At 68.6% G+C, this 57,671-nt stretch carries 46 protein-coding genes (1 of these 46 only partly in view); 24 read left to right on the top strand and 22 right to left on the bottom strand.

Annotation, left to right across the window (positions count from 1 at the left end; all coding sequences use genetic code 11):
• Together DMC64_RS26485 and DMC64_RS26480 are read right to left on the bottom strand one after the other, a co-directional pair.
• Positions 1-1,486, bottom strand: the 5' portion of a protein-coding gene (locus DMC64_RS26485) for a hypothetical protein (protein WP_125735713.1). The gene continues 563 nt to the left of window position 1, outside the view; only the first 1,486 of its 2,049 coding nucleotides appear in the window; its start codon is at positions 1,484-1,486; its stop codon lies off the left edge, out of view.
• A 78-nt stretch (positions 1,487-1,564) separates the two neighbouring features.
• Positions 1,565-2,362 (bottom strand): thioesterase family protein, encoded by a 798-nt coding sequence (locus tag DMC64_RS26480; RefSeq protein WP_125735712.1) that lies wholly within the window; start codon positions 2,360-2,362, stop codon positions 1,565-1,567.
• Positions 2,363-2,420: 58 nt separating this feature from the next.
• Here DMC64_RS26480 and DMC64_RS26475 point away from each other — a divergent pair, with 58 nt between their 5' ends.
• The gene (locus tag DMC64_RS26475) at positions 2,421-3,116 is read left to right on the top strand and encodes a TetR/AcrR family transcriptional regulator (RefSeq protein WP_125735711.1); all 696 of its coding nucleotides are present in this window, start codon (positions 2,421-2,423) and stop codon (positions 3,114-3,116) included.
• Positions 3,117-3,125: 9 nt separating this feature from the next.
• Positions 3,126-4,331 (top strand): PP2C family protein-serine/threonine phosphatase, encoded by a 1,206-nt coding sequence (locus tag DMC64_RS26470; protein WP_125735710.1) that lies wholly within the window; start codon positions 3,126-3,128, stop codon positions 4,329-4,331.
• A gap of 1 nt (position 4,332) precedes the next feature.
• On the opposite strand, the gene DMC64_RS26465 is transcribed toward DMC64_RS26470, so the two are convergent.
• On the bottom strand, positions 4,333-4,902 hold the full coding sequence (locus DMC64_RS26465) for a YdeI family protein (protein WP_125735709.1): 570 nt from the start codon (positions 4,900-4,902) through the stop codon (positions 4,333-4,335).
• A gap of 90 nt (positions 4,903-4,992) precedes the next feature.
• Between DMC64_RS26465 and DMC64_RS26460 the strand changes: the two genes are divergently transcribed.
• Positions 4,993-5,352 carry an arsenate reductase family protein gene (locus tag DMC64_RS26460; RefSeq protein WP_125735708.1) on the top strand — a complete coding sequence of 120 codons (360 nt, stop codon included), beginning with the start codon at positions 4,993-4,995 and terminating at the stop codon, positions 5,350-5,352.
• A gap of 377 nt (positions 5,353-5,729) precedes the next feature.
• Here DMC64_RS26460 and DMC64_RS26455 read toward each other — a convergent pair whose 3' ends face one another.
• Positions 5,730-7,079, bottom strand: a complete 1,350-nt coding sequence (locus DMC64_RS26455) for a PLP-dependent aminotransferase family protein (protein ID WP_125735707.1) — start codon at positions 7,077-7,079, stop codon at positions 5,730-5,732.
• A gap of 46 nt (positions 7,080-7,125) precedes the next feature.
• Here DMC64_RS26455 and DMC64_RS26450 point away from each other — a divergent pair, with 46 nt between their 5' ends.
• Positions 7,126-8,130, top strand: coding sequence for an aldo/keto reductase (locus DMC64_RS26450; RefSeq protein WP_125735706.1), 1,005 nt, complete (start codon positions 7,126-7,128; stop codon positions 8,128-8,130).
• Between the two features lie 71 nt (positions 8,131-8,201).
• On the opposite strand, the gene DMC64_RS26445 is transcribed toward DMC64_RS26450, so the two are convergent.
• Positions 8,202-9,359: an epoxide hydrolase family protein gene (locus DMC64_RS26445; protein ID WP_125735705.1), complete on the bottom strand. Its 1,158-nt coding sequence runs from the start codon at positions 9,357-9,359 to the stop codon at positions 8,202-8,204.
• 61 nt (positions 9,360-9,420) lie between these two features.
• Here DMC64_RS26445 and DMC64_RS26440 point away from each other — a divergent pair, with 61 nt between their 5' ends.
• Complete coding sequence (locus DMC64_RS26440) at positions 9,421-10,380, top strand: YafY family protein (protein WP_125735704.1); 960 nt, start codon at positions 9,421-9,423, stop codon at positions 10,378-10,380.
• An 18-nt stretch (positions 10,381-10,398) separates the two neighbouring features.
• Here DMC64_RS26440 and DMC64_RS26435 read toward each other — a convergent pair whose 3' ends face one another.
• Both DMC64_RS26435 and DMC64_RS26430 read right to left on the bottom strand, forming a co-directional pair.
• Positions 10,399-12,060 carry a sulfatase-like hydrolase/transferase gene (locus tag DMC64_RS26435; protein ID WP_125735703.1) on the bottom strand — a complete coding sequence of 554 codons (1,662 nt, stop codon included), beginning with the start codon at positions 12,058-12,060 and terminating at the stop codon, positions 10,399-10,401.
• 62 nt (positions 12,061-12,122) lie between these two features.
• Complete coding sequence (locus tag DMC64_RS26430) at positions 12,123-13,262, bottom strand: CdaR family transcriptional regulator (RefSeq protein WP_125735702.1); 1,140 nt, start codon at positions 13,260-13,262, stop codon at positions 12,123-12,125.
• Between the two features lie 144 nt (positions 13,263-13,406).
• On the opposite strand from DMC64_RS26430, the gene DMC64_RS26425 reads away from it, so the two are divergent.
• From DMC64_RS26425 to htpG, 3 genes are read left to right on the top strand one after another with little or no spacing between them, the layout of a single operon-like run.
• Positions 13,407-14,642, top strand: a complete 1,236-nt coding sequence (locus tag DMC64_RS26425) for a YncE family protein (protein ID WP_125735701.1) — start codon at positions 13,407-13,409, stop codon at positions 14,640-14,642.
• 51 nt (positions 14,643-14,693) lie between these two features.
• A complete protein-coding gene (locus tag DMC64_RS26420; protein WP_125735700.1) occupies positions 14,694-16,289 on the top strand; it encodes an alkaline phosphatase D family protein in 1,596 nt (531 codons plus the stop codon).
• 20 nt (positions 16,290-16,309) lie between these two features.
• Positions 16,310-18,175 carry a molecular chaperone HtpG gene (htpG, locus tag DMC64_RS26415; RefSeq protein WP_037346144.1) on the top strand — a complete coding sequence of 622 codons (1,866 nt, stop codon included), beginning with the start codon at positions 16,310-16,312 and terminating at the stop codon, positions 18,173-18,175.
• A gap of 92 nt (positions 18,176-18,267) precedes the next feature.
• Here htpG and DMC64_RS26410 read toward each other — a convergent pair whose 3' ends face one another.
• The 8 genes from DMC64_RS26410 to DMC64_RS26375 all read right to left on the bottom strand — a co-directional run bounded on the left by DMC64_RS26410 (position 18,268) and on the right by DMC64_RS26375 (position 27,295).
• Entirely contained in the window at positions 18,268-20,283 is a 2,016-nt protein-coding gene (locus DMC64_RS26410; RefSeq protein WP_125735699.1) for an iron ABC transporter permease, read from the bottom strand.
• Positions 20,283-21,260 carry an iron-siderophore ABC transporter substrate-binding protein gene (locus DMC64_RS26405; protein WP_125735698.1) on the bottom strand — a complete coding sequence of 326 codons (978 nt, stop codon included), beginning with the start codon at positions 21,258-21,260 and terminating at the stop codon, positions 20,283-20,285. The genes DMC64_RS26410 and DMC64_RS26405 overlap by 1 nt, the downstream gene beginning before the upstream one ends.
• Positions 21,261-21,277: 17 nt before the next feature.
• On the bottom strand, positions 21,278-22,093 hold the full coding sequence (locus DMC64_RS26400) for an ABC transporter ATP-binding protein (protein WP_125735697.1): 816 nt from the start codon (positions 22,091-22,093) through the stop codon (positions 21,278-21,280).
• Between the two features lie 72 nt (positions 22,094-22,165).
• Positions 22,166-23,035 carry a metal ABC transporter permease gene (locus DMC64_RS26395; RefSeq protein ID WP_199755093.1) on the bottom strand — a complete coding sequence of 290 codons (870 nt, stop codon included), beginning with the start codon at positions 23,033-23,035 and terminating at the stop codon, positions 22,166-22,168.
• Positions 23,032-23,775 (bottom strand): metal ABC transporter ATP-binding protein, encoded by a 744-nt coding sequence (locus tag DMC64_RS26390; RefSeq protein ID WP_125735696.1) that lies wholly within the window; start codon positions 23,773-23,775, stop codon positions 23,032-23,034. Before DMC64_RS26390 ends, DMC64_RS26395 begins: the two co-directional genes overlap by 4 nt.
• Positions 23,772-24,686 carry a metal ABC transporter substrate-binding protein gene (locus tag DMC64_RS26385; RefSeq protein ID WP_125735695.1) on the bottom strand — a complete coding sequence of 305 codons (915 nt, stop codon included), beginning with the start codon at positions 24,684-24,686 and terminating at the stop codon, positions 23,772-23,774. Before DMC64_RS26385 ends, DMC64_RS26390 begins: the two co-directional genes overlap by 4 nt.
• 48 nt (positions 24,687-24,734) lie before the next feature.
• Entirely contained in the window at positions 24,735-26,834 is a 2,100-nt protein-coding gene (locus tag DMC64_RS26380; RefSeq protein WP_125735694.1) for a (Fe-S)-binding protein, read from the bottom strand.
• Between the two features lie 23 nt (positions 26,835-26,857).
• The gene (locus tag DMC64_RS26375) at positions 26,858-27,295 is read right to left on the bottom strand and encodes a hypothetical protein (RefSeq protein ID WP_125735693.1); all 438 of its coding nucleotides are present in this window, start codon (positions 27,293-27,295) and stop codon (positions 26,858-26,860) included.
• 334 nt (positions 27,296-27,629) lie between these two features.
• Here DMC64_RS26375 and DMC64_RS26370 point away from each other — a divergent pair, with 334 nt between their 5' ends.
• From DMC64_RS26370 to DMC64_RS26355, 4 genes are all read left to right on the top strand, one after another.
• A complete protein-coding gene (locus DMC64_RS26370; protein ID WP_037346159.1) occupies positions 27,630-28,214 on the top strand; it encodes a hypothetical protein in 585 nt (194 codons plus the stop codon).
• Positions 28,215-28,294: 80 nt separating this feature from the next.
• Positions 28,295-30,241, top strand: a complete 1,947-nt coding sequence (locus DMC64_RS26365) for a flotillin family protein (RefSeq protein ID WP_233629818.1) — start codon at positions 28,295-28,297, stop codon at positions 30,239-30,241.
• Positions 30,238-35,121, top strand: a complete 4,884-nt coding sequence (locus tag DMC64_RS26360) for a DNA repair ATPase (RefSeq protein ID WP_125735691.1) — start codon at positions 30,238-30,240, stop codon at positions 35,119-35,121. The genes DMC64_RS26365 and DMC64_RS26360 overlap by 4 nt, the downstream gene beginning before the upstream one ends.
• A gap of 201 nt (positions 35,122-35,322) precedes the next feature.
• Positions 35,323-36,546 carry an HNH endonuclease signature motif containing protein gene (locus DMC64_RS26355; RefSeq protein WP_125735813.1) on the top strand — a complete coding sequence of 408 codons (1,224 nt, stop codon included), beginning with the start codon at positions 35,323-35,325 and terminating at the stop codon, positions 36,544-36,546.
• Positions 36,547-36,789: 243 nt separating this feature from the next.
• On the opposite strand, the gene DMC64_RS26350 is transcribed toward DMC64_RS26355, so the two are convergent.
• Positions 36,790-37,710, bottom strand: a complete 921-nt coding sequence (locus DMC64_RS26350; RefSeq protein ID WP_125735812.1) for a helix-turn-helix domain-containing protein — start codon at positions 37,708-37,710, stop codon at positions 36,790-36,792.
• 183 nt (positions 37,711-37,893) lie between these two features.
• On the opposite strand from DMC64_RS26350, the gene DMC64_RS26345 reads away from it, so the two are divergent.
• Positions 37,894-39,096 carry a cytochrome P450 gene (locus DMC64_RS26345; RefSeq protein WP_125735690.1) on the top strand — a complete coding sequence of 401 codons (1,203 nt, stop codon included), beginning with the start codon at positions 37,894-37,896 and terminating at the stop codon, positions 39,094-39,096.
• 5 nt (positions 39,097-39,101) lie between these two features.
• Complete coding sequence (locus DMC64_RS26340) at positions 39,102-39,281, top strand: ferredoxin (RefSeq protein ID WP_037346172.1); 180 nt, start codon at positions 39,102-39,104, stop codon at positions 39,279-39,281.
• A 49-nt stretch (positions 39,282-39,330) separates the two neighbouring features.
• On the opposite strand, the gene DMC64_RS26335 is transcribed toward DMC64_RS26340, so the two are convergent.
• A complete protein-coding gene (locus DMC64_RS26335; RefSeq protein ID WP_037346175.1) occupies positions 39,331-39,882 on the bottom strand; it encodes a snapalysin family zinc-dependent metalloprotease in 552 nt (183 codons plus the stop codon).
• A 138-nt stretch (positions 39,883-40,020) separates the two neighbouring features.
• On the opposite strand from DMC64_RS26335, the gene DMC64_RS26330 reads away from it, so the two are divergent.
• The 6 genes from DMC64_RS26330 (at position 40,021) to DMC64_RS26305 (ending at position 46,905) form a co-directional block, all read left to right on the top strand.
• Positions 40,021-42,642 carry a P-loop NTPase fold protein gene (locus DMC64_RS26330; RefSeq protein ID WP_125735689.1) on the top strand — a complete coding sequence of 874 codons (2,622 nt, stop codon included), beginning with the start codon at positions 40,021-40,023 and terminating at the stop codon, positions 42,640-42,642.
• A 36-nt stretch (positions 42,643-42,678) separates the two neighbouring features.
• A complete protein-coding gene (locus tag DMC64_RS26325) occupies positions 42,679-44,433 on the top strand; it encodes a substrate-binding and VWA domain-containing protein (RefSeq protein ID WP_125735688.1) in 1,755 nt (584 codons plus the stop codon).
• Position 44,434: 1 nt separating this feature from the next.
• Positions 44,435-44,947, top strand: coding sequence for a hypothetical protein (locus DMC64_RS26320; protein WP_125735687.1), 513 nt, complete (start codon positions 44,435-44,437; stop codon positions 44,945-44,947).
• 50 nt (positions 44,948-44,997) lie between these two features.
• Positions 44,998-45,363, top strand: coding sequence for a hypothetical protein (locus tag DMC64_RS26315; protein ID WP_016331763.1), 366 nt, complete (start codon positions 44,998-45,000; stop codon positions 45,361-45,363).
• A gap of 29 nt (positions 45,364-45,392) precedes the next feature.
• Positions 45,393-46,094, top strand: a complete 702-nt coding sequence (locus DMC64_RS26310) for a Crp/Fnr family transcriptional regulator (RefSeq protein ID WP_037346186.1) — start codon at positions 45,393-45,395, stop codon at positions 46,092-46,094.
• Positions 46,095-46,215: 121 nt separating this feature from the next.
• Positions 46,216-46,905, top strand: coding sequence for a hypothetical protein (locus DMC64_RS26305; protein ID WP_037346187.1), 690 nt, complete (start codon positions 46,216-46,218; stop codon positions 46,903-46,905).
• Positions 46,906-47,053: 148 nt separating this feature from the next.
• Here the strand turns inward: DMC64_RS26305 and DMC64_RS26300 are convergent, their stop codons facing one another.
• From DMC64_RS26300 to DMC64_RS26285, 4 genes are all read right to left on the bottom strand, one after another.
• A complete protein-coding gene (locus DMC64_RS26300) occupies positions 47,054-48,490 on the bottom strand; it encodes a DUF1996 domain-containing protein (protein WP_125735686.1) in 1,437 nt (478 codons plus the stop codon).
• A gap of 243 nt (positions 48,491-48,733) precedes the next feature.
• Complete coding sequence (locus DMC64_RS26295; RefSeq protein WP_037346190.1) at positions 48,734-50,251, bottom strand: tripartite tricarboxylate transporter permease; 1,518 nt, start codon at positions 50,249-50,251, stop codon at positions 48,734-48,736.
• The gene (locus DMC64_RS26290; protein ID WP_037346191.1) at positions 50,251-50,745 is read right to left on the bottom strand and encodes a tripartite tricarboxylate transporter TctB family protein; all 495 of its coding nucleotides are present in this window, start codon (positions 50,743-50,745) and stop codon (positions 50,251-50,253) included. Before DMC64_RS26290 ends, DMC64_RS26295 begins: the two co-directional genes overlap by 1 nt.
• Entirely contained in the window at positions 50,742-51,710 is a 969-nt protein-coding gene (locus DMC64_RS26285) for a tripartite tricarboxylate transporter substrate binding protein (protein WP_016331771.1), read from the bottom strand. Before DMC64_RS26285 ends, DMC64_RS26290 begins: the two co-directional genes overlap by 4 nt.
• A gap of 132 nt (positions 51,711-51,842) precedes the next feature.
• On the opposite strand from DMC64_RS26285, the gene DMC64_RS26280 reads away from it, so the two are divergent.
• Positions 51,843-53,375, top strand: coding sequence for a sensor histidine kinase (locus DMC64_RS26280; protein ID WP_125735685.1), 1,533 nt, complete (start codon positions 51,843-51,845; stop codon positions 53,373-53,375).
• Positions 53,372-54,034, top strand: coding sequence for a response regulator (locus DMC64_RS26275; protein ID WP_125735684.1), 663 nt, complete (start codon positions 53,372-53,374; stop codon positions 54,032-54,034). Before DMC64_RS26280 ends, DMC64_RS26275 begins: the two co-directional genes overlap by 4 nt.
• Here DMC64_RS26275 and DMC64_RS26270 read toward each other — a convergent pair.
• Positions 53,985-54,596: a TetR/AcrR family transcriptional regulator C-terminal domain-containing protein gene (locus DMC64_RS26270; RefSeq protein WP_233629816.1), complete on the bottom strand. Its 612-nt coding sequence runs from the start codon at positions 54,594-54,596 to the stop codon at positions 53,985-53,987. The two genes, DMC64_RS26275 and DMC64_RS26270, sit on opposite strands and share 50 nt — an antisense overlap.
• Positions 54,597-54,688: 92 nt before the next feature.
• Between DMC64_RS26270 and DMC64_RS26265 the strand changes: the two genes are divergently transcribed.
• Both DMC64_RS26265 and DMC64_RS26260 read left to right on the top strand, forming a co-directional pair.
• A complete protein-coding gene (locus tag DMC64_RS26265) occupies positions 54,689-56,056 on the top strand; it encodes a DHA2 family efflux MFS transporter permease subunit (protein ID WP_125735683.1) in 1,368 nt (455 codons plus the stop codon).
• A 92-nt stretch (positions 56,057-56,148) separates the two neighbouring features.
• Positions 56,149-57,351: an ROK family transcriptional regulator gene (locus tag DMC64_RS26260; RefSeq protein WP_016331776.1), complete on the top strand. Its 1,203-nt coding sequence runs from the start codon at positions 56,149-56,151 to the stop codon at positions 57,349-57,351.
• Positions 57,352-57,671: the final 320 nt, after the last annotated feature.

The following is a 57,671-nucleotide window of genomic DNA, read 5'->3' as shown; positions in this document are numbered from 1 at the left end:
GTGACGTGGCGAGCAGGGCGATGGTGCGGGGCGCGACGTCGAGCACCTCGTCGTAGCGGCCGGCGCCGTGCAACGCGGTGACGAGGACGTACCAATGTTCCGCGGTGTCCTTGCCTTTCGACGCGGAGACGCCGAGGGACGCGTAGGCGTCGTCGACGGCTTCGGCGAACCTGCCGGTGCCGATCAGCGACAGCGCCCGAAGGTGGCGGAGATGCCCGCGCAACCGTTCCGGACCGCCTACGGGCAGCGTCGCCAGCAGATGCTCCACGAAGACGTCCAATTCGTCGAGCGATCCCGTGCGCTCGTAAGCGATCCGGACCTGTTCGACCGCTTCGACCGCCTTCTCGCCGACGTTCCCGACGATGAAGGCGTCCGTCGCCGACCGCGCGAGTTCCAGTGTGGTCACCGGATCCTCGCCGTCGCCGTTCCGCAACGACGCTTCGAGACACAGAAGTGTCCCGAGGAGCAAGGGATCGCCCGCCTCACCGGCTCGCTCGGCACCCCGTCGCAAGGCCTCGTACGCCTCGGCAGTACGGCCCTGCCCGGAAAGCACGTGCGCCAGCCAGTATTCGCCCCAGCAGGCGGCGCGTTCGTCCGTCCCGGCGCGCAAGCGGGCCGCGGCCACCGTCGTCAGCGCGACCCCGGTTTCGACCTGATCGTCGAAGACGAGCCACAGGCCGAGCCAGCATTGGTTGAGCAGGAAACGGATTTCGTCGCCCTGGCCCCGGAATCCGGCGGCCGCGTGACGCAGCCGTTCCTCGGTGTCCTCGCCCTGGAAGAAGATCGCGCGCAGCTCGCTCAGCCGTGGCGCGAGGTCGTCTGGGATATCGTCGATCGCTTCGAGGCAGGCTCGCGCTTCCTCCGGTTCGCACCGGTGATTGTGGATCTCGGCCCGGATGACGAGCTCTTCGGCGGACAGTCCCGGCGGCGGCAGGATCGGGACGCGGGGGAGCGCCGACGGAAGGAGCGGGACGAAGTCCGCGACCGGTTGCGCGGCCATCTTCCGTTCGGCGTAGACGGTGAAGTACCCGGAGTGCTCGCGTCCGTCGAGTTCCTCGGCTTCGACGAGGGCCGCCGCCCGCATCCGCTCGTGCAGCCTGCTCAGGGAGACGCCGTCGTACGGACCGTTGAGAACGAACGGGATCCCGCCGTATCCGGTTTCCGTCAACCGGCGGGTGAGCAGCGCCGCCGAGGCGAAGAACTCGAGCCTGCCGACGGCGTCCGAATGGTCGCCGACACCGTCCAAAAGCGACAGAAGATCGAGACCGGTGTGCTCGTTGCCGGTGAGGGCGCAGAATTCCAGCCGCGACGCGTGATCGCCGTACCGGATCGGATCGCCGGACGAAGCCCGGCTCACCCAGCGATAGGTCGACGCGGCCTCGGCGTATTTGCCGGCGGCGGCCAGTGGCACCAGGGTCCGGCAGAGCCGGGTGATCTCGGCGCCGGCGGAATCGTTCTCGCCCGCGCGGAGTGGTTCCGCTTCCATGGTCCTGCCCCCAGAACAATGACGTCGACGCCGGATCTTAACTCCCGGCGCCGCGTCATGAACCCGCTTTCGGGTGGTTCAGGGGAGACGTACGGCGGCGATCTGGGTCGCTTGTCCGATCAGCCGGTTCTTCTCGTCCCAAAGCTCCGCGACCTCGTCCATCCGGTCGCCGCCGAGTTCGCCCGCGCGCATCCGCACCCGCACCGGACCCGGCGCCGGGAGCCCGCGCAGGTACGCGGTGAACTGGACGGTCGGCGCCCAGCCCGCGATGCCCAGGTCGTAGGAGATCGGCGGCACCGGATCGAGCGCGACGAGCAGGCTCACCGGATCCCAGTCGCTGCCGTCGGCGAGCCGCAGCCAGGACGCGATGACGCCTTTCCGGGACGGCTGTCCCATCGCGAAACCGGCCGCCGCCGGGTCGAGACGCTGCTCGACGACGTCCATCAGGCCGATGCGGAATCCGCCACCGCCGTCGGCGGGCACGGGCAGGCAGTCCTGCTCCGGCGGGAGCTCGACCGGGTCCACTCCGGACCACCACGCGTCGCCGTCGGTCAGGACGCCTTGGGTGATCAGCGCCTCCGTGCAGGGCGCGCCGCCCTGGCTCAGCCGCGCGCGCAGCTGGGTGAGGCCGCGGCCCTCGCGCAGCACTTCGACCTCGACGACCGCGGGGCCGGGCTCGGGCGCCACCGAGAACGAGCCGCTGATCGCGGTCAGATGCGGATGCGAGGAGACCTCGGCGGCCGCCCTGGCGAGTACGGCGAGGAGATAGCCGCCGTGCAGCTTCGTCCCGATCGTCCACTGTGGATCGAGCTCGGTGTCGAAGACCGGGTCGTCGCCTCGGCGACGAAGGGCGGTCGCGGTCCGGAAATGCGCCATACCTCAAGCTGACACCGTCAAGTTGACGGTGTCAAGTCAATGCTGGCAGCATCACGGCATGGGCGCGAAGCGGACGAAGGCGCGGCCGGGTGAAGGGGACAAGCTGCGCGGTGAGATCTTGTCGGCCGCCGACGCCCTGCTCGGCGAGGCGGGTACCGACGAGGCGCTGACGCTGCGAGCCGTCGCGCGCCGCACCGGCGTCTCCACGCCGTCGGTCTACGCGCACTTCCCCAGCCGGGACGCGTTGCTGGAGGCGGTCTGCCTTCGGGTGTGGGACGAGCTCGCGCGCCGTATGCACGAGCACGCCGTCGAGGTCGCCGATCCGATGCGCGCCCTCAGCCGTCGCGCACGGGTGTACGCCCGGTTCGCCCTCGACCATCCGGTGCAGTACCGCGTGCTCCTGATGCGTCCCTCCGGCGGCTCGTCGCCCGGCGCGGTCGCCTGTTTCCGGTACCTCGCCGACGCGACCGCCGCCTGCGTACGGGCCGGGATCCTGCGCGGCGAACCGGAGGTCCTCGCGATGGGGCTCTGGTCGGCGATGCACGGCTGCGTGAGCCTGCTGATCGCCCAACCGGGGTTCGACTGGCCGGAAGAGCCGGAGGTGCTGATCGACACCGTCATCCGGATGGCCGGGCTCGGCACGGCGCTCGCCTGTCGTGTGCCGCGAGACGCCATTCCGCCGAGTGTCGTACTGGCGGGTGACCTCGACGGACTGGCGGCGGGCTGGGCGGTGGCCGCCGACCGGACTGGTTAGGCTCTGCGCATGCCCGAGACCCCGACAGCCGACGATCGGCTCCAGGTGCTCGAAGCCATCACCGACACGGAGCTGGGGCACCTCGGCCAGGACAAGGTGATGGCGACGATCCTGGCCCGTGTCCGTGAGCTACTCGGCGTCGACACCGCCACGGTGCTGCGGCACGACCCCTCGGCCCAGCAACTGCTGGCGATCGCCGCTTCCGGGATCGAGGAAGAGGTCTACCAGGACGTCCGGGTGCCCGTCGGCGCCGGCTTCGCGGGCAAGGTCGCCGCGCAACGCCGTCCGGTGGTCATCGACCACGTCGACGAGACCACGGTGGTGAACTCGCTCCTGTGGGAACGAGGACTGAGCACGCTGCTCGGCGTGCCGATGATCGCGGGCGACGAACTGATCGGGGTCCTGCACGTCGGGTCGCTGACGCCGAGGGAGTTCTCCGGGACCGACATCGACCTGCTGCAGCTGGTGGCCGCGCGGCTCGCGCTGGCGGCGCAGATCGAACTGTCGTCGACCGATCGCGCGGCCGCCGCCGCGCTGCAACGGAGCCTGGTGCCCGCGCGGCTGCCCGCCGTGCCGGGCATCCAGTTCTCCGCGCGGTACGTCCCGGGTACCGAACCCGGGGTCGGCGGCGACTGGTACGACCTGTTCTCACTACCGGGTGACCGGCTCGGCATCGTGATGGGCGACGTCGCCGGGCACGGCCTCAACGCCGCCGTGATCATGGGGCGGCTGCGCAGCGCGCTGCGCGCCTACGCGCTCGAATCGGACGACCCGGCGGAAGTACTGTCCAAACTGGACCGGAAGGTGCAGCATTTCGAGCCGGGTTCGCTGGCCACCGTCGTGTACGGACTGCTGACGGCTTCGCGTGACAGCATGGCGATCTCGCTGGCCGGGCATCTGCCGCCGGTGCTCGCGACGCCCGGCGGTCCGTCGGTGTTCGTCGACGCGCCGGTCGATCCGCCCATCGGGGTGACCGGGCCGCGGCGCCGGAGAACCGTCGTCGAACTGCCGCCCGGCGCGGTGCTCGCCTTCTACACCGACGGTCTCGTCGAACGCCGGGACCAGCTGATCGACGTCGGCCTGCAGCGGCTCGCGGACGTGGTCTCCGCGGAGCAGCCCGGTGTGGTCTGCGCGCGCGTGATGGCCGCGCTCGTCGGCAACATCCCGGCACAGGACGACATCGCCCTCCTCGTCGCCCGGTGCGAACCGAACTGAGTCACCGGACCGGGTGATTCGCGCGGACGCCCACGGCCGCGAGTTCGACGGTCCTGGTGATCCGCCGTTCCCGGGTCTCCGGCTTCTTCGCCGTCAGGATCCATTCCAGGATCAGCCGCTTCGACGACGGCGGGAACTTCTCGAAGTGGGTGCGGGCGGCCTCGTCGGCGTCGAGCCGGGCGCGCAGGTCCTCCGGGACACCGTCGCCGTCCGGCACGACCTGCCAGCGGCCCTTCGCTTTGGCGAGGTCGATCATCGCCTGGCCGCGTTCGGTCATCTGTCCTTCGGCGATCAGGCGGGCGGCCCGCTCGCGGTTGACCCGGCTCCACGTGCTCCGGGGATTGCGCGGGGTGAACCGCAGCCGCGAGCTGGTGGCGTCGTTCTTGCGGTGCAGCCCGTCGATCCAGCCGAAGCACAGGGCCTGCTCCATCGCCTCTTCGATCCGGACGCCGGCGACGCCACTGTCCTTGTGCCGGATGACCAGCCAGACCTCCTTTTCGGTCCTGGCGTTCTCGGCCAGCCAGGCACGCCACTCGGCGGGGGAGGCGGCGCTGAAGGTGGTCTCGTCCATGGCTGGATTCCTTTCGTCGTAACGTCTATGACCATCATCGGAAGCAAAGTGCTCATCGAGTGAGCACTTTTCGAAGGGAGGTGGCCCCGGATGGAGATCTGGGTGAACCCGGCGTGTTCCAAATGCCGGACCGCGGTGTCGATGCTGGACGAGGCGGGGGCCGAGTACACCGTGCGGAAGTACCTCGAGGAGCCGCCGACGGCGAAGGAACTGAAGGCCGTCCTCAAGCGGCTCGGGCTCGAGCCGTGGGACATCACCCGCACCGCCGAGCCGATCGCGAAGGAACTCGAACTCAAGACCTGGGGACGCACCCCCGCCGACCGCGACCGCTGGATCGAGGCGCTGGCCACGCATCCGAAGCTGATCCAGCGGCCGATCATCACCGCCGACGACGGCACGACCGTGGTCGGGCGGACCCCGGAGGCCGTTCAGTCGGTACTTCCGGACTGACCGCCTCGCCCCTTGGATTGTCCAAAAGGGACACTGCTGGGGATCAAGGGCCCGATTTGGGGTCTTTGTGCAGTATTGGCCGGGGGTCGTGAGTGGTAATGGTCGTTCTAACCCTCTTTGTCACTCACGACTTCCCGCTGCCGGGAAAGTGACCACTGTGGACACTGAAGGTCAAAGGCGGCACAGCGGGCCACCTTTGACTTGCTCCTCGCTGGAACAGTCCTCGTCGCCGAGGACTGAACCCCCTCGGACTGTCTAAAAAGGACACTTTTTGTGGTCAAGAGGTGCGATTTGGGGTTTTTGTGCAGTATCGGCCGGGGGTCGTGAGTGGTAATGGTCGTTCTAACCCTCTTTGCCACTCACGACCACTGGAACCGTCATCGCGCGATGGCTTCCCGCAACAGGCGGGCGGCGGTGCCCACGGAGCCGTCCGCGAGGTTGCCATAACCGAGGACCAGCCCGGGTTCGCCGGGCGCCACGCGGTAGTCGTCGAGATCGGCCACGCGCAGGCCTTCGGCCGCCGCCCGTTCCACCACCGCGGCGGCGGATCCGCCGGGCAGTTCCAGCACGAGGTGCAGGCCGGCGGCGACGCCGGACAGACGTGCCGGGCCGAGCGCGTCGACCAGGGCGTCGCGCCGGGCGCGGTAGCGGCGCCGGGCCGCGCGCAGATGCCGGTCGTACGAGCCGCGTTCGAGGAAGGCCGCGAACGCCAGCTGGTCCAGTGCCGGCGGAGTGGGCGAGGGCTCGACCCGATCCGTCCACTGTGGAGGGACGGCGTACCAGCCGAGGCCGAGCGCGGGACTGAGGGTCTTGCTGACCGACCCGAGCAGCGCGACCCTCGCCGGATCCATCCCCTGCACCGTCCCGACCGGACGCCGGTCGTAGCGGAACTCGGCGTCGTAGTCGTCTTCGATGATCAGGCCGTCGGCTTCGCGCGCCCACGCCAGCAGTCCGGCGCGGCGGGCGGGTGACAAGACGGTGCCGGTGGGGAATTGGTGCGCCGGGGTCACGAGAACGGCCCGGACGCCGGGAGGGATGTCCTCGACGCGGAGTCCGTCTTCGTCGACCGGGACGCCGACGACGTCGAGCCCGGCGCGTGTCGCGACGCGGCGCAGGGTGTGCCAGCCGGGGTCTTCGGCCGCGACGCGGGTGATCCCGGCCGCGAGCAACGCCCGGCACAGGCGGCCGAACGCGTCGGTGACGCCGGACGCGATCCGCACGTCGTCGACGACCGCACCCCGGCAGCGGCGGAGGTGGTCGGCGAGCACGGCGCGGAGCCGCGGATGCCCGCCGGGGACGGGGTAGCCGAACTCGCCGTGGGGTGCGTTCACGAGTACTTCGCGGACCGCCTCCGCCCAGCGCGTCCGAGGGAAGTGCCGTAGATCGGGCAGTCCGGGCGCGAGGTCGATCTCGGGCGGCGACACCTTGCGTACGGCGGGTTTCGCGGGCTCGGCGCCCGACGCGGACCAGCGCACGACGGTGCCCGATCCGGTGCGCGCGGCGAGGTAGCCCTCCGCGATCAGTTGCTCGTACGCCTGCGTGATCACCCAGCGGGAGCAACCCAGATCCGCGGCGAGGGTGCGGCTGGGCGGCAGCGCGGCGCCGGAGCCGAGCGTGCCGTCGCGGATCACGGTGCGCAGGGCCCTGGTGAGCCGCTCGTGCCTGGGGCCCGGCCCGGAGAGGTCGAGAAGCACGTCCCAAGCCAGATTGGTCCGGGATCCGGTCATGTGAACGGACTGTAGTACCGGACCGATCGCGCATAAGGTCCAGACCATGGAAAAGGTGGAACTCGGCCGGACCGGCCGGAAGGTCAGTCAGGTCTCGCTCGGGTGCATGACGATGGGCACCGTCGCCGACGAGCGGACCTCGGCGCGGATCCTGGACGCGTACCTCGACGACGGCGGCGACTTCCTCGACACCGCGAACTGCTACTCGTGGTGGGTGCCCGGCGCGACGGGCGGGGAGAGCGAGGAACTGCTCGGGAAACTGCTGAAAGGCAGGCGGGACAAGGTCTTCCTCGCGACGAAGGTGTCGGCCGCGGTCGCCGACGCCGACAGCGCGCGCAAGGGGTACCACGACGACGGCACCGCGGACTGGGACTACATCGGACGGCATTTCGAGGGCGCGGGCGGTGACGTGATCCGGCGCGGCGTCGACGAAAGCCTGCGGCGGCTCGGCACCGACCACATCGACCTGTACTACGTCCACGTCGACGACCGGGCGACGCCACTGGAGGAGACGCTCGCCGCGCTCGACGAGATCGTCCGGGCGGGGAAGGTGCGGCAGATCGGCTGGAGCAACGTCCGCACCTGGCGGCTGGAACGGATCCGCGCGCTCGCGGAGCGGCACGGCTGGGCCTCGCCGGTGGCCGTCCAGTTGCAGCATTCGTACCTGCGGCCGGTGGTCGATTCGGCGTCGCTGGCCACCGGCGACATGCTCGACTTCCTGCGGGACAACGAAGACATCGCCCTCGCCGCGTACTCGTCGATCCTGCGCGGGATCTACGACGACTCCGCGCGGCGGCTGGCGCATCCCGTTTGGCAGACCTACGCCGGCGCGGACGGCGAGGCGCGGATGGCCGCCGTCGAGACCGTGGCGCGGGAGGTGGGGGCGACCGGGAACCAGGTCGCGCTGGCGTGGCTGCTGCGCCAGACGTCGCCGCGGGTGCTGCCGCTGATCGGGCCGCGGACCTGGGAACACTACGAGGCGATCCGGCCGGCCTTCACGCTGGAGCTGAGCGCGGAGGCCATGGCGGTACTGGACGGCGCCGGCGCCTGATGCCCGGTCCGTGAAGGCCTCCTTCCCTACTTTCAGGGTAGGGAAGGAGGCCTTCACGGACTTTCGGAAGCTCAGGAAAGCTTGCGGAAGAACGCCCGGATGTCCCCCACCAAAAGGTCCGGCGCGTCCTGCGTCGCCCAGTGGCTGCCGCGGTCGAATTCCTGCCACGAAACGATGTTCGCGTGGTCCCGCTCGGCGAAGCGCCGCAGCGGCCGGAAGTCGTAGGCGAAGCTGGCCAGCCCGGTCGGCGCGGTCGTCGGCTCGGCCGGGTGCTCGCTGTGCTTGTCCTCGTAATAGAACCGCGCCGCCGACGCCGCGGTGTTGGTGAGCCAGTACAGCGTGGCGTTGGTGAGCACGTGGTCGTCGCTCGTGGCCGACAGCAGTTGCGCGCTCCAGGCCAGCTGCCCGGTCGGCGAGTCGGCCAGCGCGTGCGCGAGGTTCTGCGGCGCGCTCTCCTGGAGTTTCGCGTAGCCGGACATGTCGTCGTTGAAGGACTGGAGGAACTGCAGGTACTCCAGTTCCTTTTCCGTCATGCCCTCGAACTCCGCCGGATCGCCGCTGGGGAACGAGAAAAGCTGCGTCACGTGCACACCGAGCACGTGTTCGGCGTCGATCCGGCCGACCTCGGGGGCGACGAACGAACCGGCGTCGTTCCCGTGCGTGCCGTAGCGGTCGTAGCCGAGGCGGCGCATCAGCTCGGCCCACGCCTGAGCCGTGCGGTACCGGTTCCAGCCCTTCTCGCGCGTCGGACCCGAGAAGCCGAACCCGGGTAGCGAGGGGATGACCACGTGGAACGCGTCCGCCGCGTCGCCCCCGTGAGAACGCGGGTCCGTCAGCTGGTCGATCAGGTCGAGGTACTCGAAGACCGAGTTCGGCCAGCCGTGCGTGAGGATCAGCGGCGTCGCGTCCGGCTCCGGCGAGCGGACGTGCAGGAAATGGATGTTCTGCCCGTCGATCTCCGTGGTGAACTGCGGGTACTCGTTGAGCTTCGCCTCCCACTTCCGCCAGTCGTAGCCCTCGCGCCAGTACGAGACCAGCCGTCGCACGTACTCCAGCGGCACGCCGTACTCCCAGCCCGGCGTGACCGGTCCGCGCTGCACGCCGTCGGTCACCTGGTCGGCGGGCAGTTCGTTCGCCCAGCGGACGCGGGCCAAGCGGTCGGCGAGGTCGTCCAGTTCGGCCTGCGGGACCTCGACGCGGAAGGGCTTGATCTCGGTGTTTTCGCTCATGAGACCAAGGTAGAGTGCCATTAGGAACATCCCGTTCCTAATGGAGGAGCAGCCTGAAGAAATGTTGGAAACCTCGGCAAGATTGCTCCGTTTGCTCTCCCTTCTGCAGACTCCCCGTGACTGGACCGGCACCGAACTGGCGGAACGCCTGGAGGTCAGCGCCCGCACGATCCGCAACGACGTCGAGCGTCTCCGCGCGCTCGGATACCCGGTCAACGCGACCCGCGGTTCCGTCGGCGGTTACCGGCTCGGCGCGGGCGCCGATCTGCCGCCGTTGCTCCTGGACGACGAGGAGGCCGTCGCGGTCGCCATCGGCCTGCGCACCGCGGCAGGCGGCACCATCGCGGGTGTGGAGGAGACGTCGTTGCGCGCGCTCGCCAAACTGGAGCAGGTGCTGCCGTCCCGGTTACGCCGCCGCGTGAACGCCTTGCAGGCGTACACGGTCCCGGTGCCGAGGGACGAGCCCGGCCCGCGCGTCACCGCCGAGACGCTCACCGTGTTGACGGCGTGCTGCCGGGACCGCGAGGTGCTGCGGTTCGGCTACCGGACGCACGACGGTTCGGAAACCGTCCGCAAGGTCGAGCCGTATCGCCTGGTGAACTGGGGACGCCGCTGGTACCTCGTCGCCTGGGACCTCGACCGCGGCGACTGGCGTACCTTCCGCGTCGACAGGCTGACCCCGCGCGTCCCCACCGGCCCGCGGTTCACCGCGCGCGAGCTGCCCGAGGACGTCACCGATCGCGTGCGGCGCGGGGTCTCGTCCGCCGCTTGGCGCTACCGGGCCGACGTCACCGTGCACGCGTCCGCCGAAGAGGTGACCGCGCGGATCAACCCGGCCGTCGGGACAGTGGAGGCCGTCGACGCGAACACCTGCGTCCTGCACACCGGCGCGGACAGCATCGAGACGATGGCCGTCCACTTAGGACTCCTCAACGTCCCCTTCCGCGTCACCGAACCCCCGCAATTAGTCGACTACTTGCGCGAGCTCGCCGACCGGTATCGCGACGCCACCCGCATTTAGTCCTCTGAATGCGGGGTTTCAGCGGGCGAAAGTGGTCAGGAACCGGTCCCGGAACGTGTCCATCCGCCACACCGGCGCGTTCCGGTCCGGGTGCAGGCCGTCCTGCCAGTGCCACGCCGCGACCTTGTCGAGTACCGCCTTGTCCCGCGTGACCACGGTGATCGGGACGTCGTGATCCGCGCCGGCGCCGGCGACGATCGGGTTCGGCTGGTGGTCGCCGAGGAAGACGAGCACGAGGTCGTCGTCGCCGTACGTCTCCACGTACGAGATGAGCGAGTTCAGCGAATAGGCGATCGAGTCACCGTACGCGCCGCGCACCTTGGCGGGATCGGTGAAGACCTCTTCGGGCGTTTTTCCTTGTGAGGGCATGGGATCGTAGATCGATCCGTCGCCGACGGCGGCCCAGTCGACCATGCGGGGCAGCGGTGTCCACGGCCAGTGACTGGTGACGAGGTCGATCTCCGCCATCATCGGCGGGCGGTCCGGCTTCCCGCGTTCGGCCCGCTGGAACGCCGAAAGCGTGAACTGGTCCGGCATCGTGGCGTAGGAGAACTGCGGGCCGTGATACCCGATGCTTCGCGAGTCGTAGTAACGGTCGTAGCCGTAGACCTTGCCTTCCGGCCAGTCCTCGGTATGCGCCGGGACGACGCCGACGGTCTCCCAGCCCGCGCGTTTGAACGCACCGCCGAGGGTGAACCGGTCGGTCTTCACGAAGTCGTCGTAGCGGTGCTGGCTGTCGACCCACACCCCGGATTGGAACGTCGAGTGCGCGAGCCAGCTGCCCGCGCTCGTCGTCGGCGACGTCAGGAACGCGCTGCGCGAGCCGTAGCCGGCGCTCTTCAGCCGCGCGGTCCCGGCGTCGAGGACCGCGTCGACCTTGGGGGCGATGTCCGAGTCCTGGACGGCCACCCGGCCATAGCTCTCGATGAAGGTGAACAGGACGTCCTTGCCGCGCAACGCGTTCAGCAGCCCGGAAGACGGCGTGTCACGGAAGGCGTCGACGGCGACTTCCCCGGCGAAGGCCTGCCTGTCCCGGATCCCGGCCCGGACCTGGCGGAGGTCGTCGTAGGCGAAGGCGACCGCGCTGCGCGAAGCGAGGGGCTGTCCCGGAGCGAGCTGAGCGCCGGAGACCGCGCACACCATCCAGACCACGCTGAGCACGGCCGTCACCCTGGTCGACGCCGTGCGCCGTCCGGCGACCACCCGGCTCAACCGCAGCACGGCCAGCGCCATCAGCACGATCACCACCACCGCGAGCAGCGTCAGCCCTATGAACGACGCGATCGCGCCCGTCCGGCCGATCGATGTGCCGAGCAGGTCGACGCCGTTGCCGAGCACACCCCAGTCGAAAACCGGGTTGAACCGCCGGTTCAGCGCGAGCCCGAACCCGATGTCGATGGCCTTGAACACGGTCAGCAGCCCGAGGATCGCGCCGGCGGACACCGCGACGATCCGCCGGGCGCCGTCGCGCAGCATGAGCACCACCGCCACCCCGAGCAGCGCTTCCACCGGCAACCGCACGAACGCCTGGGGTGTCAGTGCGTCGAGGTCGGCCGGCGCGAGCAACGCGAACAGCACGAGAACGGCGGACAGGGTGGTCACCGCGCTGGACGCGATCTCACGGGCGGCCGTCCGGTCGCCGGGCAGGCCCACGAGGGCGGGGCGCGTGAAAACCGACAAGGCGGGTTCCTTCCGGGTGGAGAAGCCTTCACCGGGTTACACGGACGGCGGGCCCCGGCGGTTCAGCCCGATCGCCAGGTGCGCAGCGCCCACCACCAGCCGACGGTGTGCCGCACATGGGTACCGCCGTCGTCGTCCGGCGGATCGAGCGACGCCCCGGTGATCTCGCCGAGCCGGGCGAGCCGGTACCGCACGGTGTTCGCGTGGACGTGCAACGCCGCGGCGGTCTGGTCGAGCCGCCGCCCGTGGTCGAGGTAGGCCAGCGCGGTCGAGACGAGTTGCTCGTGGAAGTCATCGCCCGGCGTCAGCGCGCTCAGCAGGGTGTCGGAGAGCAGCGCGGCGAGCCCCGGCTGGGCGGCGAGCGCGGTCTCGACGGCCAGATCGGCCACCGCGTGCAGACCGCGGGACCGCGCGGCCGTCGGCAAGGCCATCACGCACAGCGCGTGCATCCCGCGGACCTCCGCGAGCGGGACGGCGGGGGAGACCACCATCAGGACGTCGTCCCCGAGCGCCGACGGGGTGGGAAGCCGCGGTGTCAGCCCGGTCAGCCGCCCGTCGACCAGGCCGAAGACGCCACCCGTCGCGCCGAGCCGCCGCTCGACGACCCGCGCCTGATACGGATCGCCGACGTCGGAGAGCAGGCAGTGATAGCGCCCGCCCGGATTCAGCCCGACGTTCGCGACCTCCTCGGCCGAGGGCGCCGCCGTGTCACCGCCCAGCAACCGCCGCAGCACCCGGGCCCGGCTGTCGTGCACCGTGCGGGAGAGTTCGAGTTCGGCCTCGTGATATCCGGCGATGACCTGCCGTTCGAGCGCACGCGTGTTCCGGTCGAAGTCGACCAGCGCCGCCAGCATGACGTCGTCCGGCACCCCGGCCGCCTTGCCGCGTTCGACGGCGATCTCGACCGCGCGGCTGCGGCCGGCCTGCACCCCGCGCAGCAGCGCGGCGAGCGGGACCCCCTGCGCGGCCCGGTCCGCGCCGAGGACGGCGGCCGCGGCGTAGTCCTGCTCCCCGGTCCCGCCCGGCCGGTCGAACGAGGCGAGCCCGGCGGCGAGCACGATCGCGACATGCCGCCGGTTCTCGCCCACCGGCAGGCTCGCGACTTCCGGCGACTCCGTGCGGGCGGCCCGGACCACTTCGTCGACGACATCGGCGTCGGCGGCCATCGCGGCCAGCACCTCGTGGAGCGACCGGTGCGCCATCGCCACCGCCTTCCCGCGCGGATTGTGCCCGGTGCACAACGAAACCGGCGGTCCTTGGCGACCGTCCCCTACCGAGGGTGTCCGGCCGGTTGGTTTCCTGTGAGCTACCGAAAGGTAACAGGCCCTCGCCGAAAGGTGCGCGTGATGCGGAAACGCCGGCTGCTGACCACCGTCCTCGTGACCTGCCTCGCCGCGGCACTGGGCTCGGCGCCCGCCGCCGCGGCGGAAGACGGGCTGCGGCAGGTGCTGTTCGTGGGCAACAACTGGGAGGGGACCGCGGACGTCATCGCGCCCTCCGGCGACTACGCGAAGATCGCGCGCGTCGACATGGTGCCGGACAAGGCCGAGCGGCTCACCGAGATCTATCTGAACCCGATCAAACTCGCGTTCTTCCTCGGTATCCGCAACGGTGTCGGCGAGGGACACGACCAGCTCGTCGACGACCTCTACACCACGCCGGACGGCCGCGCGGTGGTCGCGTCCCGCCCGAGTTTCGCCGACGTCGTGTCGATCGATCTCGCCACCGGCCGCGTCAACTGGCGGTTCCCGGTGTCGGGTTTCCGCTCCGACCACATGGCCGTGTCGCCGGACGGCCGCAGCATCGCGGTGTCGGCCTCGACGTCGAACACCGTCCACGTGCTCGACATCGAGACCGGACGGCAGCTCGGCTCGTTCAAGACCGGCGACAAACCGCACGAGAACACCTACACCGACGGCGGCCGCTACCTCTGGAACAGCTCGATCGGCGAGGTCAACACCGCGCTCGACGCGCCGTGGCAGGACTTCACCAAGGGCGACCGGCGGCTCACCGTCGTCGACGCGACCACCTTCAAGCAGGTGAAGGTGATCGACATGCGCGAGCGCTTGGACGCCTTCGGGCGTGGCGATCTCTCCGACGCCGTCCGGCCGGTGGCCTTCACCCCCGACGAGTCGAAGCTGTACTTCCAGGTGTCGTTCTTCAACGGCCTTCTCGAATACGACGTCGCCACCGACCGGATCACGCGGTCGAAGACGCTGCCGAAGAACCCGGACACGAGTGAGGACCGCACCACCTGGGTCAACGACTCGCGGCACCACGGGCTTTCGATGAGCCCGGCGGGCGACAAGCTCTGCGTCGCCGGGACGATGGACGACTACGCGACCATTGTGGACCGCGCCAGCCTGCGGGAGGCTCAGCTCGTGACGGCGGCGAAGCCGTACTGGGCGACCGTGAGCGGCGACGGAAGGCATTGCGTCATCTCGGAAAGCGGCTCGGACCAGGTGACCGCGATCGACTTCGCGACCGGCGCGAAGGTGAAGTCCGTCCCGGTCGGCGACCACCCGCAGCGGATCCGGATCGGCCACGTGCCCGAGGGCTGGGCAGGACCCGCCGGCCGGTGACCCGCGCCGCTCAGCGCACGATCTTGGCTCCGCTGTGGCACCGTTTCAGGAATGAGTCTGCGTCTGGGGCCCTTGCTGCGGCATGTCGACGAAACGTCGGCGACGGTGTGGGTCGAGACCGGCACCGCCGGTGAGGTCGAGGTGCTCGGCACGACCGCGAGGACGTTCGAGATCAAGGGCCACCACTACGCCCTGCTGGTGCTGACCGGTCTCGAACCCGGCTCGTGCGTCGAATACGAAGTACGCGTCGACGGCGAAAAGGTGTGGCCTCCGGCCGATTCCGAGTTCCCGCCGAGCCGGATCCGGACGCTGCCCGAGGAGGAGTCGAGGGTCCGGCTCGTCTTCGGCTCGTGCCGCAAACCGCACGACGGTGACACCTACGGCCCGGACGCGCTGGCCGCGTACGCCCGCCGGATGGCCGCGGGCGAGGAAACCGAGTGGCCGCAGGCATTGCTGATGCTGGGCGACCAGGTCTACGCCGACGAGACCACCGACGAGACGCAGGAATGGCTGAAACGGCGCCGGGACACCTCGCGGCCGCCGGGTACCGAGGTGATGGACTTCGAGGAATATACCCATCTGTACTTCGAGGCCTGGGGCGAACCGGCGATCCGCTGGCTGCTGTCCACCGTGCCGACGTCGATGATCTTCGACGACCACGACGTCCGCGACGATTGGAACACCTCACTCGCCTGGCAGCGGCGGATGCGCGCGCAGCCGTGGTGGCGGGAACGGCTGCGCGGCGCGATCATGTCGTACTGGGTCTACCAGCACCTGGGGAACCTCGGCCCCGCGGAACTCGCCGAAGACGCCACCTTCCAGAAGGCGATCGGTTCCGGGGGAGACAACGCCGATCTGCTCTCCGCGTTCGCCGATGAGGCCGACAACGAGCGCGACGGCACCAAAGGCGCGCGATGGAGCTATCGCCGTGACTTCGGCGGCGTGCGGTTGCTGGTCATCGACAGCCGGGCGGGGCGGATCCTGGCGGGCGGCACGCGGTCCATGGTCGACGACGACGAATTCGACTGGATCGAGGAGAACGCCGCCGCGCCGTGCGACCACCTGCTGATCGGCTCGTCGCTGCCCTGGCTGCTGCCGCCGGTCATCTCCCACCTGCAGTCGCTGAACGAACGTGCCTGCGAGCGTCCCGGATGGCGCGGCAGGCTCGCGGAGAAGATCCGCCAAGCCGCCGACCTCGAACACTGGGCCGCGTTCCGGGCGTCGTTCGAGCGGCTGTCCGCGATGATCGCCCGCGAGGGACGGCGGGATGACCCGCCCGCCACCATCGCGGTGCTTTCGGGCGACGTCCACCACGCCTACATCGCCGAGGCGCGCTACCCCGAGCCGGTGACTTCGGCCGTCTTCCAGCTCACCTGCTCCCCGGTCCACAACGCCATGCCGCGTCCACTCCGCTGGGCCTTCGCCGGCACGTGGTCGGCCGCGGTGGCGTCCCTCGCGCGCCGCTGGGCCGACCGGGGCGGCGTCGCGCCCGATCCACTGACCTGGACCAAGGTGTCCGGACCGCATTTCGGCAACGTCATCGCCACTGTCGAGACCGAGGGCCGGGCGTGCGTCACGACGATCGAGCAGGCGACCGGCGATGGACTGGTCGAAGTGGCCCGACAGAGGTTGTCACGCGCCGAATAGCCGCTGGGTAATATCGGCCCGTGACAACCTCTGCCGAAACACTCGAGTTCCAGTCGGAGGCACGTCAGCTGCTTCAGCTGATGATCCACTCGATCTACTCGAACAAGGACACCTTCCTGCGGGAACTGGTGTCCAACGCCTCCGACGCACTGGACAAACTCCGCCTCGAAGCGTTCCGCGACAAGGAACTCCAGGCGGACACCGACGATCTCCACATCGAGATCGCGACCGACCCCGAAAACCGCACCCTCACCGTGCGGGACAACGGAATCGGGATGAGCCGGGACGACGTCGTGGCGCTGATCGGCACGATCGCGAAATCCGGCACCGCCGAATTCCTGAAGAAATTGAAGGAGACCAAGGATTCCGCGGCCTCGCAGGATCTGATCGGCCAATTCGGCATCGGCTTCTACGCCAGCTTCATGGTGGCCGACAAGGTCACGCTGCTGACCCGCCGCGCCGGATCGGACGAGGGCGTCCGCTGGGAATCCGAGGGCGAAGGCACGTACACCATCGAGACGGTCCCGGACCTGCCGCAGGGCACGTCGGTCGTCCTGCACCTCAAACCCGAGGACGCCGAAGACCAGCTCTTCGACTACACCTCGGCCACGAAGATCAAGCAGATCGTCAAGAAGTACTCGGACTTCATCACCTGGCCCATCCGGATGACCGAAGGCGAAGAGGTCGTCACGGTCAACTCGATGAAGGCGCTGTGGGCCCGTCCGTCGTCCGACGTCACCGAGGACGAGTACAACGAGTTCTACAAGCACGTCGCGCACGACTGGAACGATCCGCTGGAGACGATCCGGCTCCAGGCCGAGGGCACCTTCGAGTACCAGGCGCTGCTGTTCCTGCCCGGCCACGCGCCGCTCGACCTGTTCATGCGTGAGCGCAAACGCGGTGTCCAGCTGTACGTGAAGCGCGTCTTCATCATGGACGACTGCGAAGCGCTGATGCCGGAGTACCTGCGCTTCGTGAAGGGCGTCGTCGACGCGCAGGACCTCTCGCTCAACGTCTCGCGCGAGATCCTGCAGCAGGACCGGCAGATCCAGCTGATCCGCCGTCGCCTGGTCAAGAAGGTGCTGTCGACGGTCAAGACCCTGATGGCCGACGAGAACCGCTACAAGTACGACACCTTCTGGAAGGAGTTCGGCCGGGCCGTCAAGGAAGGCCTGCTGGACGACCACGAGAACCGCACCGCCATCCTCGACATCTGCTCGTTCGCCTCGACGAACGACCCGGAGAAGCTCACGTCGCTGCGTGAGTACGTCGAGCGGATGAAGGACGGCCAGGAGCACATCTACTACCTGACCGGCGAGTCGCGGCAGAGCATCGAGAACTCCCCGCATCTGGAAGCCTTCCAGGCCAAGGGTTACGAGGTGCTCGTGCTCACCGACCCGATCGACGAGATGTGGGTCGACGCCGTCTCCGGCTACGAGGAGAAGCAGTTCCAGTCGGTCGCGAAGGGCGAGGTCGAACTCGACTCCGACACCACCGACGAGCAGAAGGAGGAGTTCTCCGGTCTGCTGACCTGGCTGACGACGACGCTGTCGGAGCAGGTCAAGGAGGTCCGGCTCTCGTCGCGGCTGACGACGTCGCCCGCTTGCATCGTCGGCGACACGAACGACGTCACCCCGACGCTGGAGAAGATGTACCGCGCGATGGGCCAGGAACTGCCGCAGATCAAGCGGATCCTGGAACTGAACCCGGGGCACCCGCTGGTGTCCGGGCTGCGGTCCTCCTTCACCGAGAAGGGCGAGTCCGAAGGGCTCGCTGAGACCGCGGAACTGTTGTACGGCATGGCTTTGCTCGCCGAAGGCGGCGAACTGGCCGACCCCGCGCGCTTCACGAAGCTGCTCGCCACGCACCTGCAGAAGACCCTGTAGCTCGAAGCGGCCAGGCCGCTCACATCGGTGGCCAAGTACGTGAAGGCCCCCTTCCTTGCGCCTAGGTACAGGAAGGGGGCCTTCATGTACTTCTAGGGCCGGGTCTTCCAGAGCACCAGCACGAAGTACGGCGTCCCGACCATCGCGATGACCAGACCCGCCGGGATCTGGGCGGGCGCGATGACCGTCCGCCCCAAGGTATCCGCGACGCTCACCAGCAGCGCACCGAGCGCCGCGGCCACCGGGACGATCCGGCCGTGCCGTCCACCGACCAGCGAGCGCGCCAGATGCGGTGCGACCAGGCCGACGAAGACCACCACGCCGATGGCGGACACCGCGGTGGCTGCCAGGATCCCGGACGCCGCCAGCACCACCAGACGTGACCGTTCGATGCGCATCCCGAGCACGCGCGGGGTGTCCTCGTCGAGGGCGTGCAGGTCGAGTTCCCGGTGCTTGATCCACAGCAACGGCGTCAGCGCGACGAGCGCGAGCGCCACCGGCACGACCTGTTCCAGCGTGCGGCCGTAGGTCGACCCGGACAGCCAGGTCAGCGCCTTGGCCGAGTTCCACGGGTCGGAGACCACGATCAGCAGCGTGATCAGCGCCATCCCGGCCGACCAGACCGCGATGCCGATGATCACCAGCCGGTCCGAATCCAGCCCCGACCGCCACGCCAGCCCGTAGACCAGCAGGAACACCACGGTCGCGCCGGCCCCGGCGGCACCGGCGATCGACCAGGCGCCGACCGCGGGGACGATGGTGATCAGCGTGATCGCGCCGAGTCCGGCGCCCGCGGTGATGCCGAGCAGCCCGGGTTCGGCGAGCGGGTTGCGGCTGACCGACTGGATGCCGCAGCCGGACACAGCCAGCGCGGCACCGGCGAGCAGCGCGGCCAGCACCCGCGGAAGCCGTTGGTCCAGCACGAAGGTGAGCGCGGTCCCGGTGTTGCCGGTGACCCAGTTCGCGAGGTCGCCGAGCAGCACCATCCGGTCGCCCAGCATCAGGCCTGCCACCGGGACGACGGCGAGGAGCGCCACCAGGACGACCGAAATGAGCACGAGCCGCCGGGTCGATCCGGCGACCCCGACCCGCCCGGCCGGAGCCGGCCGGCGCGAGCCGCTTCCCCGGCCGCGCCGCGCCAGCCACACCATCACGACGGCGCCGACGATCGTGGTCACCACCCCGGTCGGCACCCGCACGGCGGCGGCCGAACCCATGGTCGCCCGCAGGACGACGTCGGCGCCGAGCACCGTGACGACGCCGACCAGTCCGGAAACCGGCAGCAGGGCACGATGTTTGGCGATCGGCAGCAGCAGCCGCGTGATCACCGGCGCGCTCAGCCCGACGAACCCGACCGGTCCGGCGACGGTCACCGCCGCCGCGGTCAGCGCGACGGTCAGCACGATCGCGGTGACCCGCGTGCGGCGGACGCGCAGGCCGAGCACGGTCGCGTTGTCGTCGCCGAGGGCGAGGATGTCGAGCCTGCCGCCCATCGCGACGAGCGCCGCCACGGCGATCACCACGATCGGCGTCATCTGGCCGGTCGCGCGCAGATCGGCCACCGTCAGCGAACCGCTGCCCCAGGCGAACAACCCGCTCGTCTCCTCCTCGAACAGGAGCAGCAGCAGGACGGTCACCGACTGGAGCGCCAGCAGCATCGCCGAACCGACGAGCACCAGCCGGGGGCTCGCGGCACCGCCGCCCGCGAGACCGAGTACGACGACGGCCGCGGCGAGCCCGCCCACGAACGCCGCCCCGCCCACCGGCACGAGCGGCAGCGAGAGACCGAACGCGGAGATGGCGACCACGGCGAAATGCGCGCCCGCGTTGACCGCGAGCGTGTCCGGCGAGGCGAGCGGATTCCTTGCCACGGACTGCATTCCCGCGCCCGCGACGCCGAGCGCGATCCCGAGCAGCAACGCGGCGAGCAGCCGGGGGACGCGCGCACCCTCCAATACCGCGAGGGTCTGCGCGTCGCCCTGGCCGAAGATCGCCTTCACCACGTCCAGCGGACCGGACGTCGAAGTGCCCTGCGTCAGGTGGATGCCGGCGAGGACGGCGATGAGCACCACCAGTCCCGCCGACACCGCGATGGTGCGGGCACGCATCAGGCCGTGACTGCCTTCACGATCTGGTCGGCGGTCAGGATGATCGACTTCGGTCCGCCGAAGGTCCACGTGCCCGACTCGAGTTTGTGGATCTTCTTCGACACCACGAACGGCAGCCGCTGGTAGACGGCGTTCTGCGCGAGCCCGGTGGTGAAGACGTCCTCTTCGGACGCGCTGTAGAACAGCACGGTCTTCGGGTCGGTGATCGCGGTCAGGCCCTCGACGTCGGTCTGGCCGAGACCCCACTGCGGGTCGACCTTGCCGGTCCAGGCGTTCTTCAGGCCGACGGCCTCGGCGGTGTCGGAGACCAGCGAACCCTTGCCGAACGGGCGGATGCTGACGGTGCTGCCTTCGAGGTAGCCGTCGGCCATCAGGAACGGGGTGCCCGCGGCGCCCTTGGCCTCGACGGCCTTCTTGCCCTCGGCGAGTTTGGCGTCCATTTCGGACAGTTGCTTGTCCGCCTCGGCCTCCTTGCCGACCGTCTTCGCGATCAGCTTGAAGTCCTCGCGCAGGCGGTCGAAGTTCCGGCTCGCGTCGCTGGACTTGGTCACCACGACCGGCACGTACTTCTCGATCTGCGGGACCAGGGTCGAGTCGCGCTCGTCGGCGATGATGACGACGTCGGGGTTCAGCCCGACGATCGCGTCGACGCTGGGCTCGTTGCGCTTGCCGACGTCCTTGACCTCGGCGGACAGGGGAGCGGCCTTGTCCCAGACGTTGTAGCCCGCGACGTCCGCGGCGCCGACCGGCATGACACCGAGCGACGCGACCATCTCGGCCTCGCCCCACTCCAGCGCGACGACGCGCTTCGCCGGGGCCTTGAGGGTGACGGCCTTGCCGCGCGCGTCGGTCACCGTGACCGGTCCGCTCGCGGCGGCGGATTCGCCCGGCGCGGCCGCGGTGTTCTCCGTGGTGCCGCAGGCGGAAAGCAGCAGGGCGGTCGCCGCGACGAGGGCGGCGGGGATCGGCAAACGCATGGTTCTTCCTGGATTTCTCAGGCGGGCCTGGGCGAATGCCGCCCGAGTGGCCTGCAGTGGATCGCGCCCGTCACCGGGTCGTTCGCGACGTGGACGGTGACGCCGTAGGCCTGGGAGAGGTGCTCGGAGGTGAGCACCTGCCCGATGTCACCCGTGGCCACGATGGTTCCCTCGCTCAGCAGGACGACCTCGTCGGCGATGATCGCCGCGTGGTCGAGGTCGTGCAGCACCACGCCGACCGCGACGCCTTCGTTGGCCAGATCGCGGACGACGTCGAGGATCTCGACCTGATAGCGCAGGTCGAGATGGTTGGTGGGCTCGTCGAGCAGCAGCACGGAGGTCTGCTGGGCGAGACAGGAAGCGAGCCAGACGCGCTGGAGTTCGCCGCCGGAGAGCTCGTCGACCCCGCGTTCGGCCATCGCCGTCACGCCGGTGAGCTCCATCGCGCGGCGGACCGCGGCGGCGCCGTCGACGTCGACCCCGCGCCAGCCGGAGCGGTACGGATACCGGCCGTAGGAGACGACGTCGCGCACGGAGACCCCGCTCGGGGTGGGCCGGTGCTGGGTCAGCAGCGTGACCTGGCGGGCGAATTCCTTGCCGGACAACGCGTTGCCGCCCCAGACGGCACGCTCGCCGAGCCGGACGCCGCCCTCGCGGGGCTTGTGCAGCCGTGCCAGCGAGCGCAGGAGCGTCGACTTGCCGGAGCCGTTCGGCCCGACCAGCGCGGTCACCGTACCGGCGCGCAGGGACAGGGACACCCCGTCCACCACGGCCCGCTCTTGGTGCGCGAGCACCAGGTCATGGCCGGTGAGCAGCGCGTCTTCCGTAGACATGAGGGGAGCCTAACCTAACGCGAGGCCCAGCCTCATGTCACGAGAGACACAGAGCGCGGGGTGATTGTCCGGTTACGCCGCCCGTGCCGTTTCCCGCCGCCGCTTGGCCAGCCGCTTCCCGACGATCCCGTGCCGCGGCCCGAACAGGTACACCAGCGTGAACCCGGCGCCCTGCACCAGCACGATCATCCCGCCGGACGCGGTGTCGAGGTGGTAGCTCAGGTACAGCCCGGCCACCGCCGCGAGCACCGAGAACGACGGCGCGATCACGAGCATGCGGCCGAACCGGTCGGTCAGCAGGTACGCCGTCGCGCCGGGGATGATCAGCATCGCCACCACCAGGATCACGCCGACCACCTGCAGCGCCACCACCGCGGTCAGCGCGAGCAGGCCGAGCAGCGCGGCGCCGAGCACCCGCGGGTTGAGGCCGATCGCGTGCGCGTGCGTGGGATCGAAGGCGTACAAGGTGAAATCACGGCGTTTGAGCACGAGCAGGGTGAGCGTGATCGCGCCGAGGACGCCGATCTGGATCAGATCCGAGGCGTCGACGCCGAGCAGGTTGCCGAAGATGATGTGGTTCAGGTCGGTCTGGCTCGGCGTCACCGAGATCAGCACGAGACCGAGCGCGAACAACGTGGTGAACACGATGCCGATGGCGGCGTCCTCCTTGACCCGGCTGGTGTCCCGGACGACGCCGATCAGCGCCACCGCGAGGAAACCGAAGACCACGGCGCCCAGCGCGAAGGGGGCGCCGAGGACGTAGGCGAGCACGACACCGGGCAGCACCGCGTGCGAGACCGCGTCGCCCATCAGCGACCAGCCGATCAGCACCAGCCAGCAGGAGAGCACTGCGCAGACCGCGGACGCGATGACCGTGGATGCCAGCGCGCGCACCATGAAGTCGTAGCTCAGCGGTTCGAGGAACAGGTCGTACAGACTCACGCGAGTTCTTCTTCCCGTTGCAGGACATCGAGCCCGAAGGCCAGCGCGAGGTTCTCGGGCCGGAGCACCTCGCCGGGGGAGCCGTGCGCGAGCACCTTGCGCATCAGCAGGATCGCCTCGTCGGCCAGGCCGGGCAGCGCGTGCAGATCGTGGGTGGAGATCAGGACCGCGGCGCCGCCGGCCGCGAGTTCCTTGAGCAGCCGGGTGATCGTGGCCTCGGATCGCTTGTCCACCCCGGCGAACGGCTCGTCCAGCAGCAGGACACGGGCACCCTGGGCGATCCCGCGCGCGACGAACGCGCGTTTGCGCTGTCCACCGGACAACTGACCGATCTGGCGTCCGGCGAGTTCGGTCAGCTCGACCCGCTCCAGCGCGTGGTCGACGGCTTCGTGGTCGGCGCGGCGCGGACGGCGCGTGAAGCCGAGCCGCCCGTAGCGGCCGGTCATCACGACGTCCCGCACGGACAGCGGGAACGACCAGTCGACGTCTTCGCTCTGCGGCACGTACCCGATCACGCCGGTTTTGCGGGCGCGGGCGGGGGCGCCGCCGTCGATCGACACCGTGCCGGTGTCCGGCCGGACCATCCCCATGATCGTCTTGAACAGCGTCGACTTGCCGGAGCCGTTCATCCCGACCAGTCCGCACACGCGGCGGTGATCGAGCGTGACGTCGACACCGTCGAGCGCGAGGACGTCTCCGTAGTGGACGGTGACGCCTTCGACGCGGATCGCGGCCGTCACGGCTTCGCCCCGGTGAGCGCGGCGACGATCGTCTTCGAGTCGTGGCGGATGAGGTCGAGGTACGTCGGCACCGGGCCTTCCGGCCCAGAGAGGGAGTCGACGAAGAGCACGCCGCCGAACGCGGCCCCGGTCGCGGAGACGACCTGCCGCATCGGGGCGTCGGAGACGGTCGACTCGCAGAACACCGCGGGGACCTTGTTCTCCTTGACGAACCCGATGGCGCGGGTGATCTGCTGCGGGGTCGCCTGCTGTTCGGCGTTGACCGCCCAGATGTATCGCTCGGTGAGCCCGGTGTCGCGCGCCAGATAGGAGAAGGCGCCTTCGCAGGTGACAAGCGCGCGCTCGTTCTTCGGCAGTGCGCTCAGCGCGTTCGTCATCTCGTCCTGCACCCCTTGCAATTTCGCCTTGTAGGCGTCGCCGTTGGCCTTGAACACGGCGGCGTCGCCGGAGGAGAGCTCGCTGAACGCCTTCACCATGTTGTCCACGTAGATACCCACATTTTTCGGGGACATCCACGCGTGGGGGTTCGGCTTTCCCTGATAGGCGTCTTCGCCGATGGCGATGGGCTGGACGCCTTCGCTGACCACCTTGTGCGGCGCGTCGCTCTCCTTGACGAACCGGGCGAACCACGCCTCCAGGTTCAGTCCGTTGTCGAGGATCAAGTCGGCCTTCGCTGCCTTCTTGATGTCGTCCGGCGTGGGCTCGTAGCCGTGGATCTCCGCGCCGGGCTTGGTGATCGACTCGACCTTCAGCTTGTCGCCCGCGACGTTCGAGGCGACGTCCGCCAGGACCGTGAACGTCGTCAGCACCACGGGCCGCTTGTCGTCCGTGCCGCCGGCGGGCCCGCCGCACGCGGACAGGACGAGTGCGGACGCCGCCAGCGCGCACACGGTCTTGCGCAGATTCGCCATCCCGTGAGTCTAGAGTTCGGTATGCCGAACTTCCAACTCACGTGTGCCTTAAATCTCGGTGGTGGTCCGGTCCCGTTCCCGTACGGACTCCAGCAGTAGCTGGGAAACGTCGCGCACGGTGACGTTCTCGCCACGCTTTTCGCTCTGCCGCTGCACGAGACCGTCGTTCAGCATCACGCGGCAGAACGGGCAGCCGGTGACGATCGTTTCGGCGTCGGTGCCGAGCGCTTCGTCGACGCGTTCGAGGTTGATGCGCTTGCCGATCTGCTCCTCCATCCACATCCGCGCGCCACCGGCGCCGCAGCACAGCGAGCGGTCCGCGTGCCGGGGCATCTCGCTGAGCGTCGCGCCGGTCGCGCCGACGAGTTCGCGCGGCGGCTCGTAGACCTTGTTGTGGCGGCCGAGGTAGCACGGGTCGTGGTAGGTCACCGGGCCGGCGTCGACCGGTTTCACCGGCGTCAGCTTGCCCGCGCGGACGAGCCGGTTCAGCAGTTGCGTGTGGTGCAGGACCTCGTAGTGCCCGTCCAGTTGCGGGTACTCGCGGCCGAGGGTGTTGAGACAGTGCGGGCAGGTGGTGACGATCTTGCGCGTCCCCGGCTCGCGGCCTTCGAACACCGCGTTCAGCGTCTCGACGGTCTGCTGCGCGAGCATCTGGAAGAGGAATTCGTTGCCGGAGCGGCGCGCCGGGTCGCCGGTGCACGATTCGTCGGTGCCGAGGATCGTGTACTTCACCCCGGCGAGATGCAGGAGTTCCGCCGTGGCGCGGACGGTCTTGCGGGCGTTGTCGTCGAACGCGCCCGCGCATCCGACCCAGTAGACGTACTCGACGTCGTCGGCGAGCTCACCGTCGAAGATCGGTACCTCGAAGCCGAGGTCTTTAGTCCAGGCGAGGCGGTCGGAGTTGTTCTGGCCCCAGGGATTCCCCTTGGTCTCGAGGTTCTTGAACAGCACGCCGAGCTCGCTCGGGAAGGCCGACTCGATCATCACCTGGTAGCGGCGCATGTCCACGACGTGGTCCACGTGCTCGATGTCGACCGGGCACTGCTCGACGCACGCGCCGCACGTGGTGCACGACCAGAGGACGTCCGGGTCGATGACCCCGAAGTCCTCCTTGGTGCCGACCAGCGGACGCTCTTCGGGGGCTTCCTTCCCGTCCAGGATGTACGGCGCCTTCTCGAAGAGGTGGTCCCGCAGATCCATGATCAAAAGCTTGGGGGACAACGGTTTTCCGGTGTTCCACGCCGGGCACTGCGACTGGCAGCGGCCGCATTCGGTGCACGTGGCGAAATCGAGCATGCCCTTCCAGGTGAAGTCCTCGATCTTGCCGCGGCCGAACGTGTCGTCTTCGCCCGGATCCTCGAAGTCGATCGGCTTGCCGCCGGATTCCATCGGCAGCAGCGGGCCGAGCGCGTCCGGGAGCCGTTTCGCGGTGACGTTGACCGGCGCCAGGAAGATGTGCAGGTGCTTGGAGTAGAGCACGATCGACAGGAACGCCAGCATCACGCCGATGTGCAGCAGCAGCCCGACGGTTTCCAGCGGCTCGGTGACCGACGTGCCCAGCGGCTCCAGGAGTTCGCCCACGCCGAGGGAGACCCATGCGCCGGACTCGTACGGGAAGACGCCGACCGCCGCCGAAGCGCCGCGGAAGAGGAACATCGTCCAGATCACGTTGAAGATCATGAACAGGATCAGCCAGGCGCCGCCGGTGTGCGAGCCGAAGAACCGCGACGCGCGCTCCTTCCGTTCGGGCGCTTGGCGGATCCGGATGACCGCGAAGACCGCGAGTGAGACGAGTACCGCGACCGCGATGAAATCCTGCAGGAAACCCAGGACCGCCCAGTGCCCGATGAGCGGGATGTGGAAGTCGTGGTCGAAGAGGGCGCCGTACGCCTCGACGTAGACCGAACCGAGGATCACGAAACCCCAGAACGTGAACAGATGCGCGAGCCCGGGGACGGACCATTTGAGCAGTTTGCGCTGCCCGAAGACCTCGGCCAGATGCGTTTTCGCGCGGACGGCCATGACGTCGGAGCGTTTCTCGTCCGGCTGGCCGGAACGGATCAGTTTGTAGAGCCAGACGGCGCGACGGGCGGCGAAGGCGAGGCCGGCGACGGTGATGAGCAGACCGAGGATGAGACGAACGAGCACGAGTCCTCCGGGGGAGAATCGGCTCAGTGAGAGCCGGTGTAGTACCGGCACGCCTTGCAGGCGTACCGCATTTTGGCCACTCGCCACCGTTTTCGGTAGGCATCCAGATGGCCCGGCCGTGGCGGATGCACGCCGAGCCTGCGGTGACGGCGGATCCGCCGTCCCGTTTCGAAGAGTTCGGTCGCCAGGCCGAGATAGGCGCGCCTGAGCGCGATCCCCGGCTCCGCGGCGAGGTTGTCCCGGCAGAATCGGTGCAGCAGCGCGAGATCGGGGAGAGCGGGGGAGGTCACGCCGGGGAGGTGTTCGACGACGCCGAGCCCGGGATGCCCGGCGGGCACGGAGAAACGCGCGGGGAGTCCACAATGGACGCAGGTGAGCGTGCAACTCAGGCACCGGGTGACGTGGCGGATCCGCCGTTCGCGCTGATCCTCGTCGATCGTCTCGCGAACGTGCCAACCCAATGGAGCCTCCCAAGACCGTGGTGTGTCCTGTGTCACTCTCAATACTGGAGAGTAGGGCTCGCCCCGATGGCGCGACAGGTCCAACCGGATGGCTTCCGGACCGCCGGTCGGCGTAACCCTGGGCGACCGGTCGCATTCAGAGGACGAAACGCGGCGGAAGGGCGTGGGTCCAGGTGGTCGTGAGTGGTAAGTGTCGTTAGAACGTCACTTACCACTCACGACCACTCCGCACGCTTCCGCACACCGTGACCCAGTCGTAGCCGAAAACGGCCCGCCCGGCGTCACGCGCTGGTTATAGTCCTGACCCGGGGTGATGGGGGAGGGAACGACGGCGATGGGCGGGTTCGTCACCGCGGCTCTGGGGTTCCCGGCCGTGCTCTTCAGCTTCCTGCTGATCGTGGTGATCGGCTACTGGCTGCTGGCACTGCTCGGCGCGGTCGATGTCGACGACTTCGACGGCGGCGACGGGCTCCTGGCCGGTTTCGGCGGCGTCCCACTGTCCATTTCGCTCTCTTTGCTGATCGCATTCACCTGGTTCGCCAGCCTGGCAGGGACGGTTCTTCTCGATGACCTTGAGCTTTCGACACCATCGAGGATCGGGTTCGGGGTCGGCGTGCTCGCCGTCGCGCTCGTCCTCGGCACACTCGGGACGAGGGTGATCGTGGTGCCACTACGCCGGGTGTTCGGTCCCGCGAGGGAACCGAGCAGGAAGGACTTCGTCGGCAGGGCGGCGGTCATCCGCACCTCGTCGGTCACCCACGACTTCGGGCAGGCCGAAGTCGCCGCCGCCGACGGGTCGACGGCCATTGTGGACGTTCGGCAGGCGGGCCAAGGCAACCTGACGGCGGGCAGCCGCGTGGTTCTCTATGACTACGACTCCGAACGCGAGTTCTTCTGGGTCGAGTCTTTGGACATCTGAAGCAGAAAAGGAACACTATGGGTGCCATCAGCGTGGGGGCCGGCGTTCTGATCGCCGTGGTAGTTGTCATCCTCCTGGTCTTGCTCTTCACGATCACCAGGTTGTTCAAGAAGGTGCCGCAGGGTAAGGCACTGATCATCTCGAAGGTCCGCCGCGTCGACGTGACGTTCACCGGCGCGATCGTCCTGCCGGTGCTGCACAAGGCCGAGATCATGGACACCTCGGTCAAGGCCATGGAGATCACCCGGACCGGCCGCGAGGGCCTGATCTGCCGGGACAACATCCGCGCCGACATCCGGATCTCGTTCTTCGTGCGGGTCAACAAGACCGTCGAGGACGTGATCAAGGTGGCGCAGGCCATCGGCACCGAACGCGCGAGCCACGAGGCGACCCTGCAGGAACTGTTCAACGCCAAGTTCTCCGAGGCGTTGAAAACCGTCGGCAAGCAGCTGGACTTCGTGGATCTCTACACCAAACGCCACGAATTCCGCGATCAGATCATCCGCGTCATCGGCACCGACCTCAACGGGTACAGCCTGGAGGACGCGGCCATCGACTACCTCGAGCAGACGCCGATGGCGCAGCTCGACTCCGCGAACATCCTCGACGCGCAGGGTATCCGCAAGATCACCGAGCTGACCGCGATCGAGCACGTGCGCACCAACGAGTTCCGCCGCAGCGAGGAGAAGGAGATCACCCGTCAGAACGTGGACGCCAAGGAGGCGATCCTTGAACTGGAGCGGCGGCAGGCCGACGCGGAGATCAAGCAGCGCCGCGAGGTCGAGACCATGCGTGCCCGCGAAGAGGCCGAGATCGCCAAGGTGCAGGCGGAGGAGCGGCTCAAGTCGCAGGCCGCCGGACTGCGCACGGACGAGCAGCTCGGCATCCAGCACCAGAACCAGCAGCGTGAGATCGAGGTCGCGGGCAAGAACCGCGAACGCGTGATCGCCATCGAGAGCGAGCGCATCGAGAAGGACCGGCTGCTCGAGGTCATCGGCCGCGAACGCGAGACCGAGCTGTCCCGGATCGCCAAGGACAAGGAGATCGAGACCGAGAAGCGGTCCATCGCCGAGGTGATCCGCGAGCGGATCGCGGTCGAGAAGACCGTGGCGGAGCAGGAAGAGAACATCAAGAAGCTGCGCGTCGTCGAAGAGGCGCAGCGTCAGCGCGAGGCCATCATCATCCGGGCCGAGGCGGAGGCGCAGGAGAACCTCGTCAAGGACATCAAGGCCGCGGAAGCCGCCGAGGCCGCGTCGAAGCACAAGGCCCGCGAGGAGCTGACGCTGGCCGAGGCGCGCCAGCAGGCCGCCGAGCTGGAGACCAGGGCGAAGATCCGCCTGGCCGAAGGTATCCAGGCCGAGGAGGCCGCCGTCGGCCTGGCCGCGGCGCAGGTCAAGGAACGCGACGCCGACGCGCTGGAGAAGGTCGGCCGCGCCGAGGCCATCGTCGAACGCGAGAAGGCGATCGTGCTCGCCGACGCGATGCGCGACAAGCTCAAGGGCGAGGCCGAAGGTCTCACCGAGAAGGCCGCCGCGATGGCCGCGCTCGACTCCGCCAGCCGCCAGCACGAGGAGTACCGCCTGCGTCTGGAGGCCGAGAAGGAGATCCGGCTCGCCGCGCTCAACGTGCAGCGCGAGGTCGCCGAGGCACAGGCCACGGTGCTGGGCATCGGGCTGGAGAAGGCCGACATCGACATCGTCGGCGGCGAGACCATGTTCTTCGAGAAGGTCATCGGCTCGATCGGCCTCGGCAAGAGCGTGGACGGTTTCGTCGAGCACTCGGACGTCGTCCAGACGCTCGGGAAGTCGTGGCTCGACGGGACGGGCAGCTTCACCGACGACCTGACCAAACTGGTCGGCTCGGTGAGCACCGACGACGTGAAGAACCTGACGCTGTCGGCCTTCCTGGCCAAGCAGCTGCAGGCGGGCGGCCCGGACAGCGGCAAGGTGCAGGAGCTGCTGGCCATGGCGCAGCGGCTCGGCCTCGCTGACACGTCCGTCGCCGCTCTCGCCCCCGCGAAGCAGTGACGACGACCGAACCGGCGGCAGGAACGGAGCAGCTGGACGCGGGCACCTACGAGGTGCTCCGCGCCCGGCTCGCCGCACAGGCCGCCGAACTGGCGAAACGCGCGGACGAGCTCAACACCGCGCGGCTCGGCGTCTTCGGCAGCGCGCAGCTCGCGCTGATCGGCACGGAGCGGATCCGCACCGCGAACAACTGCGTACCGCGCGACGTCGTGTCGGTCGGCGGGCGGATGTTGTTCGGCTACAACGTCTTCATCGGCCTCAAACCGGAGACGACGGTCGACGACGTCTTCTCGCTGCACGGTTTCAGCCATGACGACGAGGCGTTCCGCTTCGACGACGTGCCGGCCGAGGAACTGCCGGAGTTGTTGCGCGACGAGCAGTTCGTCCGCGATTTCGCCGAGCTGTACCGGTACTACCGGCAGGCGAAGCTGCTGCAGCTGCGGCGGGTCGAGGGCAAATTGCTCGCGGTGTTCCAGATCGGCCCGCGGACCGAGGACATCCGCGTGCTGCGCTGGGGCGTTGCCGCCGACGGCAAGGTGTCCTATGTGGACAGCCGGGGCGAACGTGATCACGTCTTCCCGCCGTCGCACGACTTCGAATGGGTCGAGACCGGCCGCGAGCAGCACGTCCTCGGGCGGCATCCGCATATCTCGATCGAGGACGAGGTGTTCGTCGAGACCGTCGGCGGCAACCTGACGATCAAGGTCGAGAACAACACCGAGACCGGTGAAGGCGTCTACTCCGAACCGGTCGACGAGCCACTGCAGAGCCTGGCCGACGCCGAGGTCTCCTACGCCAGGATCGGCCCGCTGATCCTGCTGCGGATGCTGCCGTACAAGGAGACCGAGTACCGGTACCTGGTGTTCAACACCCGCACCCGGAACGTGGTGCGCCTCGACGGCATCGGGCAGGCGTGCCAGCGGCTGCCCGAGGACCACGGGATCATCTTCCCCGGCGGCTACTACCTCGACACGGGTGTCAGCAAGACGTTCGACACCACTGTGGACGGTCTCGAATTCGAGCGCGTGATCCGTTCGCCCAACGGGGAGGACGTGCTCTACGTCTTCCACGCGCGGGCCGACGGACGCTCGCTGCTCCTGCCGTACAACGTGATCCGCAAAGAGGTCTCGAACCCGATCCCGTGCCACGGGTATTCGCTGTTCGACGACGGCACGATGGTGCTGTTCCGCGCGCTGTCCGACGAGCCGAGCCGCGTGCACCCGATGCAGGTGTGGCGGACGCCGTTCCAGTCGGACACGTACGCCGCGTCGCAGCCGGCCGGGACGGGGCCGCTGGAGCGGGTCGGCAACGCCGATCTGGTCCGCGGCATCTCCGACTGTCTCTCGATCGGCCGGATGGTCGAAGAGATGGCGCCGTCGGCGGCGGTGTTCGAGGCGCTGATCGCCGCGTGCTCGCGGGTCTTCGACCACTACCACTGGCTCGGCGAGGCCGAACTCGGCGATCTGCGGTCGCCGCTGTCCGACGTCCGGGTGACCGCCGAGCAGGTGCTCGACGAATTCGAGACGGTCACCTCGCTCACCGCGCAGGCGGCCGAAGCCGTCGAAGAAGCGGCCGCGGAGACCGCGTCGCTGGTGCGCAAGGTCCGCGGCGAGGCGCTGAACGCGGCCGACGCGTGGGTGCGCAGGCTCGCGGAAATGCACCGTGCGCGCGGACATCTCGTCACCGTGCGGGAACTGCGGTACGTCGACACCGACCGCGTCGACAAGCTGATCGCCGATCTCGACGGGAATTTCAGCGAAGCGGCGCAGCGGGCCGTCCGGTTCCTGCAGGGTGAGGACGCGTTCACGAGCTATCACGCCGAGGTCGACGGCCTCATCGAGGCGGCGGGCGCGATCTCCACGGTCGCCGAAGCGGTCCCGGTCGCCGAACGGCTGGACGAGCAGTCCGGCGGGCTCGAAGTCCTCACCGACGTCGTGGGCGGGCTGGAGATCGCGGACGCCGTGGTGCGCACGAAGATCCTCGAACGCGTCGGCGAGGTCATCGGCGCGGTCAACCGGGCTCGCGCCACCCTCGACGCGCGGCGCAAGGAGCTGCTGGAGACCGAGGGCCGGGCCGAGTTCGCCGCCGAGTTCGCGCTGCTCGCGCAGGCGATCACCGGCGGGCTCGCGGTCGCGGACACGCCCGACCGCTGCGACGAACAGCTCGGCAGACTGCTGCTGCAGCTGGAAAACCTCGAATCACGGTTCGGGGAGTTCGACGACTTCCTGGCGTCGCTCGGCGAGAAGCGCACCGACGTCTACGAGGCGTTCTCCTCGCGCAAGCAGGCACTGCTCGACGAGCGGGCGCGCAGGGCGGACCGGCTGGTCGATTCCGCCGAGCGGATCCTCACGAGCGTGACCCGGCGGGTCGGCACGCTCGGCTCGGTCGACGAGATCAACACCTACTTCGCCTCCGACCCGATGGTCGCGAAGCTGCGCAGCGTCGTCACCGAACTGCGTGACCTCGGTGATCAGGTGCGCGCCGAGGAGCTCGAAGGCCGGGTCAAGGCCGCGCGCCAGGAAGCCGGGCGCGCACTGCGCGACAGGCTCGACCTCTACGGCGAGGGCGGCGAGACGATCCGCCTGGGCCGCAACACCTTTGCGGTCAACACGCAGGACATCGACCTCACCCTGGTGCCGCACGACGGCGGGATGAAGTTCGCGATCACCGGCACCGATTATCGTTCGCCGGTGCGGGATCCCGCGTTCGAGGAGACGCGGCCGTACTGGGACCAGTTGCTGGTCTCGGAGTCGGCCGAGGTCTACCGCGCCGAGTACCTGGCGACGTCGATCCTGGCCGAACAGCCGGACTTGCAGGACGGCGATCTGCTGGATGTCGTCCGGCGTGCGGCAGGGGATCGTTACGACGAGGGTTACGCGCGTGGCGTGCACGACCACGACGCCGCCGCCATCCTGGCGGTGCTGGTGCGCCTGCGGTCCTCCGCCGGGTTGCTGCGGTATCCGCCCGCCGCCCGGGCCGCCGCCCAGCTGTTCTGGGCTTTCGGCGCCGAAGAAGCGGCGAAGTCCGCCTGGACCACACGTGCCGCGTCGCTCTCGCGGGTGCGGGAAGCATTCGGGCACACCACGGCGATCGACGCGCTGGCAAGGGAACTCGCCGACGCGATGGCCGCGTTCGCGACGTCCTCGGGGCTGACGCTGGATCTCGAACTCGCCGGCGAGTACCTGTTCGAGGAACTGGCCGACGCGTCGCCCGGGTTCGTCACCAGCGGTGGCGCGCGGACGCTGCTCGACAAGTTCCGGCTGGACCGCCGGAGCTTCGCCGAAGATCTGCGTGCGCTCGAAGATCTGGCGGATCGTCATCAGCTCGCCGAGGCCTGGCTTTCGTCCTTTGTGGACTCGGCTGGTCTTTCTCGTGACGAACTCGCGGAGGCCGTCGCGATCGAACTGGCCGACCTGCCGCGGTACGACTCTTCGGCCGAGCTTTCGGCCACTGTGGACGGTCTGCTCGGCTCGCATCCGCGGATCGTCAACCGGTCACTGACCCTGCGGCTCGACGAGACGCTCGCCAGGACTCGGCGATTCCGGCGCGACCGAGTCCCCGGTTTCCGGGCGTACCAACGGTTGCGCAACGACCTGGTGGCGGCCGAACGCGACAGGCTGCGGCTGGCCGAGTACAAGCCGAAGGTGATGAGCGCCTTCGTGCGCAACAGGCTCCTTGACGAGGTCTACTTGCCGCTGATCGGCGACAACCTCGCGAAACAGCTCGGCGCGACGGGTGACGCGCGGCGTACCGACCAGTCCGGTCTGCTACTGCTCATCTCGCCGCCCGGCTACGGCAAGACGACACTCATGGAGTACGTCGCGAGCCGTCTCGGGCTGGTGTTCGTGAAGGTGAACGGGCCTGCGCTCGGGCACGAGGTCACTTCGGTGGATCCGGCGGACGCGCCCAACGCGACGGCGCGGCAAGAGGTCGAGAAGATCTCGTTCGCGCTGGAGCAGGGTAACAACGTGCTGCTGTATCTGGACGACATCCAGCACACCTCGCCGGAACTGTTGCAGAAGTTCATCTCGCTGTGCGACGCGCAGCGGCGGATGGAAGGCGTCTGGGAGGGCCGGACGCGGACGTATGACCTGCGCGGCAAGCGGTTCGCCGTCTGCATGGCCGGCAACCCGTACACCGAGCAGGGCAAGCGGTTCCGGATCCCGGACATGCTCGCCAACCGCGCGGACGTGTGGAATCTCGGCGATGTGCTGTCGGGCAAGGAAGACCTGTTCGCACTGAGCTACATCGAAAACTCGCTCACCGCCAACAGCGTGCTGGCCCCGCTGGTCTCCCGGGAAAGGTCCGATGTGGACGTTCTGGTCCGGCTGGCCCGCGGCGACGGCGCGGTGCGCGCGGATCAGCTGAAACACGCGTACTCGGCGACCGAGTTGGAACAGATCCTCGCCGTGCTGCGAAAACTGATCAAGGTGCAACAGATCGTCCTGACGAACAACCAGGCGTACATCGCCTCCGCGGCGCAAGCGGACGCGTCCCGGGTCGAACCGCCCTTCCAGCTGCAAGGCTCGTACCGCAACATGAACAAACTCGCCGGCCGGATCGTGCCCGCGATGAACGACGCCGAACTGGAAGCGCTGATCGACGACCACTACGCCGGCGAAGCGCAGACGCTCACTTCGGGCGCCGAAGCCAACCTGTTGAAGCTGGCCGAACTTCGCGGACGGCTGACCGTCTCTCAGGCGCAACGATGGGCGGACGTGAAGGCTGCTTATCTGCGTGCGCAAGCGCTGGGCGGGGACGATGAGGACCCGATGAGCCGCGCTGTCGGCGCTGTGGGGCTGTTGGCTGATCGGGTGGGTGCGGTCGAGGCGGCTATCGAGCGGGCTTCGGAGCGGATGGTTGTGCGGGATGTGATGTAGGGCTTTCTTGGGTTTTGGTCGAGGCATTACCGATTTTCGGCAATGGGCCGCCGGTTTTGTTGCCGGGTACCGGCCATGGTGGGCGGTCTTCGAACTGAGCCGGCTCGTTGCCGAAAATCGGTGATGCTTTGGTCGTTCGTGGGGTCGGGAATTGTCGGTGGTGGGTCGTATGTTCGTGGGGTGGATACTCATTCCGCGCCTGTGGCGCTCTTGGAAAGCATCGTCGATCCCGAGGTGTTGGCCGCGGTGAACGATGCCGCGAATATGTTGGACGACAAGGATTCCGTCGCGTTGGCGCAAGCCGCCTCGGCGGGGATCGCGCGCCTGGAAGCGGTCCGGTTCCGGGCGCTCGCGCAGCTGAACCGGCATCGCGACGGCGCACGGAGCGTGGCGCAAGAGGTCGCGCTTGAGTTGTCCCTTGTGGACACTCATGCGGGTGCGCTGGTCGCCGCCGCGGACGCGCTGACCAGCCGCCTGCCCCGCACGTTGAACCTGATGGATGAAGGGAAACTGGCCGGGTTCAGCGCGATGAAGGTCGCTTCGGCCACCGCGTGGCTGTCGGATGAGGATGCTCGTGCGGTGGACGCCGTGCTGGAGGACCGGATCGGGGACAAGAATCCGGATCAGGTGCGGAAAGCCGCCAACCATGCGGCGAACACCGTCGATCCCGAAGGTGCCGGTAAACGGGCCGAGCAGCATCGTGAAGGCCGCCGCCTCACTATGCGACACGGCGAGACCGGGGTGGCGTCGATCGAGGTCGAGGATGGACCGGTGGAGAAAGTCGCTGCCGCGTATCAGCGGATCGACCGCGAAGCGCGGGCTCTCAGAACCGGTGGTGAGACTCGTACGTTGGAGCAGTTGCGGGCGGATGTCGCGCTCGATCTGCTGCTCAGCGGTCAGGGCGGGGCGAGTGAGCGCAGCGAAGTGTTCCTGTACATGGATTTGTTCACTTATCTCGGACTGAAGGATGATCCGGCGGAGCTGGCCGGGCACGGCACGATCCCTGCCACGTTGGCAAGGGAGATCGCCGCCGGTGGGAACAGTGTGTTGCGGCGGATCATCACCGATCCGCTGTCCGGGCAGGTCCTCGATCTCGGCCGCGACCGCTACCGGCCCAGCGCGGGGCTGGCCGAGTTCGTGCGGGTACGGGACCGTGAGTGTCGAAGACCCGGCTGTCATCGTCCGGCTCAGGCGTGCGATCTCGATCATGCGGTGCCGTGGCAGCACGGCGGGCACACCACCGACACCGACCTCATCGACCTCTGCCGCCGCGACCACCGGTTGAAAGACGAACCCGGCTGGACCTACCGGCTCGCCTCTGATGGCACTCTGACGATCACCACACCCACCGGACAGCGCTTCGACACCACACCACCACCGCTGCACGAACCCCGCCCGGGAGTCGACGAGCCGCCACCGTTCTGAGGCCGTCGCCGAAAAGCGGCGACAGGCGGGCTGGGCTCAGCCGTTAACCGTCACTGATAAGTCCCGTCGTTCCGGCGCATGACCGAAAAGCGGTGATGGGCGGAAGGTTGCACCGGGGCTGAGAGCCGTTCCTGACGGGGCTTCGTTCGGGTGTGTTGCCGGAGAGCGGCGGCGAGCGAGAGCCGCATGCCGCCGACATCCGACCCGTCGCCGAAAAACGACGACAGACCAACATCCCAACCCTCAAGAACCCAAAGCCGCCAACTGCCCCACCGTAAGCCGTTCCACCAAAGGAACCGCCCGATACTCCCCACCACGGCAATCCACCCGCACCGGCCCGGCGATATGCGGATGTTCCTCCACCACGAGCAAAGCCGCCGCCACCCGATCAGGCGCCCACTCCAGCGCGCCGGCGAGGGCAGGAACGGAAAGCGCCCGGCCGGCATGCAGAAGGGCGGCGAGCACGGTCAAGGCGTCACCGGCGAAAACCGCGACCCGGTCGTCGAGCATGATTTCGTTGATACGCGCGTGAAACCGGGAGAGGTCGTCCATGCGGGCGCCCGCGGGGGTCGAGGTGCCGAGGACTTCGGCGCCCCGGCGCGCGATCCGCACCCATTCCTGATTCGACCGGACGCTTTCGTCCCACACCCGTTGCGGCATCTCCTCGTCGATGACGTAGCGCTCGCGCCGGCCGTCCCGTTCCCTCCGGAGCATCGCTTGGGCTTCGAGGTAGGCGACGGCGTTCGAGACCGACGCCGGGCTGACCTGGAGCCGCTGGGCGAGTTCGGCGGCGGTGAGCACACCGTCGTCGCTGACCGACAAGCACGCGAGCAGCCGGGCGGTCATGCGGGGGAGGCCGGTCGCGACGATCATTTCGGCGAACTCGGTTTCGAAGGCGCGGACGGCTTCGGGGTCGCGGCCGTAGCCGTTTTCGACGACGGGGACGGCGCGCGGCCGGGGTTTGCCGCGCCGCGCGCGTTCTCCGGTCACCCGGGTCGCTTCTTCGGCGCGGTAGCCGGATCGGCCGCTGTTGCGCGCGACCTCGCGGCTGATCGTCGACGTCGGACGCCCGAGCCGACGGCCGATCTCGGCGTAACCGAGGCCGTCCTTGAGCCAGGTCGCGATCAGCCGACGGTCCTCCTGGGTCAGTCTGCCGCCCGGCATGGGCACCTCCTGTGCGTTCACCCGCAGATCATTGCAACACGTCGTTGCATTCACCGACAAGATCGTTGCAACGATTTACGGAAATCTACCAGCAGGAACACCAAAAAGGCCAGCAACTAGCTTTGAAGGGAACCTGAATGCAACGTAGCCTTTGGGTATCGGTAAAAACTGGGAGGAACAGAAATGACCACCTCGGTCCCACATCTCACCGAGCTGCCCCTCGAGCGTCCGAAGGGCTGCCCGTTCGACCCGCCCGCCGAGCTCGGCACGCTGCGCGACGAGCACCCACTGGTCCGGCTGACGTTCCCCGACGGCCACGAAGGGTGGCTCGCGACGGGCCACGCGATCGCCCGGGCGGTCCTCGCGGATCCCCGCTTCAGCGCCCGGCAGGAGCTGATGCATTCGCCGCTGCCCGGGGCGGCCGCGATGATGGAGATGCCGCCCGCGGCACCGGGGATGTTCATCAAAATGGACGACCCCGAACACGGCCTCTACCGCAAGCTGCTCACCGGCAAGTTCACCGTCCGCCGGATGCGGCTGCTGACCGAGCGGGTCGAGCAGGTGACCACCGAGTACCTCGACGCGATGGAGCGCCAGGGAACGACGGCCGATCTGGTGCCCGCCTTCGCGCAGCCCATTCCGGCGCTGATGATCTGCGAGCTGCTCGGCGTCCCCTACGAGGACCACGAGTTCTTCCGCCGCAACGTCATGCCGCTGAACCTGCCGGACGCCTCGGCCGAGGAGCAGGGAGCCGCCATCAACGCGCTGGGGGAGTACCTCTACAAGCTCATCCTGGCGAAGCGGGCCGAGCCGACCGATGACATCCTCGGCGAGCTGACGACCACGGAGCTCACCGACGAGGAGCTGACCAGCATCGCGTTCCTCTTGCTGGGAGCCGGTCTCGACACCACGGCCAACATGCTCGCGCTGGGCACTTTCGCCCTTCTCCAGCACCCGGACCAGCTCGCCGCTCTGCGCGAGGATCCGGAGCTCATCGACGGCGCGATCGAGGAACTGCTGCGCTACCTGACCATCACGCACACCGGGGCGCGCACCGCGCTCGAAGACGTCGAGATCGGCGGACAGCTCGTCAAAGCCGGCGAAGTGGTCGCGCTTTCGGCCCAGGCGGCCAACCGCGATCCGCTGAAGTTCCCGGAACCCGACCGGCTCGACGTCCGGCGGAACGCCGCCGGGCACGCCACTTTCGGGCACGGGGTGCACCAGTGCCTCGGTCAGCAGCTCGCGCGTGTGCAGATGAAGGTCGCTTTCACCGGGCTGCTCGCCCGGTTCCCGAAGCTGCGCCTGGCCGTTCCGGCCGACGAGATCCCGATGCGGACGGATTCCGACATCTACGGGGTGTACGCGCTCCCGGTGGCCTGGAGCTGATCGCGATGAGGCTCGAAGTGGACCGGGAACGCTGTGTGGGCGCCGGAATGTGCGTGCTGACCGCGCCTGAGGTGTTCGCGCAGGACGAGGAAGACGGCCGGGTCCGGTTGCTGGACCGCGATCCGGCGGAGATCGGCGACGCCGTGCAGTTGTGTCCGGCGGCGGCGATCACGGCGAACGCCTGAAGATCACCCAGGCCAGGGGGTGCCGGGCGGGCACCCCCTGGCGCGGGGATCAGCCGATTTCCGCGAGGACCTTGCCCGCGTCGGCGCTCTGCACGGCGGTGCCGGCGTAGAGCTGCTGGACCCTGGCCTTCTCCTGGGCGTTGGGGTTCACGTTGGCGCAGCTGACGCCACCGGTCGAGCCGGACATCAGCGACGAGCACGGCCCGGGTTTCACGTCCGGCAGGCCGAGGCTGTGGCCCAGTTCGTGCGACGCGATGCGGGTCTTGTTGTAACCCTGCTGGACGGCCTGCCTGCCGTACCACACGGTGACCGTGCCGCTCGGGCGAACGGGACCGAGGGTGGCGCGCGGCCAGCCGTTGTCGGCGATGATCCGGATGTTGACCCGCTGGCCCGGCGTCGCCTTCACGAGACGGACGTTGGTGACGTTGGTGTTCCAGACGTTGACGCCCGCGGCCACCGCGTCCTTGAACTCCGCGGCCTGGCTGTCGTCGTAGGTCAGAGTGGTCGCCATGATCTCGGCGGCACCCGCGGAGGGTGCCGTGAGCGCCGAGATGGAGAGCGCGGCGCCGGTGAGCACCGCGGCGAAGGTACGTCGAAGCACGTTTGAACTCCTCGCGTCGAAGGCGTGCTGGAATTTCGGAGCAGTGTCGACACTGAACCTGTCGAAGCGCTCGGGGTACCCGCCGATAGTCGTCTGTCGTTAACCATGATCTTGACGCGACCGGAAGACTGTGCCGTTATGACGACGGCACGTTTCACCGGACACGAAGCACCGATCCTCGCGGTCGCGGTGAAGGGGAACCTGCTGGTCACCGGGGGTGCGGACCGGACGGTCCGGGTCTGGGACCTGGAGACCGGGGCGCAGCGATTCGCGCTGAGCGGCCATGATCGGCCGGTGCTGGCGGTGGGCATCTCGGGTCGGCACGTGGTCGGTTGCGATGGGGCGACGGTGCGGAGCTGGCGGATCTCCGGCACCGAGGCGCATCCTCCGGAGGTCCAGACCACCAAGCGGACCGTGGCGGTCGCGGTGGCGAAGGAGTTCGTCGTGTCCGGCGCGGGGAGCACCGTCGAGGTCCGGCGGCTGGACGGCGTGACGGTACGCGGCCTGCGCACCGGCGGCCCGGAGATCGAGTCGGTCGCGGTGACCCCGGACGGCCGGTTCGTCGTCGCCGGGGACGACGCCGGGGGCGTGCGGCTGTGGAACCGGGAAGTCGTTTCCCACTACCGGTTCGGTGGGGCGGGCGCGATCCACGTGATCGCGATCTCGCCCGACGGCGAGCAGGTGCTGTCCGCCGACGGCGAGACGGTCCGGTTGTGGGGCCGCAACGGCGATCCCGCCCTCGTCTTCCCCGCGCACACCGGGGTGGTGCGGGCGCTGGCCTTCGGCGCGGACGGGAAACTGGTGCTCTCCGGCGGTTCCGACGGCGAGGTCCGCGTCCGCGAGGTCGACGACCCGCGGGATTACACCCTCCTCAAAGGGCACCAGGGGAACGTCCGGGCGATCGCGTGCACCGCGGGCAACGAGAAGATCGTCACGGTCGGGGACGACCGCACGATCCGGGTGTGGGACCGCTTCGGCAACCAGATCGACGGCACCGGGTTCGTCGAGCCCAAACCGGGCCGGGCGCGGCCGCGGATCACGCCCGACGTCGAAAGCCCGGTCGATCTGATCGGTTTCCACGACGACGTGCGCACGCTCGCCGCGGTCATCGCCGACCGCGAGACCAGCCCGCCGCTGTGCGTCGCGCTGCTGGGCCCTTGGGGGTCCGGCAAGTCGAGTTTCGTCCGGCAGGTGACGGACCGGGTGGCCGAACTGGCCAGCCGGTCCCGCGGTGACGCCGCCAACAGCGTGTTCGCCGGTGAGATCCGGCAGATCCGGTTCAACGCCTGGCAGTATCACGACGACCATCTGTGGGTCGGGCTGGTGGACCATCTGTTCCGCAACCTCGGCGCGCCCGAGGCGCATGCGGACGCCGGCGAGGTCCACGCCGAACGCGAAGCGTTGCGGACCCGGCTCGCGGGGCTGAAGGCCGTGAAGGCGGACTCTCCGCTCACTTGGCGCTGGCGGCTCTTGGTTTCCGGGGTGGACCGCGCCGAACGACGGCGGCGACGGCTCGCGGTGGCGGGTTACGCCGTGGCCGGTGTGCTCGGCATCGCCGCGGCGATCACCGGCTGGGCCTTGTGGCACAACGCGATTCTCGCCGCGGCGGGTGCCGTCGTCGCGCTCGGCGCCGTGCTGACCCCGGCGCTCACCACCGCCAAGGCCGCCCTCGCGCCGGTCAAGTCCACATTGGACAAGCTGCGGCACGACGTCGACAAACGCGAGGAACGCTTCGAGACCGAGGTGCGGGAGACCGAGGAACGGCTTCGGCGGTTGGACGCGGCAAGCAGGCTCGGCGATCTGATCGAGGAGGCGAAATCCGGTAGATACGGGGACTACCAAGGGGTTTTCGCCCGGGTCCGCGAGGACCTCGCGGATCTGAGCGCCGATCTGGCCGACGCGCGGGAGCAATGGCTGCTGGCGGGCGGGAAGGGCAGACCGCCGCTGGAACGGATCGTCCTCTACATCGACGACCTCGACCGCTGCCCGCCGTCGAAGGTCATCGAAGTGCTGGCCGCGGTCCATCTGCTGCTGGCGCTGCCCGCGTTCGTCGTGGTGGTGGCCGTCGACCCGCGGTGGTTGCGGCGATGCCTCGACCAGCACCACGAAGAACTGTTCGGCGCGGGGGAGACGGGCCGGACGGAGTACCTCGACAAGATCTTCCAGATCGTGTTCACCCTGCGCCCCATGGGAAGCGCGGCGGACGAACTCATCGACGCCCTGATGCCGATCGAGCGACGGGAACCGCGGACGTCCGCGCACGAAGAATGGCCGGAGGACGAGAGCTCCCCCGAACGCGGCGAACAGGCGGAGGTCGTGGTCCAGGACACGGCCCCGCCGACGTTCTACAACATGCGGCCGGATCGGTTGCGGCTCACCGAGGTCGAACGCGATTTCGTCCACGTGCTGCGGAAAAGGCTGAACACCCCGCGCGAGATCCGGAAACTGGTCAACCTCTACCGGCTCGTCCGCATCGGAATCCCCGACGCGGAACTGGCGGCGTTCGTCGGCGGCCCTTATCGCGCGGTGCTCGTCCTGCTCGCCCTGCTGGTCGCCGATCCGGAGGCCGCGCGTGCGACGTTCATCGCGCTTTCCGCCGGGGAATCGTCACGCGACGCCTTTCCACCTGAATGGCGGCTAGACGTCGAATCCTTCGATGATCTACAGGTTTACCGGAATTGGGTGGGCACTCTCGCGCGCTTCAGTTTCGAAACCTACGATCTGGTGACCGAGGAGACGGAACCGGAAACCACGTTGTAGCTACACTTGCCCGCTACGACGGCTAGGGGGCGGCGCATGCGGAGATCAGGCTGGCTTTCGCTCGTCTTCGGCGCGCTCGTCGGGACGCTCGTGATCGTCCTGCTCGCGACCACGGTCACCGCGCCGTCGAACGCGTCCAGGGCGGACTGCGTCAGGCTGGTCACCAGTTCCTCGACGGAGAAGGGCGATCTGATCGCCGAACTGGCCGGACGGTACAACGAGACCGGCCGGACGTTCGACGGCGGCAAATGCGCGAGGGTCGAGGCGTACAAGAAGACCTCGGGCGCCACGCTCGACCTGATCGCCGACGGCTGGAACGACGTCGACGAACACCAGCCCGAGCCCCAGGCCTGGCTGCCGAGTTCCTCGCTCTGGCTCGATCTGCTGCGGCAGCGGGGGAAGGGCGAGCGGATCAAGGCCGGGCCGAAGACGTCGCTCGCGACCAGTCCGATGGTGATCGCGATGCCGGAACCGATGGCCAAGGCGATGGGCTGGCCGGAAAAGACCCTCGGCTGGGGTGACGTCCTGCAGGTGAACCGGGACGGTGGCTGGGCCTCGAAGGGCGCGGAGTACGCGAAGTGGGGCAACTTCACGCTCGGCAAGGACAATCCGCGGCGGTCGACGTCCGGGCTCGCGGCGACCATCGCGACCTACTTCGCCGCGACCGGCGGCGACTACGGCAAGATCGGCACCGCGGAGACCGTGCAGTTCGTCCGCGGGATCGAGGCGTCGGTCGCCTACTACAGCGACGATTCGGTGGCCTTCCTCAAAACGCTGTACGAAGAGGACCGCAAGAAGCCCACGCCCTACATCAGCGCGATGGCGATGCAGGAGCAGATGGTCTACCTCTACAACCGCGGCGTGCCGACCGGGGATCCGGCGCAGCTGAACGCGAACCCCGTCGCCCCGCTACGTCCGCTGGTCGCCGTGCATCCCAAGGAGGGGACGATGCTGATCGACCACCCCTTCCTGACCACCGCGAACGCTTCGCCGGAACAGCAGGCCGCGGCCGAGGACTTCTACGCCTTCCTGCGGGAAGAGGGGCAGCAGAAACGGTTCCGCGACCTCGGGTTCCGCGACCCCGATGGCAGGCCGGGACCGGATCTGGCCGGGGTCGTGGGCACCCAGGGGACCCAGGAGCCCCCGAAGATCGGCGTCCCCACCGGCGAGCAGATCCAGAAGATGCTGGACGGCTGGGAGTACACGCAACGGCGCGGCCGGATCCTGCTGGTGCTGGACCTGTCCGGCTCGATGAACGAGCCCTTCGACAAGAACCGCAAGGACAAACCGTATTCCGAGAGCCGTATCGCCCTGCTGAAACCCGCGATCCGGAAACAACTCGAGTACCTGCATCCCGAGGACGAGGTCGGGCTGTGGACGTTTTCGGACGGGTACGAGGAAAAGATGCCGATCGGCAAGGTCAAGAACGTCCGCGACCCGATGCTCCGGCTGGTCGAGAACCTGACCCCGAGAGGGGATACGGCGCTGTACCAGACGGTGATGGCGGCCAACGACAAGATGCGGCGGGAGTTCGATCCGAACCTGATCAACGCCGTCGTCTTCCTGACCGACGGCGAGAACACCGAAGCCGGGACTAAGGAGCAGGTGCTGCAGAACGTCGACGCCGACCGGCTGGACAACTCCGTCCGGATCTTCACCATGGCCTACGGCGCGCAGGCCGACAGCCGCGTCCTCGACGAGATCGCGCAGAAGTCCAAGGCCCGCAGCTATCAGGCCGTCGACCCGCACGGCATCGACAAGATGTTCGTCAACGTCTTCAGCAACTTCTGACATGGCCGAGTACGACAACCGGCCGTTCCACGTCGTCGCGGTGGTGCTCGGCCTGATCGCCGGGATGATCGGCCGCGCGGTGACCTATCCGCATCCGCAGGCCTGGCTTTTCGGCGCGGTCGCCGCGCTGGCCGTGCTGGTCCCGGCCGAGACCGCGTTCTTCGTGCTGAACGGCAGGCGGCGGAGGCCGGGGCGGGAGACGAAGCGGGCGCCGCAACCCACGCCCTACGACCACTTCAGCCTGCTCGGCCGGGCGCTGACGGCCATCGAAGCGGTGCGGCCGGGCGAGACCGAGCTTTCCGGAGCCTTCCGGCGGGCGGTGGCCCGGCTCGAAGAACACAAGAACCGGGACACTCCCGAAGTCGTCGAACTGCGGGTGACGGTGAAGCAGACCACCGACCGGCTGGAACGACACGCGGGGGACGAGAACCCTGATCCGGTGATGCTCGTCGAACGGATGGGGCTGTACCGGGAAACGCTCGAAGAGGCTCTCCGGGCGGTCGAACCGCGTTGAGTGTTCGGTGCCGAACAGACTACGGCCGTGCGTCATGCTGATCTGACAGCATGCCGTTGATCGGGCGCCGGGTTGTCGAGGGCGTGGAACATGTGGTCGTGCCGGTGGAGCACCGGTTCAGCCTGGAGGAGGCCGTGCTGGCGGTGATGGCCGCCAAAAGCACCGTGCGGCCCGCTCCGGGGATCAAGGTCGCTCCGCTGAAGGTGTCGGAGGTACGGTCAGCGCTGCTTTACGCGGCGAAGCACGCCGATAGGCGACACCAGATCGTGGACAGCTATTTCGTCGAGGCCGAAGACGGACCGTTGCACCGGCTGGCCGAGTGGATCAGATCGGAACTGGTCCGGCTGGGCATCTTCACCACCCACGACGGTTCCGCCGCCGGATCGGGTGGCCGACTCGGTTACTCTCCGCGATAGGTGTTCACGACTGCCTGGGAGGGTGTTTCGTGGGTTTGGGCCAAGAGGCCGCCGAAGAAAGAGAACGTCCGTTCCTGGAGCGACTGGACGAACCCGTCCGCGCCCGGTTGCTGGAGATGGGGACCCCGCAGACCTACGAGGCCAGACAGGCGCTGATGCGGGCGGGCGAACCCGGCGACTTCGTCATGCTGCTGCGGTACGGCTACGTGAAGGTGACCAGCGCCGACCGGATGGGCGCGACGGTCATCCTCGACGTCGGCGTGCCCGGCGATCTGCACGGCGAGATCGCGGTGATCGCGGGCGGTATCCGGATGGCCGACGTGGTCGCCATCGAAGAGGTGCACGTCCGGCGCATCGCGGCGAGCGAGTTCAACCGGTTCCTGCTGGATCATCCGGCGGCGATGCGCGAAGTGCTCGTCAGCGTCGCCCGCCGGTTCGTGCTCGCCCAGCGGCAGCGGACCCAGTCGTGGAAACCGCAGGCGGTGGCGCGGGTCGCGACCCGGCTGGACTACCTGGTCGACGTCTGTGGCATCCGGACACCCGCCGGCTGGCGGATCGGGATCCCGTTGAGCCAGGACGAACTCGCGCAGTTCATCCCGATGGGCCGGACCATGGTCGCGCAGGCGCTGGACAAACTCCGGAAGGCGGGAGTTGTGGCCAGTTCGCGCCGTGCGATCACCGTCATCGACCGCGAGGCATTGCGGGTGATCACGGAAAAAGGTGTGACTTAGCTCACTGGCGTTGACCATCGCGAGGTCACGTTTTGTTCGGTTCCGAACAGAACTTCCGGTGAGGAGTGGGAACACTGCTTCCTGCCGCCAGTTTTCACCGATCAGGGGAGGGGTCGCAGAGATGCAGGTGCTGACCTCAGGCCGATACAACGCGCACACCCACGCCGTGCTTTCCGTCGACATCGTCGGTTCGTCCAAGGCCAGCGACGACCTGCTGGACCCGATGAAGACCGAGATGGAAACGCTGGTTTCCCGCTCGTTCAACGCGGTGGGGCTCGCCCCGGGGGAAGCGCGTCACTTCCGGGAGACCGGGGACGGGCTGATGGTCGCGTATCCGGACCACGCCGTCGGGCAGCTCTGCGAGGTCGCGTTCCACCTGGACCATCTGCTCCGGACACGCAACCGCTACGCCAGGGTCCCGATGCGGGCACGGGTGGCGGTCCACATGGGACCGATGGCGGACAACCACCGCTACCACCGCACGTACATCACGCTGACCCGGCTGCTGTGCGCCTCGACCTTCAACGACGCCGTGGGCTACTGGTGCCGTTCGGATCCGACGGGCGACAAGTTCGGCGCCGGGATGATCGTCTCGCAATCCGTGTGGCGCAACGTGGTCGAGCCGTTCGGGGTCGCGCTGGTCCCGCCGGCCCGCTGCGCCCGGATCAGCGTCACGACCCCGGACTTCGCCGACAGCGCGTGGATCCACTTGCCCGGCTTGGACGCGGAAGCGGTCCTCGCCGAACTGAACCCCGCCGTCGCGGTGCCGCTCGTGTTCGACCGGGTGAGCCGGTTGTCCACGACGGCCTGACCCAGACCGGGCGGTCCGGTTTCCAGGGAGGGAAAACCGTATCGCTCGCCGGTTCCCGGCCCGGTACCCCTACGCCGGGCCGGGAACCGGACCCCGGGCGCGGGGGGTGGGGGCGCGGGTCATCCCCGCCGCGCCCCCACTTGCTCCGCTACTGGCGGCACCTCTTGCCGCTGTTGATGCACTTCACCAGCTGGTTCATCAGCCGCTGCGACATGACGTTCGCGAAGTCGTCGTGGTCGGAGCGCGGGTTGTGCTTCTCCTGAGCGAAGGCGTCGACCGCGTATTGCCCGGCGGCCTGGATGTTGGACGGGATGTCGTACACCAGCGTGATCCGCAGCTGCGGCACGTTCTTGAAGCCACGCGGGCATTTCCCGTTGCGGTCGGAGAACACGATATGCGTGCGGTGGTTCGCGCTGTCGGTGTTCTTGCCGTCCCAGCAGTTCGGGAACGAGTGGACGCGGGTGACCTTGCTGCCCCGCGGGCAGATCGGGTACAGCTCGGTGAGCCGGTCCTCGAAGCCGGTGCAGGTCCAGCTCGGCCGGGCGTTGGCCGGGCCGTTGGTGCTCTGCTTGGCGTCGCCGTAGAGCACGCGCAGGAACTTCGGCATCGCGACGACACGGCGGGCGCCGCCGCTGGTGAAGGTCAGGTCGACCTTCTCGGCGCGCTGGATCTCGCCTTCGTTGTTGCCGATCTCGTTGTTGTCGTTGACGCCGGGCAGGTCGGCGGCCTTGCCGTCGGACTTCTTCTTCTCGGCGTCACCGGCGGCGTTGACGTTGCTGTTTTCGCCGCCGTTGTCGAGACCGCCCTTGCCGTTCTGCTTCACCGTGCAGCCGGCGAGCTGGTCCTCGTTCTTCGCGACCGGCTTGCCCGCCTGCCGCATGGTGTCGCCGATCTGCTTGATCGACGGCTTCCGTTTGTTCTTCAGCTCGTCGAGCACCTGACCGGCTTGTTTTCCTTGCGCCAGCTGGTTGTTCGCGTTCTCGGACTCCCGGTCGAGTTTGTCGAGGTTCTCGTCGATCGCGGGCATGGCCTGGTCGGGAACCTCTTCGAGTTCGCTGGCGACGTCGGGGCAGTCGACCTGGGCGGCCGCCTCGTCCTTCGCGGCGTCGACGCGGTCGGCGGCGAGTTTCTCCTCGTTCGCGGCCTCGTTTTCTTCCTCTTCCTCGGTGTTGATCCGGATGACCGGCCAGAAGTAGGCCGACTTGTCCCCGTTCTTGCAGGTGGTGCCCGCGCGCAGCAGGCTCTTGTTGTTCGAATCCGCGTTGGTCGAAAGGTTCCCGACGTAGTCGTGCAGATGCTCGGCTCCATTGCGGACGCCGGGCTGCGCGATGAAGTTGTCGCCGTTGAAGTGGCCGTTCTCGTTGCGGCCGCAGTCCACGGTGAACGTCCCTCGTGCGCCTCGTTTCGCGAGGTCGAGGTTGACGTTGTTGCCGCGGGGCACCTTCGTGATGTCGATGAAGAACGACTTGTCCGCTCCGTCGGCCCTGGCGGCGTCGGGGGTTCCGGTCGTGTTGACCACGACGATCCCGCCGACGGCGAGGGCGAGGGCGATGGCGCCCGTGGCGACCTTGGTGCGGCGCGCCATGCGATGGCGACCGGCGGATCTTTGGTTACGGGGCATGAACTTGTTCACCTCGTTCGGTGTCGTTGCCCGGAGCCCGGGGGATGCGTCGCCGGGAGTGCCGGCGTCACTGACTCCGTGTTGGCTGAAACGGCCCCGAACGAGAAGCGGTTCAAAAAGCGATCTCGCCGTTATCTTTTCGTTACATTCAGAGAAGGAAAAAGGCCCGGCCTCGGGGCAGTCGAGGCCGGGCCGGGTTCCCACTTCTCAGGCGTCGACCTTGTCCTTGGGCTCCGCCTCGGGAGCGGTGGGACGGGCCGGAAGGAAACGCTTGATCAACGGGAAGAACAGGATCACCAGGATGATCACGTAGACCACGATCGCGAACGGGGTGTTGACCAGCCCGGTCAGCGAGCCGTCACTGAGCTGCAGCGCGCGCCGCATCTGCTGTTCGGCGGCCGGGCCGAGAATCACGCCGATGATCGCCGGCAGCACCGGCAATCCGTAGCGGCGCATCGCGAACCCGATCAGGCCGATCACGAACATCACCAGCAGGTCGAAGATGTCCGCGTTGACCGCGTACGCGCCGACACTGGCGAAGAACAGGATGCCCGCGTAGAGGTACGGCCGCGGGATGCGCAGCAGCTTCGCCCACAGCGGCGCCAGCGGCAGGTTCAGCACCAGCAGCAGCGTCAGGCCGACGAACAGCGAGGCGATCAGGCCCCACACCAGCTTCGACTCGCGTTCGAACAGCAGCGGACCCGGCTGGATGCCGTACTGCTGGAACGCCGCCAGCATCACGGCCGCGACCGCGGTGGTCGGCAGGCCCAGCGTCAGCATCGAGACCAGCGTGCCCGCCGCCGAGGACGACGCGGCCGCTTCCGGGCCCGCGACCCCTTCGATGGCGCCCTTGCCGAATTCGTCCTTGTGCTTCGACAGCCGCTTTTCGGTCAGGTACGAGAGGAACGTCGGGATCTCCGCGCCACCGGCCGGGATGGCGCCGAACGGGAACCCGATCACCGGACCGCGCAGCCACGGCTTCCAGGTCCGCTTCAGATCGGCGCGCGAGAGCCACGGCCTGCCGACCGGGATCGGCTTGAAGGTGTTGCGCCGCAGATGCGCGGCGACCCACAGCGACTCGCCGACGGCGAACAGCGCGACCGCCACGATCACCACGTCGATCCCGTCGGCCAGATGCAGTGAACCGAAGGTCAGGCGCGACTGACCGGTCATCTCGTCCAGGCCGACGAGGCCGATGGTGAGGCCGATCAGCAGCGACGCGACACCGCGGATCCGCGAGTTGCCGAGCACCGAGGTGACCCCGATGAACGCCAGCACCATGATCGCGAACAGGTCGGGCGCGCCGATGTCGACCGCGTACTTCGCGATGATCGGCGCCAGCAGCACCAGCGCCATCGTGCCGAGGATGCCGCCGACGAAATGCCCGATCGCGGCCGCCGCCAGCGCCTGCGCGCCGCGGCCCTTGCGTGCCATGGGGTTTCCGTCGATCGCGGCGACCACGGAGAAGCTCTCACCCGGGGTGTTCAGCAGGATCGACGTCGTCGAGCCGCCGAACATGCCGCCGTAGTAGATGCCGGCGAACATGATGAACGCCGCCGTCGGCTCCATGCCGTAGGTCACCGGCAGCAACAGGGCCACCGCCATCGCGGGGCCGATCCCCGGCAGCACCCCGATCGCGGTGCCCAGCAGCACACCGAGCGCGGCGAGCGCGAGGTGCGTCGGGGTCAGCGCGGTGCCGAACCCGTCGATGAGTTGCTGCAGCATCAGAACACCTCCATCAACGGGCCACCGGGCAGCGGGACACCGAGCAGGTTGTTGAAGATCAGGAAGGTCACGACCGACATACCCGCCGCGATCAGCGGATCACGCACCAGGTTGCGGCTGCCGAGGGCGAACGCCGCGCCCCAGAACAGGATCGCGCCCGAGATCGGGAAACCGACGAGGCCGATCAGCGCCGCGTTGGCGAGGAAGGCACCGCACAGCAACAGAACCGTGCGCATGTCGGCGGGCGCGGTGAGGTCGATGTCCTCGCCGCCCTCGGCCTCGCCCTTGCCGCCGCGCAGGACGTCGCGCGCCAGCAGCACCGCGACGATCAGCAGCAGCGAGCCGACCAGCACCGGGACCGCCTTCGGCCCGACGGGACCGCGCTGGGCGAAGTCGGTGGGAATGCTCAGCGCGTCGGTCAGCACCAGCACGCCGAGCACCACGAGCACCACGCTCACGCCGAGTTCGGAGCGCCCTTTCAGCCACGTGGTCATGCCAGACCCAGCTCTTTCAGCACCGTTGCCACTCGAGTGTTCTCCTCTTTGAGAAACGAACCGAACTGCTCACCTGGCGCGAACGCGCCGGTCCATCCGTTGCGCTGCAATGCTTCCTGCCACTGCGGCGTCTTCTGCAACCGCTCGAACAGGCTCACCAGCTTCGCCCGGTCCGACTCGGTGATACCCGGCGGCGCGACGATGCCGCGCCAGTTCGTGAACTTCACGTCCACCCCGGACTCCGTCAGCGTCGGCGCGTCGATCCCGGGGAGCCGCTTCTCGCTCGTCACCGCCAGGACCCGGAGCGTGCCCGCCGCGATCTGGTCGCGGTACTCGCCGACACCGGAGACGCCGAACGCGACCTTGCCGCCGAGCACCGAGGCGAGCAGCTCGCCGCCGCCGTCGTACTGGACGTAGTTGACGGACTTGGGCGCGAGCCCGATCGCCTTCGCCATCAGCATCGGCGCCAGATGGTCCGGCCCGCCGGGGGACGAGCCGCCGCCGACCTGGACCGCGCCCGGGTCCCGTTTCCAGGCGTCGAGCAGCTGGCCGATGTTCTGGTACGGCGAATCCTTGCCGACCACGACGATGTCCGACTCTTCGATCAGCTTCGCCACCGGCGTGGTGTCGAGCAGCGAAGACGGCGACTTGTTCGTGAACACGCTGCCGACGACGCCGAGCCCCATCGACATGACGAGTTTGCCGTTGCCGCGTTCGGCCACCGTGCGGCCGAGGCCGACCGTGCCGCCGGCGCCGGGGAGGTTGAACACCTCCGCGTTGCCGAGCAGGTCGGCGTCCTCCATGGCCTTGGTCGCGGTCCGCGCCGTGATGTCGTAACCGCCGCCGGGCGCGTTGGGCACGAGTACCCGCAACGACCGGATCTGCGAGCCCTCGTCGGCCTCGCTGCCCGGGGTGAGCAACGGTGGCACCAGCAAAACGGCGACGAGCGCCGCCGCGATGGCCAACCAGCTACTGGGCTTCACTGTGATCCCCGCCTCTCTGCCGCGTGGTTGGACATGTTGCACTCGTGTAAACAGAGATGTCTCGCTTAGACGCCTAAGGGTTCTTTTGTTCTTTGTGGTCACGAGGAGGTGGCGATGGGTGCTCGGGGTTCCTTGGCCCGCCAGCTCCTCGTGTGGCAACTGGTAGTTGTCAGCTGCCTACTCTGCGCGGTGGGTGTGCTGGCCGTCGTCCAGGCGGGGAGCAACTTCCGCACGACCGAGGGACGCCGGGCGCTTTCGGTCGCGGAGAGTGTCGCCGCGCAGGGCATCGTGGGCGACCTCGACAACGGCCCGTGGGAGCTGAACGCGCCCGCGGAGACCGCGCGAAGCCTCTCCGGGGTCGATTTCGTCGTGATCGCGGGAGCGGACCGTTATGTGCTCGCGTCACCTGATCCGGGGCAGGTGCGCACGCTACTCGACCTCGGCGACAGCACCGTCCTCTCTGGACGGTCGTGGGTCGGCGAACTCGACGGCTCGATCGTGGCGCACGTCCCGGTGCTCGACGAGAAGGGCGGCAAGGTGGTCCGCATGGTCGCGGCGGGCTCGAAGTCGCCAGGGTTCTTCGCCGGAGTGCTCGAGTCGCCGGACAACGCCCTGCGCGTGCTCGGGGTCGCGCTGGTGATCGGGGTGAGCGGTTCGCTGCTGCTGGCGCGGCGGGTGAAGAACCAGACGCTCGGCCTGGAGCCGCACGAGATCACCGCACTGGTCGAGAACCGGGAGGCGCTCCTGCACGGCATCAAGGAGGGCGTCGTCGGCCTGGATCCGCAGCACCGGATCACCCTGGTGAACGATCAGGCGCGCGCACTGCTGGCGCTGCCGGACGACGTGGTCGGCCGGTCGGTCGAGGACCTCGACCTCAACGAACGCATCCGCGACCTGCTCACCGGCCGCGCGACCGGCGCCGACCAGATCGTGCTGCGGGAGGGGAAGGTGCTCACGCTGAACCGGATGCCGATCGACGTGCGGGGAGCCGTGGTCACCCTGCGGGACCGCACCGATCTGATGACCCTGCGGGACGAACTCGACGCCAGCAGGCACGCCACCGACACGTTGCGGGCGCAGGCGCACGAGTTCAGCAACCGGCTGCACACGATCTCCGGGCTGCTGGAACTCGGGGAATACGAAGAGGTTCGCGGCTATGTCAGCCGGATCAGCTCGGCGCAAGGGGAGTGGCGCGCGGAGGTCGGCTCGCGCGTCGGCGACCCGGCGGTGGCGGCGTTGCTGATCGCGAAGGCGTCGCTCGCGGCGGAACGCGGGGTCGGGCTGCGGATGGCACCGGACAGCGAACTGGACCGCGTCGAAGACGCCCTTTCCACGGATTTGGTGACAGTGCTGGGAAATCTCGTCGACAACGCCCTGGATGCACTGGGTGGCGAGCAAGGCTGGATCGAGGTCGGAGTGTGGCAGGAGGAGGACGAAGTGCGGGTGGAGGTCCGTGATTCCGGGCCGGGCGTCGCCCCAGAGATCGCGGAAGAGGTATTCGAGCACGGCTTCACCACGAAGGCCGCCGCGCACGGCCAGCGCGGTCTCGGGCTCGCGCTGATCCGGCAGGCCTGCGTGCGGCGAGGCGGTTCGGTCGAGGTGCACAACTCCGGCGGCGCGGTGTTCACGGCGAGGCTGCCGCGATGATCAAGGTGCTCGTCGTCGACGACGATTTCATGGTCGCGAAGGTCCACAGTGGATACGTCACGCGTACGGAGGGGTTCGCCGTGGTCGGGGTCGCGCACACCGGTGCCGACGCGATCCGCCTGGCGCGGGAACTGAAACCGGATCTGGTGCTGCTGGACGTCTATCTTCCCGATGTCGACGGGCTTTCGGTGCTGCGGGAACTGCGCGCGACCGAGGACGTCGACGTCATCCTGATCACCGCCGCGACCGACGTGGAAACCGTGCGGCAGGCGATGCGGGGCGGTGTCCTGCACTATCTGATCAAACCGTTCGAATACGCGTCGCTGCGCGATCAGCTCACTCATTTCGCGTCGTTGCACCGGCGGCTGGACCGTCTCGCCGAGGCCGGGCAGGCCGACGTCGACCAGGTCTTCGGCGCGCGGCCGAGCGCGAAACCCGTGCTGCCCAAGGGACTCACCGCCGAGACCGCGCGACTGGTGGAGAACGCGTTGCGGGGCGCGGACGGCGGGATGTCGGCGAGCGAATGCGCGGAGGCGACCGGTGTCGCGCGGGTGAGCGCGCGCCGGTACCTGGAGCATTTCGTGGCGACGGGGAAGGCCGAGGTGACGCTCAAGTACGGCGGGACGGGACGGCCCGAACGCCGTTATCTCTGGTCGTGACCCCTCCCCGCATTTCGTCCTCTGAATGCGCGACGTCGGCGCGGAGCCCGGCGATCAGGCGGGCGAGGCCGTATTCGAACGACGCGGCCGGATCCTCGTCGTGGTCGCCCTCGGCGTGCTGCTGTTCGTCGATCGCGCAGCCGAGGGTGTACCGGCTGATCGCGAGGATCGCGTGCGTCGCGTCCTCCTCGGCGAAACCGGCCCGCAGCAACGGTTTGATCAGCGGTGTCATCGCCGACCGGCCGGTCGGGCGGGAGCCGGCGTGCAGGCGGGCACCGTCCCGGTAGGACAGCAGCGTGGCGCGGATGGTGCGGGCGCGCCGGGCCAGCCACTCGGGCCAGTCGTCCATCGCCGCGGGATCGTCGAGCGGGGCGAGCCGGTCGTCCAACATCGTTTCGGCCATCTGGTCGAGCAACGCCTGCTTGCTCTTGAAATGCGTGTAGAGCGCGGGACCGCGCACGCCGAGCTTCTCCCCGAGCTTGCGCAGGCTCAACCCGTCCAGCCCGACCTCGTCGAGGAGTTCCAGCGCGGCTCGAACGTAGCCATCCCGTCTCACGACCATGCGCACACCTTCGCCGGTCCGTATCGAAGTTGACAACTCGACGGGATCTTATCACTGTTAAGAACTTAACGGTGATAAGAAGGGCAGGTAGGATGATCGGAAGTCCCGATGAGGACCGGTTGACCCCGGCGTTGTGGGGGACGGCCGCGATCCTGACCATCGGCGGATTCCTGTCGATGTTCACGTCGACCGTCGTCACCGTCGCGCTCGGCACGATCGCGGCCGGATTCCGTGCATCGCTCGGTACCGCCCAGTGGATCGCGACGGGCTATCTGCTCGCGCTCGCCGCGATGGTGCCGGTGAGCGGCTGGGCGTGCCGTCGCTTCGGGACGACGCGGGTGTGGCTGGTGTGCGTCGGCCTGTTCGCGGTCTTTTCCGCACTCTGCGCGGCGGCGCCCTCGGTCGAGGCGCTGATCGTCTTCCGTGTCCTGCAGGGCGCCGCGGGCGGACTGCTGGTCCCGGCGGGACAGATCCTGTTCGCGACGATGGCGGGACCGAAACGGCTCGGCCGGATGATGGCCGTGCTGAGCATCCCGATCTACCTGGCTCCCGTACTCGGCACTCTGGCGGGCAGTGTGCTCGCCGAGCGGTGCGGCGTGCCGTGGCTGTTCCTGGTGAACGTGCCGCTCGCGCTGCTCTGCCTGCTGCTGGGCCGGAAACGGTTGCCGAGGGAAAGGCCCGCCGACACCCGTCCGCTGGATTGGCGTGGCTTGGTGCTCACCGTGACCGGATTGCCCTTGCTGGTCTACGGCTTCGCCGAAGCCGCCCCGATCGCGGCGGCCGCCGGTGCGCTCCTGCTCGCCGTCTTCGTGGTCACCGCGCTGAGGTCGCCGGCACCACTGCTCGACCTGCGGCTGTTCCGCGACCGGACGTTCTCCTCGGCCGCCGCCGTCATCTTCGGGATGGGGATCGCCCTGTTCGGCGCGATGATCGTCCTGCCGCTGTACTACCTCGACGTCCGGCACGAAAGCCTGGTCGCCACCGGGTTCCTGACCGCGCCGCTGGCACTCGGCACGGTGCTGGCCCTTCCGCTAGCGGGCAGGCTGACCGACCGGATCGGCGGCGCTCGGGTGATCTTCGCCGGGCTGATCGTCACGATCATCGGGACGGTGCCGCTCGCGCTGCTCACCGGATCCGACGACTACTGGTGGCTCTCGGCCGTCCAGGTGGTCCGCGGCTGCGGCATCGGGCTGACCACGACGCCGGCGCTCGCCACCGGCCTGGTGTCGGTGCCCAAAGAGCGAATTTCCCACGCGATGCCGCTCTTCGCCATGCTGCAACGCATCGGCGGTTCCTTCGGCACGTCGGTCCTGACCGCGGTCGTCGCCGCGCGGCTCGCAGCCGCTCCCGGGTCCGCGGCGGCCGTCGCGGGCGCGCATGGGTGGATCGCCGGGATCACGGCGATAGTGCTGATCCCGGCGTGGCTCCTCGTCCGCGCCGAAATGTCCACAAAGGACTGACCGGTGGCGGTGGGTTTGTTCCCGTCCGGCGGGCGTGAAGGTTTCCAGTGTCATCCGGGACAGCGGGTGGACAACGCCGTAGGCTCAGGTGAATGAGCACGGCACCCACGTCGGAGCATCCGACGGTCGAAACCCGGCACCAGACCCAGTTGCTCACCCTGTTGCGCGATGAGGGACCGATGTCCCGCGTCGAACTGGGGGAGCGGCTGGAGCTGCCGCGTGCCCGGGTGGGGGCCGAGGTCGCACGGCTGGCCGAGGTCGGCCTCGTCGAGACCGCGGGTCCGTCGGCGAGCCGCGGCGGCAGGCGGTCCACGTTGGTGCGGCTCGCGGGAGACCTGCGGGTGCTGTCGGTCGACGTCGGCGCGACGTCGGTCGGGGTCGCGCTCACCGACGCTTCGTGCGAGGTGCTGGTGCACACCGTCGAGGACTGCGACGTCCGGCAGGGTCCGCACGCCGTGCTCAAACGCGTCGTCGCGCTGGCGGAGAAGATCCGCGAAGAGGCGCCGGGCAAACTGATCGCCGCCGGGATCGGCCTGCCGGGGCCGGTGAGCTTCGCCGAGGGTATGGCGGTCGCGCCGCCGATAATGCCCGGCTGGGACCGGTTCTCCGTGCGCGACCATCTCGGCGGGCTGCTGCGCTGCCCGGTGACGGTCGACAACGACGTGAACTCGATGGCGCTCGGGGAACGGCACGCCGGGGTCGCGCGCTCCATCGACGACCTGGTGTTCGTCAAGATCGGTACCGGTATCGGCTGCGGGATCGTGCTGGGCGGCAAGGTGTACCGCGGCGTCGCCGGCACCGCGGGCGACATCGGGCACATCCGCCTCGACGACTACGGGCCGACCTGCGCCTGCGGTGAGACGGGCTGCCTCGAGGCGTACTTCGGCGGCGCCGCGCTCGCCCGCGACGGGCTGACGCTGGCGCGCAGCGGCCGGTCGACGTACCTCGCCGACGTCGTCGCGGCCCGCGGCGCGATCACCGCGCAGGACGTCGGCCGCGCGGCGGCGTCGGGCGACTTCGGCGCGGTCAACCTGATCCGCGACGGCGGGCGGCGGCTCGGGCAGGTGGTCGCCTCGCTGGTGAGTTTCGTGAACCCCGGCATGGTCGTGATCGGCGGCGGCGTGGCGCAGCTCGGGCATCAGCTGCTCGCCGAGATCCGCAGCTCGGTCTACCGGCGGTCGCTGCCGCTCGCGACCGGGAACCTGCCGATCGTGCTGTCCGAGCTGGGGGACACCGCGGGAGTCATCGGGGCCGCCTGGTCCGCTACGGACCGGGCCTTCACGCTGAGTAGCTGAGCGGTCGGGGCGCCGCGGCTCCGGGATGTCATGAAAGGGTCGTTCAGGACAAATTACGTCCTGAACGACCCTTTCATGACATCTGGGCCGGAGCGCTGGGTGAGCATCCGGCGGCACGTTGGGCACTCACCTGATTCCGATTAGTAACGTCAAGATCGTACAGACTTTCGCTCGAAAAGTGCGAAAGTCTGCGCGGTTTGAGACGGCTAATCGGGTGACGGCGCGCTTTAGTCGACATTTCTGTCCTGTTGTCACCTTGACGGGTGACGGGCACCACCCTACTTTCGCTGGCTAAGTAACAAAGTTTGTTACGGCCGATT

The organism is Amycolatopsis sp. WAC 04197 (assembly GCF_003947475.1).
Lineage (GTDB): Bacteria > Actinomycetota > Actinomycetes > Mycobacteriales > Pseudonocardiaceae > Amycolatopsis > Amycolatopsis japonica.
This window is presented reverse-complemented; position numbering and strand designations above follow the sequence as displayed.

What these genes read in the sequence shown, in the direction of transcription:
- DMC64_RS26290 (WP_037346191.1), bottom strand. Translation starts at nt 50,745, where the DNA reads ATGACCACGTGGCTGAAAGGGCGCTCCGAACTCGGCGTGAGCGTGGTG.
- DMC64_RS26465 (WP_125735709.1), bottom strand. Translation starts at nt 4,902, where the DNA reads ATGGACGAGACCACCTTCAGCGCCGCCTCCCCCGCCGAGTGGCGTGCC.
- DMC64_RS26270 (WP_233629816.1), bottom strand. Translation starts at nt 54,596, where the DNA reads ATGGTCGTGAGACGGGATGGCTACGTTCGAGCCGCGCTGGAACTCCTC.
- DMC64_RS26260 (WP_016331776.1), top strand. Translation starts at nt 56,149, where the DNA reads ATGAGCACGGCACCCACGTCGGAGCATCCGACGGTCGAAACCCGGCAC.
- DMC64_RS26450 (WP_125735706.1), top strand. Translation starts at nt 7,126, where the DNA reads ATGGAAAAGGTGGAACTCGGCCGGACCGGCCGGAAGGTCAGTCAGGTC.
- DMC64_RS26305 (WP_037346187.1), top strand. Translation starts at nt 46,216, where the DNA reads ATGCAGGTGCTGACCTCAGGCCGATACAACGCGCACACCCACGCCGTG.
- DMC64_RS26445 (WP_125735705.1), bottom strand. Translation starts at nt 9,359, where the DNA reads ATGAGCGAAAACACCGAGATCAAGCCCTTCCGCGTCGAGGTCCCGCAG.
- DMC64_RS26320 (WP_125735687.1), top strand. Translation starts at nt 44,435, where the DNA reads ATGGCCGAGTACGACAACCGGCCGTTCCACGTCGTCGCGGTGGTGCTC.
- DMC64_RS26330 (WP_125735689.1), top strand. Translation starts at nt 40,021, where the DNA reads ATGACGACGGCACGTTTCACCGGACACGAAGCACCGATCCTCGCGGTC.
- DMC64_RS26325 (WP_125735688.1), top strand. Translation starts at nt 42,679, where the DNA reads ATGCGGAGATCAGGCTGGCTTTCGCTCGTCTTCGGCGCGCTCGTCGGG.
- DMC64_RS26315 (WP_016331763.1), top strand. Translation starts at nt 44,998, where the DNA reads ATGCCGTTGATCGGGCGCCGGGTTGTCGAGGGCGTGGAACATGTGGTC.
- DMC64_RS26295 (WP_037346190.1), bottom strand. Translation starts at nt 50,251, where the DNA reads ATGCTGCAGCAACTCATCGACGGGTTCGGCACCGCGCTGACCCCGACG.
- DMC64_RS26405 (WP_125735698.1), bottom strand. Translation starts at nt 21,260, where the DNA reads ATGCGTTTGCCGATCCCCGCCGCCCTCGTCGCGGCGACCGCCCTGCTG.
- DMC64_RS26275 (WP_125735684.1), top strand. Translation starts at nt 53,372, where the DNA reads ATGATCAAGGTGCTCGTCGTCGACGACGATTTCATGGTCGCGAAGGTC.
- DMC64_RS26420 (WP_125735700.1), top strand. Translation starts at nt 14,694, where the DNA reads ATGAGTCTGCGTCTGGGGCCCTTGCTGCGGCATGTCGACGAAACGTCG.
- DMC64_RS26440 (WP_125735704.1), top strand. Translation starts at nt 9,421, where the DNA reads ATGTTGGAAACCTCGGCAAGATTGCTCCGTTTGCTCTCCCTTCTGCAG.
- DMC64_RS26280 (WP_125735685.1), top strand. Translation starts at nt 51,843, where the DNA reads ATGGGTGCTCGGGGTTCCTTGGCCCGCCAGCTCCTCGTGTGGCAACTG.
- DMC64_RS26460 (WP_125735708.1), top strand. Translation starts at nt 4,993, where the DNA reads ATGGAGATCTGGGTGAACCCGGCGTGTTCCAAATGCCGGACCGCGGTG.
- DMC64_RS26300 (WP_125735686.1), bottom strand. Translation starts at nt 48,490, where the DNA reads ATGGCGCGCCGCACCAAGGTCGCCACGGGCGCCATCGCCCTCGCCCTC.
- DMC64_RS26455 (WP_125735707.1), bottom strand. Translation starts at nt 7,079, where the DNA reads ATGACCGGATCCCGGACCAATCTGGCTTGGGACGTGCTTCTCGACCTC.
- DMC64_RS26425 (WP_125735701.1), top strand. Translation starts at nt 13,407, where the DNA reads ATGCGGAAACGCCGGCTGCTGACCACCGTCCTCGTGACCTGCCTCGCC.
- DMC64_RS26385 (WP_125735695.1), bottom strand. Translation starts at nt 24,686, where the DNA reads ATGGCGAATCTGCGCAAGACCGTGTGCGCGCTGGCGGCGTCCGCACTC.
- DMC64_RS26430 (WP_125735702.1), bottom strand. Translation starts at nt 13,262, where the DNA reads ATGGCGCACCGGTCGCTCCACGAGGTGCTGGCCGCGATGGCCGCCGAC.
- DMC64_RS26340 (WP_037346172.1), top strand. Translation starts at nt 39,102, where the DNA reads ATGAGGCTCGAAGTGGACCGGGAACGCTGTGTGGGCGCCGGAATGTGC.
- DMC64_RS26480 (WP_125735712.1), bottom strand. Translation starts at nt 2,362, where the DNA reads ATGGCGCATTTCCGGACCGCGACCGCCCTTCGTCGCCGAGGCGACGAC.
- DMC64_RS26265 (WP_125735683.1), top strand. Translation starts at nt 54,689, where the DNA reads ATGATCGGAAGTCCCGATGAGGACCGGTTGACCCCGGCGTTGTGGGGG.
- DMC64_RS26470 (WP_125735710.1), top strand. Translation starts at nt 3,126, where the DNA reads ATGCCCGAGACCCCGACAGCCGACGATCGGCTCCAGGTGCTCGAAGCC.
- DMC64_RS26345 (WP_125735690.1), top strand. Translation starts at nt 37,894, where the DNA reads ATGACCACCTCGGTCCCACATCTCACCGAGCTGCCCCTCGAGCGTCCG.
- DMC64_RS26350 (WP_125735812.1), bottom strand. Translation starts at nt 37,710, where the DNA reads ATGCCGGGCGGCAGACTGACCCAGGAGGACCGTCGGCTGATCGCGACC.
- DMC64_RS26410 (WP_125735699.1), bottom strand. Translation starts at nt 20,283, where the DNA reads ATGCGTGCCCGCACCATCGCGGTGTCGGCGGGACTGGTGGTGCTCATC.
- DMC64_RS26475 (WP_125735711.1), top strand. Translation starts at nt 2,421, where the DNA reads ATGGGCGCGAAGCGGACGAAGGCGCGGCCGGGTGAAGGGGACAAGCTG.
- DMC64_RS26400 (WP_125735697.1), bottom strand. Translation starts at nt 22,093, where the DNA reads ATGTCTACGGAAGACGCGCTGCTCACCGGCCATGACCTGGTGCTCGCG.
- DMC64_RS26370 (WP_037346159.1), top strand. Translation starts at nt 27,630, where the DNA reads ATGGGCGGGTTCGTCACCGCGGCTCTGGGGTTCCCGGCCGTGCTCTTC.